This is a genomic window from Pelomonas cellulosilytica, assembly GCF_021353265.1.
GTDB lineage: Bacteria > Pseudomonadota > Gammaproteobacteria > Burkholderiales > Burkholderiaceae_C > Pelomonas > Pelomonas cellulosilytica.
The window spans coordinates 354,111-411,297 of the sequence record NZ_JAJTWU010000006.1; the positions used below are offsets into that span (position 1 = coordinate 354,111).

48 protein-coding genes and 1 pseudogene (1 of these 49 running past the window's edge) are annotated in these 57,187 nt (G+C 69.0%); 21 read left to right on the forward strand and 28 right to left on the reverse strand.

Translation table 11 applies throughout. From position 1 onward, the window contains the following. The 3 genes and pseudogenes from LXT13_RS17020 to LXT13_RS28695 form a co-directional block, all read left to right on the forward strand. A pseudogene (locus tag LXT13_RS17020) lies at positions 1–2,386 on the forward strand (heme utilization protein); the annotation flags it as partial. Between the two features lie 157 nt (positions 2,387–2,543). Continuing rightward, positions 2,544–7,796 (forward strand): hypothetical protein, encoded by a 5,253-nt coding sequence (locus LXT13_RS17025; RefSeq protein WP_233373146.1) that lies wholly within the window; start codon positions 2,544–2,546, stop codon positions 7,794–7,796. A 2-nt stretch (positions 7,797–7,798) separates the two neighbouring features. Beyond that, positions 7,799–8,290: an acyltransferase gene (locus tag LXT13_RS28695; RefSeq protein ID WP_304622820.1), complete on the forward strand. Its 492-nt coding sequence runs from the start codon at positions 7,799–7,801 to the stop codon at positions 8,288–8,290. Here LXT13_RS28695 and LXT13_RS17040 read toward each other — a convergent pair. Together LXT13_RS17040 and LXT13_RS17045 are read right to left on the reverse strand one after the other, a co-directional pair. Then, on the reverse strand, positions 8,287–9,429 hold the full coding sequence (locus LXT13_RS17040; protein ID WP_233373147.1) for a DegT/DnrJ/EryC1/StrS family aminotransferase: 1,143 nt from the start codon (positions 9,427–9,429) through the stop codon (positions 8,287–8,289). The genes LXT13_RS28695 and LXT13_RS17040 overlap by 4 nt on opposite strands. Continuing rightward, a complete protein-coding gene (locus LXT13_RS17045; RefSeq protein WP_233373148.1) occupies positions 9,386–10,330 on the reverse strand; it encodes a WxcM-like domain-containing protein in 945 nt (314 codons plus the stop codon). The genes LXT13_RS17040 and LXT13_RS17045 overlap by 44 nt, the downstream gene beginning before the upstream one ends. 222 nt (positions 10,331–10,552) lie before the next feature. Here LXT13_RS17045 and pseB point away from each other — a divergent pair, with 222 nt between their 5' ends. The 7 genes from pseB to pseI all read left to right on the forward strand — a co-directional run bounded on the left by pseB (position 10,553) and on the right by pseI (position 18,322). Further along, positions 10,553–11,554: a UDP-N-acetylglucosamine 4,6-dehydratase (inverting) gene (pseB, locus tag LXT13_RS17050; protein ID WP_233373220.1), complete on the forward strand. Its 1,002-nt coding sequence runs from the start codon at positions 10,553–10,555 to the stop codon at positions 11,552–11,554. Between the two features lie 2 nt (positions 11,555–11,556). Then, the gene (gene pseC, locus LXT13_RS17055) at positions 11,557–12,729 is read left to right on the forward strand and encodes a UDP-4-amino-4,6-dideoxy-N-acetyl-beta-L-altrosamine transaminase (protein WP_233373149.1); all 1,173 of its coding nucleotides are present in this window, start codon (positions 11,557–11,559) and stop codon (positions 12,727–12,729) included. Position 12,730: 1 nt separating this feature from the next. Then, positions 12,731–13,603, forward strand: a complete 873-nt coding sequence (locus LXT13_RS17060; protein WP_233373150.1) for an aldo/keto reductase — start codon at positions 12,731–12,733, stop codon at positions 13,601–13,603. Continuing rightward, a complete protein-coding gene (locus LXT13_RS17065) occupies positions 13,600–14,376 on the forward strand; it encodes a cytidylyltransferase domain-containing protein (RefSeq protein WP_233373151.1) in 777 nt (258 codons plus the stop codon). The genes LXT13_RS17060 and LXT13_RS17065 overlap by 4 nt, the downstream gene beginning before the upstream one ends. A 15-nt stretch (positions 14,377–14,391) precedes the next feature. Then, a complete protein-coding gene (locus tag LXT13_RS17070) occupies positions 14,392–15,681 on the forward strand; it encodes an aminotransferase class III-fold pyridoxal phosphate-dependent enzyme (protein WP_233373152.1) in 1,290 nt (429 codons plus the stop codon). Between the two features lie 5 nt (positions 15,682–15,686). Next, positions 15,687–17,192 carry a UDP-2,4-diacetamido-2,4,6-trideoxy-beta-L-altropyranose hydrolase gene (gene pseG / locus LXT13_RS17075; RefSeq protein WP_233373153.1) on the forward strand — a complete coding sequence of 502 codons (1,506 nt, stop codon included), beginning with the start codon at positions 15,687–15,689 and terminating at the stop codon, positions 17,190–17,192. 86 nt (positions 17,193–17,278) lie between these two features. Beyond that, the gene (gene pseI, locus LXT13_RS17080) at positions 17,279–18,322 is read left to right on the forward strand and encodes a pseudaminic acid synthase (RefSeq protein ID WP_233373154.1); all 1,044 of its coding nucleotides are present in this window, start codon (positions 17,279–17,281) and stop codon (positions 18,320–18,322) included. 22 nt (positions 18,323–18,344) lie between these two features. Here pseI and LXT13_RS17085 read toward each other — a convergent pair whose 3' ends face one another. The 7 genes from LXT13_RS17085 to LXT13_RS17115 form a co-directional block, all read right to left on the reverse strand. Continuing rightward, the gene (locus LXT13_RS17085) at positions 18,345–19,559 is read right to left on the reverse strand and encodes an acyl-CoA reductase (protein WP_233373155.1); all 1,215 of its coding nucleotides are present in this window, start codon (positions 19,557–19,559) and stop codon (positions 18,345–18,347) included. Between the two features lie 5 nt (positions 19,560–19,564). Further along, positions 19,565–20,656 carry a LuxE/PaaK family acyltransferase gene (locus LXT13_RS17090; protein WP_233373156.1) on the reverse strand — a complete coding sequence of 364 codons (1,092 nt, stop codon included), beginning with the start codon at positions 20,654–20,656 and terminating at the stop codon, positions 19,565–19,567. Further along, positions 20,649–22,052, reverse strand: coding sequence for an AMP-binding protein (locus tag LXT13_RS17095; protein ID WP_233373157.1), 1,404 nt, complete (start codon positions 22,050–22,052; stop codon positions 20,649–20,651). Before LXT13_RS17095 ends, LXT13_RS17090 begins: the two co-directional genes overlap by 8 nt. After that, positions 22,052–22,810: an SDR family NAD(P)-dependent oxidoreductase gene (locus tag LXT13_RS17100; protein WP_233373158.1), complete on the reverse strand. Its 759-nt coding sequence runs from the start codon at positions 22,808–22,810 to the stop codon at positions 22,052–22,054. Before LXT13_RS17100 ends, LXT13_RS17095 begins: the two co-directional genes overlap by 1 nt. Before the next feature lie 4 nt (positions 22,811–22,814). Next, positions 22,815–23,054, reverse strand: coding sequence for an acyl carrier protein (locus LXT13_RS17105; RefSeq protein WP_233373159.1), 240 nt, complete (start codon positions 23,052–23,054; stop codon positions 22,815–22,817). Positions 23,055–23,142: 88 nt separating this feature from the next. Further along, a complete protein-coding gene (locus LXT13_RS17110) occupies positions 23,143–24,447 on the reverse strand; it encodes a DUF4910 domain-containing protein (protein ID WP_233373160.1) in 1,305 nt (434 codons plus the stop codon). Continuing rightward, positions 24,444–25,226, reverse strand: a complete 783-nt coding sequence (locus tag LXT13_RS17115) for an AAC(3) family N-acetyltransferase (protein ID WP_233373161.1) — start codon at positions 25,224–25,226, stop codon at positions 24,444–24,446. Before LXT13_RS17115 ends, LXT13_RS17110 begins: the two co-directional genes overlap by 4 nt. Positions 25,227–25,417: 191 nt before the next feature. Between LXT13_RS17115 and LXT13_RS17120 the strand changes: the two genes are divergently transcribed. Continuing rightward, positions 25,418–26,506 carry a FemAB family protein gene (locus LXT13_RS17120; RefSeq protein ID WP_233373162.1) on the forward strand — a complete coding sequence of 363 codons (1,089 nt, stop codon included), beginning with the start codon at positions 25,418–25,420 and terminating at the stop codon, positions 26,504–26,506. On the opposite strand, the gene LXT13_RS17125 is transcribed toward LXT13_RS17120, so the two are convergent. The 5 genes from LXT13_RS17125 to LXT13_RS17145 form a co-directional block, all read right to left on the reverse strand. Continuing rightward, complete coding sequence (locus LXT13_RS17125) at positions 26,495–28,180, reverse strand: hypothetical protein (RefSeq protein ID WP_233373163.1); 1,686 nt, start codon at positions 28,178–28,180, stop codon at positions 26,495–26,497. The genes LXT13_RS17120 and LXT13_RS17125 overlap by 12 nt on opposite strands. 55 nt (positions 28,181–28,235) lie before the next feature. Next, positions 28,236–29,576, reverse strand: a complete 1,341-nt coding sequence (locus LXT13_RS17130; protein ID WP_233373164.1) for a TolC family protein — start codon at positions 29,574–29,576, stop codon at positions 28,236–28,238. 135 nt (positions 29,577–29,711) lie between these two features. Then, positions 29,712–30,917: an HlyD family type I secretion periplasmic adaptor subunit gene (locus LXT13_RS17135; protein ID WP_233373165.1), complete on the reverse strand. Its 1,206-nt coding sequence runs from the start codon at positions 30,915–30,917 to the stop codon at positions 29,712–29,714. Between the two features lie 28 nt (positions 30,918–30,945). Beyond that, a complete protein-coding gene (locus LXT13_RS17140) occupies positions 30,946–33,285 on the reverse strand; it encodes a type I secretion system permease/ATPase (RefSeq protein WP_233373166.1) in 2,340 nt (779 codons plus the stop codon). 22 nt (positions 33,286–33,307) lie between these two features. Continuing rightward, positions 33,308–35,170, reverse strand: a complete 1,863-nt coding sequence (locus LXT13_RS17145) for an O-linked N-acetylglucosamine transferase, SPINDLY family protein (RefSeq protein ID WP_233373167.1) — start codon at positions 35,168–35,170, stop codon at positions 33,308–33,310. A gap of 190 nt (positions 35,171–35,360) precedes the next feature. On the opposite strand from LXT13_RS17145, the gene LXT13_RS17150 reads away from it, so the two are divergent. Genes LXT13_RS17150 through LXT13_RS17160 form a run of 3 tightly spaced genes read left to right on the forward strand, consistent with a single transcriptional unit; the run spans position 35,361 to position 37,452 of the window. After that, positions 35,361–36,368 (forward strand): D-2-hydroxyacid dehydrogenase family protein, encoded by a 1,008-nt coding sequence (locus LXT13_RS17150; RefSeq protein WP_233373168.1) that lies wholly within the window; start codon positions 35,361–35,363, stop codon positions 36,366–36,368. Then, positions 36,365–36,913, forward strand: a complete 549-nt coding sequence (locus LXT13_RS17155) for a chromate transporter (RefSeq protein ID WP_233373169.1) — start codon at positions 36,365–36,367, stop codon at positions 36,911–36,913. The genes LXT13_RS17150 and LXT13_RS17155 overlap by 4 nt, the downstream gene beginning before the upstream one ends. Continuing rightward, complete coding sequence (locus tag LXT13_RS17160) at positions 36,910–37,452, forward strand: chromate transporter (RefSeq protein WP_349254843.1); 543 nt, start codon at positions 36,910–36,912, stop codon at positions 37,450–37,452. Before LXT13_RS17155 ends, LXT13_RS17160 begins: the two co-directional genes overlap by 4 nt. Here LXT13_RS17160 and LXT13_RS28700 read toward each other — a convergent pair. Then, entirely contained in the window at positions 37,449–38,435 is a 987-nt protein-coding gene (locus LXT13_RS28700) for a GlxA family transcriptional regulator (protein WP_304622821.1), read from the reverse strand. The genes LXT13_RS17160 and LXT13_RS28700 overlap by 4 nt on opposite strands. Positions 38,436–38,529: 94 nt before the next feature. Here LXT13_RS28700 and LXT13_RS17175 point away from each other — a divergent pair, with 94 nt between their 5' ends. Next, positions 38,530–39,132, forward strand: a complete 603-nt coding sequence (locus LXT13_RS17175) for a DJ-1/PfpI family protein (RefSeq protein ID WP_233373170.1) — start codon at positions 38,530–38,532, stop codon at positions 39,130–39,132. After that, a complete protein-coding gene (locus LXT13_RS17180; protein ID WP_233373171.1) occupies positions 39,129–40,313 on the forward strand; it encodes an acetylornithine transaminase in 1,185 nt (394 codons plus the stop codon). The genes LXT13_RS17175 and LXT13_RS17180 overlap by 4 nt, the downstream gene beginning before the upstream one ends. 12 nt (positions 40,314–40,325) lie before the next feature. On the opposite strand, the gene upp is transcribed toward LXT13_RS17180, so the two are convergent. The 5 genes from upp to LXT13_RS17205 form a co-directional block, all read right to left on the reverse strand. Next, positions 40,326–40,958 carry a uracil phosphoribosyltransferase gene (gene upp, locus LXT13_RS17185; protein WP_233373172.1) on the reverse strand — a complete coding sequence of 211 codons (633 nt, stop codon included), beginning with the start codon at positions 40,956–40,958 and terminating at the stop codon, positions 40,326–40,328. Positions 40,959–40,991: 33 nt separating this feature from the next. Then, complete coding sequence (gene rlmB / locus LXT13_RS17190) at positions 40,992–41,732, reverse strand: 23S rRNA (guanosine(2251)-2'-O)-methyltransferase RlmB (RefSeq protein ID WP_233373173.1); 741 nt, start codon at positions 41,730–41,732, stop codon at positions 40,992–40,994. After that, a complete protein-coding gene (locus LXT13_RS17195; RefSeq protein ID WP_233373174.1) occupies positions 41,729–42,181 on the reverse strand; it encodes a group II intron maturase-specific domain-containing protein in 453 nt (150 codons plus the stop codon). The genes rlmB and LXT13_RS17195 overlap by 4 nt, the downstream gene beginning before the upstream one ends. 305 nt (positions 42,182–42,486) lie before the next feature. Further along, entirely contained in the window at positions 42,487–43,599 is a 1,113-nt protein-coding gene (locus LXT13_RS17200) for an acyltransferase family protein (protein WP_233373175.1), read from the reverse strand. A 139-nt stretch (positions 43,600–43,738) separates the two neighbouring features. Further along, positions 43,739–44,455, reverse strand: a complete 717-nt coding sequence (locus LXT13_RS17205) for an acetyltransferase domain-containing protein (RefSeq protein ID WP_233373176.1) — start codon at positions 44,453–44,455, stop codon at positions 43,739–43,741. Positions 44,456–44,531: 76 nt separating this feature from the next. Between LXT13_RS17205 and LXT13_RS17210 the strand changes: the two genes are divergently transcribed. The 5 genes from LXT13_RS17210 (at position 44,532) to LXT13_RS17230 (ending at position 49,094) form a co-directional block, all read left to right on the forward strand. After that, positions 44,532–45,617 (forward strand): S1C family serine protease, encoded by a 1,086-nt coding sequence (locus LXT13_RS17210; protein ID WP_419964682.1) that lies wholly within the window; start codon positions 44,532–44,534, stop codon positions 45,615–45,617. Between the two features lie 191 nt (positions 45,618–45,808). After that, complete coding sequence (locus tag LXT13_RS17215) at positions 45,809–46,156, forward strand: hypothetical protein (protein WP_233373177.1); 348 nt, start codon at positions 45,809–45,811, stop codon at positions 46,154–46,156. A 64-nt stretch (positions 46,157–46,220) separates the two neighbouring features. Further along, the gene (locus tag LXT13_RS17220) at positions 46,221–46,934 is read left to right on the forward strand and encodes a YebC/PmpR family DNA-binding transcriptional regulator (protein ID WP_233373178.1); all 714 of its coding nucleotides are present in this window, start codon (positions 46,221–46,223) and stop codon (positions 46,932–46,934) included. Positions 46,935–47,199: 265 nt separating this feature from the next. After that, the gene (locus LXT13_RS17225) at positions 47,200–48,105 is read left to right on the forward strand and encodes an alpha/beta hydrolase (protein ID WP_233373179.1); all 906 of its coding nucleotides are present in this window, start codon (positions 47,200–47,202) and stop codon (positions 48,103–48,105) included. Then, a complete protein-coding gene (locus tag LXT13_RS17230; protein WP_233373180.1) occupies positions 48,102–49,094 on the forward strand; it encodes an LLM class flavin-dependent oxidoreductase in 993 nt (330 codons plus the stop codon). Before LXT13_RS17225 ends, LXT13_RS17230 begins: the two co-directional genes overlap by 4 nt. 10 nt (positions 49,095–49,104) lie before the next feature. Here LXT13_RS17230 and LXT13_RS17235 read toward each other — a convergent pair whose 3' ends face one another. The 8 genes from LXT13_RS17235 to cyoA form a co-directional block, all read right to left on the reverse strand. Continuing rightward, positions 49,105–50,367 (reverse strand): putative Na+/H+ antiporter, encoded by a 1,263-nt coding sequence (locus LXT13_RS17235; protein WP_233373181.1) that lies wholly within the window; start codon positions 50,365–50,367, stop codon positions 49,105–49,107. A 113-nt stretch (positions 50,368–50,480) separates the two neighbouring features. Beyond that, a complete protein-coding gene (locus tag LXT13_RS17240; protein ID WP_233373182.1) occupies positions 50,481–51,044 on the reverse strand; it encodes a response regulator transcription factor in 564 nt (187 codons plus the stop codon). Further along, positions 51,028–52,377, reverse strand: coding sequence for an ATP-binding protein (locus LXT13_RS17245; RefSeq protein WP_233373183.1), 1,350 nt, complete (start codon positions 52,375–52,377; stop codon positions 51,028–51,030). The genes LXT13_RS17240 and LXT13_RS17245 overlap by 17 nt, the downstream gene beginning before the upstream one ends. Next, positions 52,374–53,087, reverse strand: a complete 714-nt coding sequence (locus tag LXT13_RS17250) for an SURF1 family protein (protein WP_233373184.1) — start codon at positions 53,085–53,087, stop codon at positions 52,374–52,376. The genes LXT13_RS17245 and LXT13_RS17250 overlap by 4 nt, the downstream gene beginning before the upstream one ends. A 5-nt stretch (positions 53,088–53,092) precedes the next feature. Further along, a complete protein-coding gene (cyoD, locus tag LXT13_RS17255; RefSeq protein ID WP_233373185.1) occupies positions 53,093–53,488 on the reverse strand; it encodes a cytochrome o ubiquinol oxidase subunit IV in 396 nt (131 codons plus the stop codon). Continuing rightward, positions 53,488–54,111 carry a cytochrome o ubiquinol oxidase subunit III gene (cyoC, locus tag LXT13_RS17260; protein ID WP_233373186.1) on the reverse strand — a complete coding sequence of 208 codons (624 nt, stop codon included), beginning with the start codon at positions 54,109–54,111 and terminating at the stop codon, positions 53,488–53,490. The genes cyoD and cyoC overlap by 1 nt, the downstream gene beginning before the upstream one ends. 14 nt (positions 54,112–54,125) lie before the next feature. Next, positions 54,126–56,159 (reverse strand): cytochrome o ubiquinol oxidase subunit I, encoded by a 2,034-nt coding sequence (gene cyoB, locus LXT13_RS17265; RefSeq protein ID WP_233373187.1) that lies wholly within the window; start codon positions 56,157–56,159, stop codon positions 54,126–54,128. Between the two features lie 9 nt (positions 56,160–56,168). Then, a protein-coding gene (gene cyoA / locus LXT13_RS17270) for a ubiquinol oxidase subunit II (protein ID WP_233373188.1) crosses the window boundary here: on the reverse strand, positions 56,169–57,187 show its 3' portion. Its footprint extends 46 nt past the window's final position; 1,019 of the gene's 1,065 nt are visible here — the last part of the coding sequence; its start codon lies beyond the right edge, outside the window; its stop codon occupies positions 56,169–56,171.

Sequence of the window (57,187 nt, forward strand, 5' to 3'; positions counted from 1 at the left end):
GATCCGTGCCTTCGCCACCGACCAACTCAACGCGCTGACCTCCGACCAGATCGGCGCGCTGACCACCGCCCAGGTCTCCAGCCTCACCAACGCCCAGATGACGGGCATGGAGACGGCCGACCTCGTGGCGCTGGGCACCGACCAGTTCAAGGTGTTGAGCTCCGGCCAGATCGGCGCGCTCGGCACTGACCAGCTGTCCATCCTGGAGACGGCGGATGTCGCCCAGCTCAGCACGGCGGCGCTGCGTGGGATCACGTCCGATCACATCGACGCGCTGCTGACCGATCAGATCAAGGCGCTCGGCACGGCCCAGATCCAGTCGCTGACCACCCAGCAGATCAAGGGACTGGCGACAGACCAGATGACGGCGCTGAGCACCGACGACCTGCGCGCGTTGACGACCGCCCAGATCCGGGCGCTGGCCACCGACCAGCTCAATGCGCTGGGGACCGACCAGATCGCTGCGTTCACGACCACCCAGATCGGCAGCCTGACGACCGCGCAGATGAACGGCCTGGAGACGGCCGACCTGCGGGCGATGAACACCGACCAGTTCAAGGTGCTCACGTCGTCCCAGATCGGCGCCCTGGGCACCGACCAGCTCGTCGCGCTGGAGACGGCTGACCTGGGTCAGATCGGTACCGCAGCTCTGCTGGGCATCACGTCCGACCACATCGGAGCCTTCACGTCCGACCAGGTCAAGGCGCTGGGCACCGCGCAGGTCCAGTCACTGACGACGCAACAGCTCAAAGGCCTGGGCACGGACCAGATTGGCGCGATGAGCACCGATGACCTGCGTGCTCTGACCACGACGCAGCTGCGCTCGCTGTCCACCGAGCAGTTCAACGCGCTCGGCACCGACCAGATCGCTGCGCTGACCACCACCCAGGTGAGCAGTCTCACCACCGGCCAGATGGCCGGCATGGAGACGGCCGACCTGGTGGCGGTGACGACCGAGCAGTTCCGCGTGTTCAGCTCCGGCCAGCTGGCGGCGCTGGCCACCGAGCAGGTGCACATCATCGAGACGGAGGACATCGCCAAGATCAGCACGGCAGCGCTGCGCGGCTTCGGGTCGAGCGACCTGGCCGCCCTGGGCACCGATCAGATCGTGGCCCTCGGCACCAGCCAGGTCTCCGTGCTGACGACCCAGCAGCTCGCTGGCCTGACGACCGACCAGGTGCGCGCCTTCGAAACCGCCGACATCGTCGCAATGAGCACGCAGCAACTGCGCGGCTTCACGAGCGACCAGTTCGCCGGGTTCGGCACCGAGCACCTGACCGCGATGTCCACCGCGCAGCTCAACGCGCTCGGCTCCGAGCAGGTGCATGCGATTGCCACCGACGGCATCGCCGCGTTCGACAGCGCCGACTTCATGGCCTTCAGCACGCAGGCGGTCCACGGCTTCAGCACCGAACAGCTGCGCGCCTTCGCCAGCGAGGACTTCAAGGCCCTGACCTCGGCCCAGGTGGTGTCGCTCTCCACCGAGCAGCTGCATGCGATCGGCAGCGACCAGGTCGTCGGCCTGGATGCCTCCGACCTCGGCAAGCTGTCCATGGCCCAGGCCTCGGCCTTCGCCACGGAAGCGATTCACGCGATGCACAGCGACCAGCTGAACGCGCTGATCCCGGCCCAGGTCTCACCCGTCGTGCTGGATCTCGACGGCGACGGCGTGACCACGACGGCGGCAGCCGACGGTGTCAGCTACGACCTGCTGGGCCAGGGCGTGTGGCAGAAGTGGGGCTGGGTCGGCGGCAACGACGGCCTGCTGGTCCGCGACATCAACCAGGATGGCCAGATCAACAATGGCAAGGAGCTGTTCGGCGAGGGCACTGTGCTGTCCGACGGCACCCGCGCCAAGGATGGCTACGCCGCGATGGCCGATCTGGACAGCAACCACGACGGCAAGCTGGATGCCAGCGACGCCGCCTGGAAGCAGCTGCAGGTGTGGGTCGACAAGAACCACGACGGCGTGACCGGCGCCGGCGAGCTGAAGAGCCTGACGGACCTGGGCATCACCAACCTCAGCCTGCACGCCAACAGCTCGACGGCGACGGACCACGGCAACCTCATCGGTCTGGTGGGCAGCTATCAGACGGCCGACGGCAGCCAGCACCAGATGGCGGACGTGTGGTTCAGCCGTGACGCGAGTGCCGGCGCCAGCACCCAAGGCCCGGCGCACGACACGGCGGCCGCGACGCCCAGCAACGAGACCCACACGCAGCTGCAGCTCAGCGACGTGCTGGCCGGGCCGAGCGAGTTGAACCTGCCCGGCGCCACGGCGGCCAATCTCGTGACGGCACCCACGCCGCACCTGGACCCGCTGCTGACCGTCAAGCCTAAGTCCCTGGAGGAGGATGAACTGAACCGTCAGCCGCCGCTGATCTGATCGAAAAGGTCACGGTTGGGGCCGGGGGCGCCCGTCAGGACGCCTCCGGCTTTGCTCCAATTGGCGCAGCCACGACTACGGCCTGCGGCACCTGTTGCCTGCAAGCTGCGGCCGAGCGCCACTACATACCTGTGATCCGCCCTGAGGGCGTCCCGCCATGGCGACCGTCACCACGCCCACTCCCGAGCAGCTGTCCCAGCTCACGACGAAAGAGATCGCGTCGCTGAGCCCCAACGTGTGGGCCACGTTCACGCCGGCACACATCCAGGCGCTGACCGTCGAGCAGGTCGCGGCGATCAAACCCACCGCCTTCGGCAAGCTGCCAGCGGCATTGATGACGGCTTTCCCCGTGGACGACCTGCAGGTGCTCAGCACGGCGGTCATCAAGGCCTTGTCCACGGCGCAGCTGGCTGCGATGCCGGCGGAGGATTTCGCCGCACTGACGCCGGGGCAGGTGACCGCGCTGCAACCTAAGCAGCTGGCTGCGATGTCGGCGGACCAGTTCGGCGCGCTGGGCGTGGACCAGGTGGCCCAGCTCAGCGCCGCGCAGGTCAAGTCGCTCAGTACGACGCTGATGGCCGCGCTGCTGCCCGAGGAGCTGGCAGCCCTGGGGCCCAAGGCGGTGGCGGCCCTGACGGCCACTCAGGTGCACGCGCTGAGCGTGGAACAGGTCCAGGGCCTGACCGCCAGCCAGGTGGCCTCCTTCAGCGGCAGCCAGGGCGCCGGCCTGACGGCCGAGCAACTGGCCGTGCTGTCGCCCGATGTCTTCTCCAGCCTGTCGACGGCCGCGATCCGCGCTATTCCGTCAGCCACGCTGGCCAGCCTGGCGCCGGAGCTGCTCCAGCAGCTCAGCCCGGCGCAGATCGGCGCGCTGGGCGCCAGCCAGATGAACGCGCTGGGCACGGCCGGGCTGGACGCGCTGACCGCCGATCAGTTGCAGGGCCTGACCAGCGTGCAGATCCGCGCGCTGGGCAGTGCGCAGATCGCCACGCTGTCCGGCGAGGACCTGGCTGCCATGGGCAGCCGCGGCTTGTCCAGCTTCACGTCCTCGCAGATCGCCTCGCTGGGCGCCGAGCAGCTGCAGGGGCTGGAGTCGCGGCAGTTCGCAGCGCTGACCTCCGCGCAGTCCGCGGGACTGACCAGCCAGCAGCTCGCGGGCCTGTCCGCCGATGCGCTCGGCGCACTGTCGACCAGCGCCATCCGCGGGTTGCGCAACGAGGTCGTCAGCAGCTTCAGCGACGAGCAGGTTGGCGCGCTGAACACGCGACAGATCGCCGCCCTCACGTCCAAGCAGATCGCCGCCTTCGAGACCCACGAGATCGTGGCGCTCGGCACGCATCAGTTCCAGGTTCTCAGCTCGGCGCAGGTTGCGGGCCTGACCACCAAGCAGGTTTCGGCCATCGAGCTGGATGACGTCGCCGCCATCAACACCGGCGCCGTCAAGGGCCTCAAGGGCAACCTGCTCGGTGCGTTCGCCAGCGACCAGATCCAGGCGCTGACGACGGCCCAGGTCTCGACGATGACGTCGGTGCAGCTCAACGGCCTGGGCACCGAGCAGCTGCGCGCCGTCGAGAACGTCGACCTGCAGGCCATCGGCACCAAGGCGCTGCAGTCGATCTCGCCTTCGCTGCTGAACACGCTGACCACCGAGCAGCTGGACGCCCTCACAACCAACCAGGTGCGCTCGCTGACGAGCGCACAGATCCAGGGACTGGCAACCGACCAGCTGACCACTCTCAACACGCTGCAGTTCGCCTCGCTGACGTCCAAGCAGTTCGCGTCGCTGGGAGGCGGCCAGATCGCGGCGCTGCAGACCGACGACTTCGCCGCGCTGTCGTCCGGCACCTTCAAGGCGATCACGCCTGCCCAGTTGGCCGCGCTGGACGACAAGCTGGTGCAGGCCATCTCGACAGCGCAGACGGCATCGCTGACTTCCGCGCAGGTCGGCGGCCTCACGACGCAGCAGCTGGCCATCCTCAGCACCGAGGCCTTCGCGGCACTGGGCACTGGCGCTATCCGTGGCCTGCAGGCCCGCCAGCTGCAGAGCCTGACGGAGCAGCAGCTGAACCTGCTCGGCACCGCGCAGGTCGCCAGCCTGTCTTCAGCCCAGCTGGGCCTGCTGAGCAACGACCAGCTCAACGTGCTCGGCACGTCGCAATGGTCGGCCTTGTCGTCAAAGCAGATCGGCGGCTTGGCCGCGGACCGCTGGGATCAGATCAGCGCCGACCGCATCCTCGCGCTAAGTACCGCGACGCTGCGCGCGCTGAGCGCGGAGCAGGTGCGCGACCTCACCGCAGACCAGTGGTCCGTCATGGGATCGCGCCAGCTCGCGGCGCTGACGTCGCGCCAAATCGCTGAGATCGGCACCGACGAGTTCCCGTCACTGTCCGCGGAGGCGCTGCGCGCCATCGGCACGGCCGCCATCCAGGGACTCGCCCCGGGCCATCTGCGCAACATCGACCCCGGCCAGCTCAGCACGCTGACGCCGGCCCAGCTCGCCGCGCTGGGCACTCGCCAGCTGAGCTACCTCGCCACCGACGCGGTGTTCGCGTTGACCACCGCCCAGGCCGCCGCGCTGACCGGCAAGCAGTTGGCCGCCCTGTCCACGGCGCAGCTCGCCCAGATGGAGGCCGAAGACCTCGTCGCCATCGGGTCGAAGGGCCTCCAGGCACTCGGCGGCGAGCAGATTGCCGCACTGAACCCCGACCAACTGACGGCGTTGAGCAGCCAGCAGGTGGCGGTGCTGTCCACCAGACAGCTGGCGCTGCTGAGCAGCGAACAGGTCATGGCCATCGTCGCGGACGACCTGGGGGCGCTGTCAACGGCGGCCCTGCGTTCGCTGACCAGCGAGCAGTTCGCCGCCTTCGGGCAGACCGAGCTGTCGCAGCTGAAGAGCACCCAGCTGGCAGCGCTTGGCTCGGCGCAGATCCAGGCCATCGGCAGCGACGAGATCGGGGCCATCAGCGCGGCGCAGTTCGGCGCCTTCGGCTCTGAGCAGCTGCGCAGCATGAGCACTGCGCAACTGCTGGGCATCACGGCTGAACAGGTGGCGCAAATCTCCACGCAGTCATTGCGTTCCTTCAGCAGCGAGCAGATCAGCCTGCTGGACAGCAACCAGATCGCGTCCTTGTCGTCACGCCAGATCGCGGCGCTGGGCAGCGAGCAGATCCACGGTCTGGAGACCGAGGACATCGTCGCCTTGGCCGACTGGCAATGGGCGTCGTTCAGCAGCCGCCAGCTCGGTTGGCTGAGCCAGGCGCAGGTTGGCGCCCTGGAGGCGGTGGACATGTCGGCCATCGGCAGCACGGCCATCCGCGGCTGGAGCACCCAGGCCATCGGGTGGCTGCAGACCGAACAGATCGCCGCGCTGGCGAGCCAGCAGGTGGCGGCGCTGAGCAGCGTGCAGGTGCGTGCCCTGACGACCGAGGACTTCACCGCGCTGTCGGCCGACGCCCTGCAAGGTCTGAGTAGCGCGGCAATGCAGTCGCTCACGTCCGCGCAGGCGGGTGCCCTCACGCTTGGGCAGCTGCAGCAGATGGGCTCGCAGCAGCTGCAGTTGATGTCGACGGCTGGCATCACGGGCCTCACGACCGACGTGATTCCCAATCTCAGCACCCAGCAGATCGCCGGGCTGAGCACCGCCCAGATCCGCGCGCTGACCAGCGAGCAGCTGACGCTGCTGACCGCGGACGAACTCGGAGCCGTCACCACGGCGCAGTTCCGCAGCCTCACATCGGCCCAGCTCAGCCTGTTGAGCACCGAGCAGATCACGATGCTGGGCACCTCGCTGCTGAACCAGCTGAGCAGCGCACAGGTGCGCGGCCTGAGTACGGAAGACCTGGCCGGGCTGGACGACGTGCACGTGGCCGCGCTGAGCACGGCGGCGCTGAACGGCATGACGTCGGCCCAGATCGCCACCTTCAACGGCGCGCAGGCCGCCGCGCTGAGCACGGGCCAGATCGCGGCGCTGTCGACCGTCGCGCTGAACTCCATGAGCACCGAGGCCTTCGACGCCCTCAGCACCGCGCAGCTGTCCGTGCTGTCGCCCGGCCAGATCGACAAGCTGTCCACAGAGAACATCGCCCTGCTCAGCGGCGCGGACCTGCAGCTCTGGCAGACCGCGCAGGTCGCCGCGATCAACACGCGGCAGATCGTCGCGCTGACGACCGAGACAATCGCCGATATCAATGCCGACCAGCTCAACGCCTTCAGCACCCGGCAGGTTAAGGTGCTGACGACCGAACAGTTGGGTGCCATAGAGACGACCGACATCGCGATGTGGAACACCGCGTCGCTGCGGTCGCTGTCGACGGAGCAGTTCAGCGCGCTGCACAGCGACCAGATCGGCGCGTTCAGCACGCTGCAGATCCAGGCCCTGAGCTCCGCGCAGTTCCATACCATGGGCAGCGACGACATCGCCGCGTTCACGACGTCCCAGGTCGCCTCGTTCAGCACCCGCGCGCTGGCCAGCTTCTCGACCGAACAGATGCAGGCCTTCGAGACTGAAGACTTGTCGGCCATGACGTCCGTGCAGATCCGCGCGCTGTCGACGGCGCAGATCGCGTCCTTCCTGACCGAGCAGATCCACGGCCTGGACAGCGCCGACCTGCGTGGCCTGTCCATGGCGCAGGTCCATGCCTTCAGCAGCGAGCAGATCGGCGCGATGAGCGGCGGCCAGGTCGATTCGCTGTTCGCGGCGACCCCCGTCGTGCTGGACCTCGACGGCCACGGCATCCAGACGCGCTCGGCCGCCCAGGGCGTGCAGTTCGATCTGAACGGCACTGGCAATGCCCAGCAATGGGGCTGGGTGGGCGGCGGCGATGGCCTGCTGGTGCGCGACCTCAACGGCAACGGCCTCATCGACGGCGGCCAGGAGCTGTTCGGCTCCGGCACCGTGCTAGCCAACGGCCAGCGTGCCGGCAACGGCTACGCGGCGCTGCTGGCGCTGGACGACAACCACGACGGCCACCTCAGCATGGCCGATGCCGCATTCCGGCAGCTGCAGGTGTGGGTGGATTCCAACCACGACGGCATCACCGACGCCGGAGAGCTCAAGCGCCTGAGCGAGCTGAACATCGTGTCGCTGGACCTGCACGCGCAAGGCGGCAGCCAGCTCAACCAAGGCAACCTGCTCGGGCTGACGTCCAGCTACACCACGGCCGACGGCCAGCAGCACGACATGGCCGATGTCTGGTTCGCCAAGCAGGCGGCCGCGCCGGCCCCGCTGCCGGCGGCCGCCGAACTGCTGAGCCCGCCGGCCGTGGACCTGCTGGGCAGCCAGGACACCGCAGCAGCGACAGCCCCCAAGCCGGCCGAAGGCAGCGACCCGGACGCTGTCGCGGCGCTGCACCGGCTCGCGTGGAAGGAACGGCACCTGGACGATGATGCGGCCCTGACTCCGCTCATCTGACCATGGCCGCCGCTGCGCACGACGCTCCCCAGATCCATCCGCTATCCGACGTGCAGAGCCCCCATATCGGGCTGCGCACGCGGATCTGGCAGTTCTGCGTGATCCTGCCCGGTGCGCGAATCGGCGCCGACTGCAACATCAATGCGCAGGTGCTGGTGGAGAACGATGTCGTCGTCGGGGACCGCGTCACGCTGAAGTCGGGCGTGCAGCTGTGGGACGGCCTGAGGGTGGAGGACGACGTCTTCATCGGCCCCAATGCCAGCTTCACCAACGACCGCCTGCCCCGTTCGCGCCAGCGGCCGGCCGCGTTCCAGCAGACCATCATCGAGCGCGGCGCCTCCATCGGTGCCAACGCGACGATCCTCGGCGGCGTGCGCATCGGCGCCGGTGCGTTGATCGGCGCCGGCAGTGTCGTCACGCGTGACGTGCCGGCGGGCGAGCTGTGGGTGGGTAACCCGGCGCGCTCGCGCGGGCCGGTGCCGGACCGCGACTAAGCCGCCGCGCGCACGGCGCGGATCACACGCTCCACCTGCGCCGTCGTCATGCCGGGCCACAACGGCAGGCTCAGCACGCGCCGGTGCATCGCCTCGCTGATGGGAAAGTCACCGTCGCCGTAGTCCAGCTCCGCGTATGCCGGCTGCCGGTGCGGCGGCACCGGGTAGTGAATCAGCGTGCCGATACCCTGCCGGGCCAGCTCGGCCTGCAACCGGTCCCGGTCGTCATGCTGGACGACGAACAGGTGCCAGGCTGAGTCCAATCCTTGGGGCACGACCGGCAGTTGCAGCGGAGCGCCGGCCAGGCCATCCAGCAGCATGGCAGCCAGCCCGCGGCGCTCCTCGGTCTGCGCCTGCAGCAGCGGCAGCTTGGCCGCCAGCACGGCGGCCTGGATCTCATCCAGCCGCGAGTTCCGGCCCTTGACCTCGTTGTGGTACTTGACCTTGGAACCGTAGTTGCGCAGCACGCGCAGCTGGGCCATCAGCGCCGGGTCGTCGCCGGTCACGCCACCGCCATCACCCATCGCGCCCAGGTTCTTGCCGGGGTAGAAACTCCAGGCCGACAGGTCCGCCAGGCTGCCGACCGCGCGGCCCTTGTAGATGGCGGCATGCGCTTGCGCGCAGTCGTCCAGCACCTTCAGGCCGTGCGCGGCCGCCACCGCGTTGATGGCATCCATGTCGGCCGGCAGGCCGTAGAGGTGCACCGGCAGCAGCGCCCGCGTGCGCGGCGTGATGGCCGCGGCGATACGCACCGGGTCGAGGTTGTAGGTCTGCGGGTCGGGTTCCACCGGCACCGGCGTCGCGCCGCACTGGCTGACGGACAGCCACGTGGCGATGTAGGTGTTGGACGGCACGATGACCTCGTCGCCCGGCTCCACGCCCAGCGCCTGCAGCGCCAGCGCCAGCGCGTCCAACCCGTTGGCCACGCCGGCGCAGTCCGCGGCGCCGACGCTGGCCGCGTAGGCGCGCTCGAAAGCCTTCAGCTCCTCGCCAAGCAGGAACCAGCCGCTGCCGGCCACGCGCAGCAAGGCGGCATCAATGGCTGCCTGCGCGGCGCGGTAGACCGGCTGCAGGTCCAGGAAGGGGATGGGCGCGTCAGCCGCGGCGGTCCGCGGTGACAGCGGCGAGGTAGTCGTCATAGCTGCGGATGTAGTCGGCAGGGTCGTAGGGGTCGGAGGCCAGCACCAGCAGCACCGCATCGGCGCTGAAGCGGTACTGGATGCCCCAGACCATCGGCGGGATGTGCAGGCCCAACAGCGGGCTGTCCAGCAGCACCTCGTCGCGCAGCCGGCCATCGTCCAGCACGACGCTGAGGCTGCCCTTCACGCAGACCAGGAACTGGTGGCAGGCCTTGTGGGCATGCTCGCCGCGCACCTCGCGGCTCGGCACGTCGTAGACGAGGAAGAAGCGCTCGGGCGTGAACGGCAGCTGCGCGTCGACCTGGCCGACGGTGAGCGAGCCGCGCATGTCGATGACCTTGGGCAGCCTGACGAGCGCGGCTCCGGGCACCTGCAGCGCCAGGTCGTCCGCGCTGGCGCGGCGTGCCGGCTCGGCGGGGCGCACGCCGGTGTCCGCATAGCCCACGACATGCGCCGGATTGCCCGCCACGATGGCGTTCGGCGGCACGTCGCGCGTGACGACGGCGCCGTCCTGCACCATCGCGCCGGCACCGATCGTCAGCCCCGGGCGGATGGTGGCGTTGGCGCCGATGCTGGCGCCCTTGCGCACCCAGGTGCGGGCCGGCGCCTCCGGGCGCTGCTTGCTGCGCGGGAACGGGTCGTTGGAGAAGGTGACGTTGGGACCGATGAAGACGTCGTCGTCCACCTGTACGCCGTCCCACAGCTGCACGCCGCACTTGACCGTCACGCGGTCGCCCAGCTGCACATGGTTCTCGATGAAGACGTGATCGCAGATGTTGGCATCTCGCCCGATGCGGGCGCCGGGCAGGATGTGCGCGAAAGCCCAGACGCGGCTGCCCGCGCCGATGTGCGGGCTCTCCACCAACGCGCGGTCGTGGATGAAGGGAGGTGCTGTCGTCATGCTCGAACGCTAACAGCTCGGGGCGGCCATCGATACATCGAGATCGCAGGGATTCACCCGGCATCCCGTCGCGGCATGCCAAGGCGGCACGCGGCGCGGCGCAGTCGCAAAATGCAGGGCCAGTCTGTCACTTTTCGCCGGATGCCGGCCCTCAAGTCCTGGGAAAGTCGTCGGCAGCATTTCTTGTCCTCGTTCATCCACGTCTCACAGGGCGCCTTCACCATGCTCAACGGCAAGTCCATCCTCATCACCGGCGCCACCGGCTCCTTCGGCAAGGCGTTCGTCGACACGGTCTTCAAGCGCTACCCGGACGTGAGGCGGGTGGTCGTGTTCTCGCGCGACGAGCTCAAGCAGTTCGAGATGGCGCAGCGCTTCGGCGAGCGGGAGTTCCCGATGATTCGCTACTTCCTGGGCGACGTGCGCGATGAGAGCCGCGTGCGCCGTGCGCTGGAGGGCATCGACATCGTCATCCACGCCGCCGCGCTGAAGCAGGTGCCGGCCGCCGAGTACAACCCGTTCGAGTGCATCAAGACCAACATCCTCGGCGCGCAAAACCTCATCGAGGGCTGCATGGACAACGAGGTGGAGCAGGTTGTCGCGCTGTCCACCGACAAGGCAGCCGCGCCCATCAACCTGTACGGCGCGACCAAGCTGTGCTCCGACAAGCTCTTCATCGCAGCTAACAACATCCGCGGCAAGCGCAAGACGAAGTACTCCGTCGTGCGCTACGGCAACGTGATGGGCAGCCGGGGTTCGGTGATCCCGTTCTTCCTGGACAAGCGCGGCAGCGGCGTGCTGCCCATCACCGACCCGCGCATGACGCGCTTCAACATCTCGCTGCAGGACGGCGTCGAGATGGTGCTGTGGGCGCTGCAGAACGCGCAGGGCGGCGAGATCTACGTGCCCAAGATCCCGTCCTACCGCATCACCGATGTGGCCACCGCCGTGGCGCCGGACTGCCGCCAGGAGATCGTCGGCGTGCGCCCGGGCGAGAAGATCCACGAGGAAATGATCACCGCCGGCGACAGCTTCCAGACCGTGGACCTGGGACAGTACTACGCCATCCTGCCGGCCAGCGCGGACATCGACCAGTACTGCCAGGCGACCCGCGCCGTACGCGTGCCGGCCGGCTTTGCCTATGACAGCGGCAGCAATCCCGACTTCCTGACGGTGGCACAGCTGCGCGACCTGATCCGTACCCACATGCCGGAAGCGCGACTCTGACGATGACCAGCCGCTCCCTGCCCTACAGCCGGCAAGACATCAGCGAGGCGGACATCGCCGCCGTCACGGCTGTGCTGCGCTCCGACTTCCTGACGCAAGGCCAGGAACTGCCCGCATTCGAAGCCGAGTTCGCAGCCTTCCATCGGCTGCCGCACGCCATCGCCGTCGGCAATGCGACACAGGCGCTGCACATCGCCTGCCTGGCGCTGGGCGTCGGCCCTGGCAGCCGCGTGTGGACCTGCACTAACAGCTTCCTCGCCTCGGCCAACTGCGCCCGCTACTGCGGGGCCGACGTCGACTTCGTCGACATCGACCCGGCCACCCGCCAAATCAGCCTGCCGGCCCTGTCCGCCAAGCTGGAGGCCGCGCAGCGCATCGGGCTGCTGCCGCAGGTCGTCATCCCGGTCGACTTCGCTGGCCTACCCTGCGACTGGCCGGCGCTGCGCACACTGGCCGACCGCCACGGCTTCAAGCTGCTGCAGGACGCCTCGCATGCCACCGGCGCCACGCTGCACGGCACACCCATGGGCGCCAACTGGGCCGACCTCAGCGTGTTCAGCTTCCACGCAGTGAAGGTGCTGACGACCGCTGAGGGTGGCATGGTCACCACGCGCGACGCGGTCATGGCTACGCGGCTGCAGCGGCTGCGCTCACACGGCATGGTTCGCGAGGCCGCCGACATGCTGGCCGCGCCCGACGGCCCATGGAGCTACGAGCAGCAGATGCTCGGCTACAACTACCGCATGACCGAGCTGCAAGCCGCGCTAGGCCGCTCGCAGCTTCGCCGATTGCCCGACATGCAGGCCCGCCGCGAGGCGCTGGCCTGCCGCTATGACCGCATCCTGGCCAACCTGCCGCTGCGTCTACCGCCGCGGCGCGAAGGTGCGCAGTCGGCCTGGCACCTCTATGCCGTCGAACTCGATGACACCGCTCTGGCCGTGACCAGCCGGAAGACCGTGTTCGAGGGCCTGCGGGCCGCCGGCATCGGCGTACAGGTGCACTACATCCCCATCCACACCCAGCCCTACTACCGGGCGCTGGGATTCAACCCCGGCGACTTCCCCGCCGCCGAGGACTACTACGCTCGCACAATCTCGCTACCGCTGTTTCCGGCCATGACCGAGGCCGACCAGCACCGCGTGGCGGACACGCTGCGGCCGTTGCTGCGAGGCTGACATGGAGCTCGCCATTGGCACCGTGCAGTTCGGCCTGGCCTACGGCGTCGTGGGCAGCGGTCAGCGCGTGGACGACGCCATGGCTGCCGCCATCCTGGACGCCGCCTGGCAGCAGGGCGTGCGCACGCTGGACACCGCCGCTGCCTATGGCGACATCGAGCAGCGGCTGGCAGGCCTATGCGGCAGCCACGCCTTCAAGGTCGTCAGCAAGGTGCGGCCGCTGGGCGCCGTCGTAGGCAGCGAGGCGCGCATCGCCGCGGTGCGCGACAGCGTCGCCGCGTCTATCGACCGCCTCGGTAGCCGGCTGCATGCACTGATGTTCCACAGCGCGGCCGACCTGCTGGCTGACGACGGCCCCGCCTTGTGGGATGCGGCGCTGACCGCGCTGGCGGGGCGCGACGTGCTGGCGGGCGTCTCCTGTTACGGCCCCGAGGAACTGCTGACGCTGTGCGAGCGGCTGGACATCCGGCTGGCCCAGCTGCCCGCCAACGCGCTAGACCAGCGCCTGCACGACACGCTGGCCGATGCCGCCCAGGCGGCCCGGCTGGCGGGCGTGGCGCTGCATGTGCGCTCGGCCTTCCTGCAAGGCCTGCTGCTGTCGCCCGGGCGCGGCGCCGAGCGGGTGCCGGCTGCAGCCGCGGCGCTGCGGCGCTGGCAGGACCGCTGCCACAGCGCCGCGCTGGACGGCGCGACCGCGGCGCTGGGCGTCGTCAAGGCGCTGCCCAACACACAGGCTTGCGTCGTCGGCATAGAGACGCTGGCGCAATGGCAGGAGGTCAACGCCGCCTGGGCGCGGGCGACGCCGCTGCGCTGGCCCGAACTCGCCTGCAGCGACCCGCAGGCCTACGACCCCCGACTCTGGTCCAAGACATGACCCCACCGAGAACGCTGGCCGTCGTGCAGGCGCGCCTGTCCAGCTCCCGCCTGCCGGGCAAGGTGCTGATGCCACTGCACGGCATGCCCATGATCCTGTTCATGCTGGCCCGGGTGAGGCGCACCACACGCATCGACGAGATCGTGCTGGCCACCAGCACAGACGCGAGTGACGACCCGCTGGCCGACGCCGTCGCCGCAGCAGGCTACACCGTCCACCGCGGCCCGCTGGACGACGTGCTGGCGCGCTTTGTCGGCGCCGTCGAGCCCCGCGCCGCCGACTGGGTCGTGCGCCTGACAGGCGACTGCCCGCTGATCGACCCAGCCATCGTCGACCGCGTCATCTCGCAGGCGCAATCCGAACGGCTGGACTACTGCACCAACGCCGACCCGGCCAGCTTCCCCGACGGGCTGGACGTGGAGGTCTGCACCCGCGCGGCGCTGCTGGCCTCGGCCACGGACGCCCGGCTGCAGAGCGAGCGCGAGCATGTGACGCTGTTCATCCGCAACCACCCCGAACGTTTCAGGCTCAACCACCTGCGCGCCGTGGCCGACTTGTCGGCGCTGCGCTGGACCGTCGACCACGCTGACGACCTGGCGCTGGTGCAAGCCCTCGTCGCCGCCATCGCCGCCCGCGGCGGCGACCCTCTGCAGGCCGACCTGTTCGACCTGCTGCGCGTGGTGAGCGAACAGCCGCAGCTGGCCCACGCCAACCTGCACCAGCGCAACGAAGGCCTGCTGAAGAGCCTGCAAGCCGACACACCGATCTCCTGAACAGAAAGCCCCGCCATGCGCAGTTTCAAGACCTCCGAAGAGATGCTGGCCCGCGCCGAGCGCGTCATCCCGCTCGGCAGCCAGACCTTCAGCAAGAGCCGCACGCAGTACCCCAAGGGTGTGTCGCCGTTCTTCATCGAACGCGCCCAGGGCGCGCGCGCCTGGGACGTGGACGGCAACGAGTACCTGGACATGATCATGAGCCTGTGCTCGGTGACGCTGGGCTACCAGGACCCCGACGTGAACGCCGCCGTCACGCAGCAGCTGCAGGACTCCGGCGTCATCTTCAGCCTGCCGCACCGGCTGGAGACCGAAGTCGCCGAGCTGATCTGCGAGATGGTGCCCTGCGCCGAGAAGGTGCGCTTCGGCAAGAACGGCTCGGACGCGACGTCGGGCGCGATCCGCCTCGCCCGCGCGTTCACCGGGCGCGACCATGTCGCCGTCTGCGGATACCACGGCTGGCAGGACTGGTACATCGGCAGCACGGCCCGCCACCGTGGCGTGCCGCAGGCCACGCGGGACCTGACGCACGCCTTCGCCTACAACGACCTCGCGTCGCTGGAGAAGGTGTTCGCCGACTTCCCCGGCCAGATCGCCGCCGTCATCCTGGAGCCGATGAATGTCGCACCGCCGCAGCCCGGCTTCCTGGAGGGCGCCAAGGCGCTGGCCCACCGGCACGGCGCGCTGCTGGTGTTTGACGAAACCATCACCGGCTTCCGCTTCGCCAACGGCGGCGCACAGGCGCTGTTCGGCGTGACGCCGGATCTCGCCACCTTCGGCAAGGGCCTGGCCAACGGCTATCCGGTGTCCGCCATCGTCGGCCGCGCCGACGTCATGCAGCTGATGGAGGAGATCTTCTTCTCCTTCACTTTCGGCGGCGAGGCGCTGTCCCTGGCCGCTGCCAAGGCCACGCTGACCAAGCTGCAACGCGAACCGGTGCTGGCCGGTATCCGCGCCAAGGGCGAGCGGCTGCAGGCCGGCCTGAACGCGCTGATCGAACAACACGCGCTGAGCGACCTGTTCAGTGTCAGCGGCCACCCGAGCTGGACCTTCCTGAACGTGAAGGAGGCGCGCGGCGCCGCGCTGTTCGAAATGAAGACGCTGATCGCGCAGGAGTTGCACGAGCGCGGCGTGCTGGGCCTGGGCACCTTCAATCTGAGTAACGCCCACACCGACGCCGACATCGAGCGCGTGCTGGCCGTCTACGGCGAGATCCTGCCGCTGGTCGGCGAGGCCGCCAGCGCCGGCCGCGTGCGGGCGCTGCTGCGCTGCGAGCCACTGGTGCCGCTGTTCAAGGTGCGGTAACGGCAATGCACGTCGCCTTCCGGTGCGACGCCTCCAGCCGCATCGGGCTGGGCCACGTGCTGCGTTCGCTGTCGCTGGCACAGGCGCTCGCGGCGGCTGGCGCGACGACCAGCTTCCTGCTGCGCGACAGCGACGTGGAAGCCGCGGCCCGCGTGCGCGCCGCCGGGTTCACCGCGGTGCGGCTGCCGCTGCCGCCGGTGCATGAACCCGGCCAGCTTACGGACGCAGACGCCGATGCCCGCGCCAGCATCTCCGCACTGAACGGCGCGCCACCCGCCTGGGTGGTGGCGGACCACTACGGCCTGGACGCCCGTTGGCACGACGCGCTGCGCGACGCCCTGCACTGCCGGCTCGCCGTCATCGACGACCTCGCCGACCGGCCGCTGGCTGCGGACGCACTGATCGACCACAACCTCCTGCCCTCCGGCACGCACCGCGAGCGCTATGCCGCCGTGCTGCGCCTCGAACCGTCGCGCTGGCTGTGTGGCCCGCGCCACGCGCTGCTGGGACCCGCGTATGCCGATCTGCCGGCCTTCGACGTCCGCGAGGCCGTGCAGCGCGTGGGCATCTTCATGGGCGGCACGGACCCGCGCGCCGCCAGCGCCACGGTGCTTGCCGGATGCCGCGCCGCGGGCTTTGAAGGCCACATCGACATCGTCACTACGTCGGCCGCCCCGTCGCTCGCCGCGCTGCAGGCCGCCGTGGCCGCCGACGGCCGCGCGACGCTGACGCTGGACTTGCCCGACCTCGCCGGCTTCTACGCACGCCAGGACCTGCTGGTGGGCGCCGGCGGCGGCGGCGCCTGGGAGCGCTGCGCCGTGGGCGTGCCTAGCCTGACGCTGTGCGTGGCCGACAACCAGCGCGCCGTCATCCCGGCGCTGGTCGCCCAGGGCGCGACGGTGGGGGCGAACGACTTGACGCCCGCGGGCGTCGCCACCGCGCTGCGCCCACTGCTGGCCGACGCCGGCCTGCGCCGCCGGCTCAGCGCGAGCGCCGCGGCGCTGGTCGACGGCTGGGGCGCCCGGCGCGTCGCGCTGGCCCTGCTGTCACAGGCCGGCTGCCTGCCCACGCTGCGCGCTGCCACCATGGCCGACGCCGAGGCGCTGTGGCGCTGGCGCAATCACGCGGCCACGCGGGCCGTGTCGCGCCAGCAGGGCGAGATCCCGCTGGCGTCACACCGCCAATGGCTGCAGCGCCTGCTAGACGCCGGCCGCAACCGGTTGTCCATTGCGTCGATCGGCGCGCTGGACGTCGGCGTAATCCGCTTCGACCCGCTGGACGCACAACCGACGGCCGCCTGGGAGGTGTCGCTGTACCTGCTGCCGCAGCTGCACGGCCTGGGCCTGGGCGGGCTGCTGCTGCGGGCGGGCGAGCTGGCCCTGCGCGAGGCCGAGGGGCCCCTGCAGGTGCATGCCGAGGTGCTGGCCGGCAACACCGCCTCGAAGCGGCTGTTCGAGGCGGGCGGCTACCGGCCGCAGCGCGATGGCCACTGGATCAAGCCGCTGGGCTGACCCGGAAGCACCCGGCTGTTCCGCGGGCCGTGGCGCCGCGGCTGTGCGAGCATCGCAGGCAGTCCCTCCACACCTTGCCTGCCGCCATGCACATCGCCGAGCGCCCCGTCAACGCCCAGCAGCGCCCCTACCTCATCGCCGAGATGTCCGGCAACCACAACCAGTCGCTGGAGCGCGCGCTGCAGATCGTCGACGCAGCCGCCGCCGCCGGTGCCGACGCCATCAAGCTGCAGACTTACACGGCCGACACGATGACGTTGAAGGTGGACGCGCCCGACTTCGTCGTGCAGGACAAGAACAGCCTGTGGGCCGGGCGCCACCTGCACGACCTCTACGCCGAGGCGCACACGCCGTGGGACTGGCACGCGCCCATCATGGCGCGCGCCGCAGCGCTCGGGATGCACTGCTTCAGCACGCCGTTCGACGACACGGCGGTGGACTTCCTCGAGAGCCTGAACGTCCCGGCGTACAAGATCGCGTCGTTCGAGCTGACCGACCTGCCGCTGATCCGCAAGGTGGCCGGTACCGGCAAGCCGATGATCATGTCCACCGGCATGGCCACCGTGGCCGAGATCGACGAGGCCGTGCGCACCGCGCGAGCCGCCGGCGCCGGCCCGCTGATCCTGCTCAAGTGCACGAGCACCTACCCGGCCACGCCCGAGAACACGCATGTGCGAACCCTCCCGAACCTGCGCGAGACCTTCGGTTGTGAAGTGGGCCTGTCGGACCACACGATGGGCGTGGGCGTCGCCATCGCGGCCGTCGCGATGGGCGCCACACTGATCGAGAAGCACTTCACACTGCGGCGTGCCGACGGCGGCGTGGACTCGGCGTTCTCGCTGGAGCCCGAGGAGTTCAAGCTGTTGCGCGTGGAGACCGAGCGGGCCTGGCAAGGGCTGGGGCGCGTCGCCTACGGCGGCACAGCCGCTGAGGAGAAGTCGCGCGCCTATCGCCGATCGCTGTACATCTCGGCCGCCGTCAAGGCCGGCGAGCCGCTGACGCCGGCCAACGTCCGCATCGTGCGGCCCGGCTTTGGCCTGCCACCCAAGTTCTACGACCTCGTGCTGGGCCGCCGCGCCAGCCGCGATCTCGAACCCGGCACGGCCGTGAACTGGGATTGCCTGGCCTGACGGCCCGCCCGCGTGGCGGTGCTCAGGCGACCCAGCCAATGCGGCGCGTGAACGCCGTCCACAGGTCCTGACCATCCCAGACCGGGTCGAAATCCAACGCCCGGCCGACCGGCACGATGCGATCGATGCCGCCGACCGGGCCTTCGGCCAGCCAGGCCTGCCAGCGTTCGGCGCCGAGCCCGAACTGCGACACGGTCTGCACGCGCCGGCTCCACAACGGCGCCAGCTGCGCGAACTGCTCGAAGCTCGCCTCGTGGAACAGACCGCCTCCGCAATGCGCCTCGGGCAGCACCGCGGGCGCATCCAGCCACACGCGCTGCACCTCGCTGCGCGTCGCCGGCAGCACGTGCACGCCGGGCCGCTCCATCGCGAGCAGGTCCACGGCGACACGCTTGTTCATCGCATCCGCCGCCTCCAGCCCGTGGGCGAAGTCGGCGACGCGCCGTTCCACCGCCGGCCAGAAGCGCGCCGCGACCGCCCGCGCGGCCGCGGGCCCACCGTGCCACAGCACGAGGCGCGGCGACGAGCAGGCCATCTGGCCGAAGCTGTAGGCGTCGGCCGTGAAACGGTGCGCCAACTGCGCCAGCGCGGTGTCGTCCAGCGCGGCCACGGCGGCGATGTCCAGCACGGCGACAGAGAACTTGTCGGGGAAGCACAGCTCGGTCGCCGTGGGCGGCAGCGGCAGCGCCCGCAACGCGCGCACGGCCGTATCTCCGCCCCAGATGATGCGCATGTCGCACGCTGCGCTGAGCTGGGCGCTGATGGCCTCGTCGTGGCCATAACGCAGCACCATCACGCGGCTGGCGATCTCGGCCCATTCAGGCAGCGCCAGCAGCGCCGCCAGTTGCGCCAGCAAACAGCGCGTCTGCTCGCTGTCGCGGGAAGACAGCCGGATCACACTGCGGTTGCCGCACAGCAGCGACAGCATCCACGAGTACACGAAGATGGTGTCCACATTGCCCGGCGCGACGTGGAAGCACAGGCCGCGTGGCTGCAACCAAGCGCCCTCGACGCGGGCACGCTGCCGGTCGACCAGCGCCCGCAGGTGCGCTGGTCGCAGCCAGAAGCCGAGGGCCACCAGCTCCGGATGGGCCCGCGCGTCGGCCGACTGCGTCAACGCACGCGCCAGCGCAGCGGCAAACGCCAGCTGCGGCTCGCCGAACACGGGCAGGTTGCCGGCCGCGGCCAGGTCTTCAAGACGGCCGCCTGTCGGCAGCAGCACTTCGGGTTCGGACATCTTCATCACGCCTGGGCAGCCAGGCCGGGTTGCGTGTCGCTGCAGCCACGCAGCTCGGCGCGCGGCAGGCGGCCGTGCACATGGAAGTAGCGGCCGCGGCGCCCGCACGGGCAGTCATCCTCGCCCAGCAGCACACCGCGATCCTCGGTCAGCAGGCTGTGGCCGGGATAGCTGTGCGGCAGGCAGGACAGCACCTGCAGCAGTCCCTCCCGGCCGGGCGGCAGCACCGACCAGTCGGTCGCGTCACGCACCAGCACGTCGGCAAAGGCCGGTGCGTGCAGGTAGCCCTGCTCGCATTCGACGAACACGGAGCCGACCTGCTCGACCATGCCGTAGAAGTTGTGGATGCGCACGTCGCCGAGCAGGTCACGCAGGCGGGCCTTGAAGGTGGCGTTGTCGACAGCTTGGTCGACCAGCTTCTTCCAGCCGCCGCTGTGGATGAGCACCAGGCCCGACAGGTCGACCCGCTCGCCGGCCGCCCGCAGCGCCTGCGCGAAGTGCTGCCAGACCATAAAGGTGAAGCCGAAGGCCAGCTTGGGCTGCCCGCGGTGACGCTCGGCAAAGGCGCGCAGCGCCTCCAGGTCCAGACTCATGTCGTCGCGCAGCGCATAGACATGCTGCCGGCCGAGATTGGACAGCCCCAGGATGCCGGCGCCGCGCGCCGAGAAACTGTGCCGGTCTTTGATGACGCCGGGGTGGTCGACGATCAGCATCGGCAACCGCGCAGGGCCGAGGAAGTTCTGCATGATGCGCGCCAGGGCCGTGGTCTGGCGCTGCGCGGTGAGCTTGTCCAGCACGATGCGCGATGGCGCCTGGCCGGTGGTGCCCGACGACGTCAGCGTCTTAAACACCTGCTCGGGCGACACGCTGGACAGCAGCCGGTGCTTGAACAGCCGCACCGGCACGAAGGGAAGCTGCTCCAGCGTCATCGGCGCGTCGGGCGCGATGCCGTAGGCGGCCAGCAGGCGGCCATAGTCGGCGCAGGCCGCCGCGTGATGGCGAGTCAGTGCCTGCAGCGCCGGCTCAAGCCGCGAGCGCTTGAGCGCCCGTTCGGCGTCGTACACCGGCCAGGAGAGGAACTCGTCGGACTCAAGCATGGGCGGCCTCGCGCTCGTCCAGCAGCGCCTGCAGTCGCGCATACAGCGGCTTGCCGTTGCTGCCCAGCGGCAGCGCGTCTACCGGCCAGACCTGCACCGCCTGGTGCGTGCAGCGCAGCTCGGCGGCCAACTCACGCGCCAGCGCCTGGCAGGCATCGGCGCCCTGCCCCACGACCGCCAGCTGCAGCCGGTCGTCGCGCCCCACCACGGCGGCCTGCAGGCCGCGCGCACGCAGGCCGGCCTCGACCTCGTCCAGATTGATGCGGTGGCCGAACAGCTTCACGAAGCGCTTGAGCCGGCCGGTGATCCAGTGGAAGCCGTCGGCGTCGCGGCGGGCCAGGTCGCCGGTGCGCAGCCAGTCCACCTCGGCCCCGCGCAGCAGGTCGGCCGGGGTCTCGGCATAGCCCAGCATGACGTTCGGGCCGCGGTACACCAGCTCGCCGTCGGCTGGTCCCTCCGGCGCCAGCTGGCCGTTGGCCGCCAGCACACCCAGCTCGCCACCAGGGATGGCGATGCCGATGCTGCCGGCCTTGTGCTGCAGCTGCGCGGGCGGCACATAGGCGATGCGCGCCGTCGCCTCGGTCTGACCGTACATGACGAACAGGCGCCGCCCGGCGGCGCTGGCGTCCGCGGCCAACGCGGCAATCTCATCAGGCTCGAGCCGACCGCCGGCCTGCGTCAGCGTGCGCAGTGCCGGCAAGGCCATGCGCTCGAAGCGCAGCCGCCGCAACAGCCGCCACAGCGTGGGCACGCCCGACAGGCTCGTGACCGACTCGTCGCGCATGCGCTGCCAGAACGCCGCCTGCGCCGCGGTGTCCTCCGTCAGCACGACACGCGCGCCGCAACCCAGATGGCTGTTGACGATCGACAGACCGAAGGAGTAGTGCATGGGCAGCGTCGTGATGGCCACCTCTTGCGGACCCAGACCCAGATAGGCGGCGATGCTGCCGGCATTGGCAGCGAGGTTGTCGCGCGACAGCCGCACGAGCTTGGGCGACGCGGTGCTGCCCGACGTCGACAGCAGCAGGCCCAGCATGTCATGCACGGGCGGCGTGGCGGCGGTGGCCGGATCGCCGGTCCACGCCGCGGTGGCAGCATCGAAACAGGCACCGACGCCATAGGCAGCGAGCAGCGCCGCGCGGGCCGGTGCCGCCAGCGCGCCGTCCAGCATCAACGGCACGGCGCCGCGGCGCAAGGCGCCAAGATAGAGCGCCAGGCCGGCACGCGTGTTGGCGCAGCTCAGGCCGAAGACCTGGGCAGGGCGCAGCACGGCCGCGGCGGCATCGGCGAGCGCCGCCAGTTCGCGGTAGGTCAGCGACTGTGACCGCTCGTCACGGACAGCCAGGCCCTCGCCGAACCGTTCCAGCTCCCAGTACGGCGCGCGGGCCCAGGGCATCACAGCCTCATGCCGCCGTCGATGCCCAGCACCTGGCCGGTCACGTAGCGGGACATGTCGCTTGCCAGGAAGAGCACGGCGTCGGCCACGTCCTCGGGAAGGCCGGCCCGGCCCAGCGCCACCGACGACACAGCCGCACTGCGCCGCTCCGGCGGCAGCGCCGCGGTCAGCGCGGTCTCGATGAATCCGGGCGCCACCACGTTCACGCGGATCTGCTGCGCGGCCAGTTCCTTGGCCAGCGAGCGCGCCACGCCGACGACGGCGGCCTTCGCTCCGGCATAGACCGACTGCCCGGCAAAGCCCTGCTGGCCGACGATGGACCCCAGCGCGACGATGCTGCCGCCGCCGCTACGCGCCATCAACCGGCTCGCGTACTGGCTGCAATACAGCAGGCCGTGGGTGTTCGTGGCGAACACGCGCTCGATCAGGTCGGGCGTGACCATGCCGATCAGCGCATCGTCCATGACACCGGCGTTGGCCACCAGCACGTCCAGCCGCTTGAACTGCTTGAACACGGTCTGGAACAGGTCGCGCACGGCCTGCGGGTCGGCCACGTCGCAGACCTGCACCAGCGTGGCCGGCGCATCAGGCAACGCCGCGATGGCGGTGGCCGTCTCTGCCAGCGCGGCCTCGCGGCGACCCGCCAGCACGACGGCGGCGCCCGCGCTGGCCAGCGCCAGTGCGCAGGCACGGCCGATGCCGCTGCCCGCCCCGGTGACGACCGCCACCTTGCCATTCAGCCCGATGTGCAGCGCCATGGCTTCAGAACGCGACGCCGTACTTGGACAGGATGCGCCTGGCCTCGACCATGGAGCTCAAGCCGATGATGTCCTCGGTCTCGAGCATGACGCCGAAGACCTCCTCCAGCTCCGTGATCAGCGACATGTGCGCCACCGAATCCCACTGTGCCACGCTGCCGTAGGTCAGCTCGTCGCTGACCTGTTCCGGGGGCAGACCCAGCACGGTGACGAAAGCGTTGCGAAGCAGATCCTGGTTGCTCATGGGCATGTTCCGTGAATGAAAAAGGCGCGGGGCGCCAGCAGCCAATATAGCCAGCCTTGTACTGCGCCAGCGCCGGAATAGCGCCGGTTCAGCGCCAGAGATCACCGGCCACCACGTCCAGCAGGCCGTGCTGCTTCAAGGCTTCGATCGTCGGCCGCAACGTCCACAGCGGCTGACCGATGCGGTCGGCCACCTGCAGCAGACTCTCGCTGCCGTCGCAGTAGGCCAGCAGGTCCATCATCGCCTGCACCTGGCGGCCGGACTCTTTCGTGCTAAGCGTCGGGTACAGCCCGCGCTTGCCAAGCTGAGGCTCGCAGGGCTGGCGGGCCTGCAGGACCTCGTCCATCTCGATGCACTCGATCGCACGCTGCAGCGCCTCGAAGCCCCCGGCCAGCCCCGCTGGCGTGACGAGTTGCAGGTCATCCAGTGACGTGTGGTACTCGGGATAGCAACCATACTTAGTGCGCATCATCGACGCCACCGGCAGGTCCGCACCCGGGCTGCAGTACTGGCGCTCGTCACTGCCGCGGTCCAGAAAGCTGTAGCTGGCAAAGCCAGGCGCGAGGTGGCCCAGCACATGCAGCGCCGCACGATCGGCCAGCGTTCCGCCGCGGCGCGATGGCAGGAAGGAATGCGCCCGCTCGTCACCCACGCAGGTGACGACATAGCCCGCCACGACCCGCTCGCGCAGCTTCGCGAGGTGCCGGCTCAGATAGACGATGGCACCGATCGTCTCGGGCACGATGACCAGCCGATAGCTGTACCGCCGCCGCGGCAGCGCGGCGAGCCAGCGCGCGAGGTACAGGCTGACGACCGGCCCGCTGAGCTCGTTGTTGGCCATCGACGGATGGCACAGGTAGGTCGAGATCAGCACTTCCTGCGGCGAGTCGCCCGGGATGAGCGCATCGCCGTAGTTCAGCACGCCGGGGGCCAGCGTGGCGTCCACATGCACGCGGTAGCGTCCCGGCTGTAGCGCCTCGCGCTCGCGGTGGCGCATGCAGAACCCCCAGCGGCGGCTGTAGTAGGACGTGACGTACGGAATGGCGTCCGGCTGCTCCGGCAGCGAATGGAGGTGGGGCTGCAGGTCTTCCAGCGACAGCTCGGCATCGACCGCCTCCGAGTAGCCCAGCAGATGCAGGTTGTGGGTGGCGAAATCACAGATGCGCCGGCCGTCCGGCGTCTCGATCCACGCCGCTCGCGGGTTCCATTCCAGCGGCACGGTCCAGTCGAATGCCGGCGTGCCACTGGGTACCTCGTGCATCGCCAGCGGTTCGAACCGCGCCTGCAGCATCCGCAGGGACTGACGGAATCCCTCACCCGTCAGCGAGCGGCAGATCGGGAACAGGTCGCGGCACAGGTCATGCATCTCCTGGCCCAGTGCAAGGTCGCTCATGCCTTCTCTCCGATCCGGTACAACAGGTTCTCGGCCTCACCGCGTCGGATGACGCCGGCCACTTCGTCGAACAGCGCACGCGCCCGCACCCAGCGCAGGCCCGCGCCCTGCATGGGCCGGCACCCCTGCCACAGGCCCTGTGCCCACAGCCGCTCGCCCATCGGCTCCACCCACGTCTGCACACCGGCGGCCAGGTCACGCACATACAGCCCGTAGCGCTTGCGACACGTGGTGCCCAAGGCGTCGGTGTAATCGCCCTCGAACACCTTGTGATAGCGCCACGGCGCCGCGCACATCTCCTCGACATGATGGTGATAGGTCATGCTGGCCTGGTCGCTCAAGTCCAGCACGCCGACCTTGCCGTCCCACTCGCGCAGCAGGGCGAAAGGAGAGTCCGCACCGTAGCCGCTGAAGTTGTCGAGCCCGCGCACGGCTGGCGCATGCGCGCCAATCACCGCGAAGGAATAGATGGGGTGGCCCGTCCGCACGGCCTGCGGATGCCTGCGCGCCGCCTCCGTCAGCGCGCCCATGTGGGAGGGCGTGCTGCGCATGTCGAACGGCTTGCCGGCCGCAAAATCGAAGTTGAACAGCGGCAGCAGCAGCGTGCCGCCGGGGCTCACCGCTTCCAGCAGGCTGTCCAGCAGCGCCTCGGCTGACCACGGCAGACCGGCGCGGCGCCGCCCCACCGACCAGCGCAGGCTGTCGCTGTGCAGCAGCAGGCTGTCGCCCGCCTCGATCCCGCAGCCCCGCCACGCCTGCGCGGCTTCTGACAATTCCATGACCCCTCCGTCGTGATCCCTGCATGTTGGCATGCGGGAGCCCGCAGTGAAGCGGTGAACTGCCCGCGCGCCAATGCGCTTCTCGCGCCAACTGGTGGCCTGGAGCCGCGCTTTTCAGATCCAGGGCAGGGGCGGCGGTGTGCGAGCATGCGGCCGACCTTCGCCCCACTACGCGCCCTGCTGCCCGCCCCATGCCCGACATCGACCTGAACGCGCTGCTGGACCGCTGCGGCCTAGCCGCCCTTCGCTACGTCGACGACCGGCACGCGTGGCAAACCGCGTGGCAGGCCGCGCCCTACCAGCTGATGACGTACGCGCCCGGCGTGCTGGACTACCAGGTGTGCTACCTGCGGGAGTCGCAAGAGCAGCTGCAGGACCTGAGTCTCGTGCTGATGCACGACGGCCGACCCTGCGGCGTGTTCCCGCTGCTGCTGACCCACGTGGACGATCATGCGCACCTCAGCGGCAACGGCAGCCGCATCACGCCGCCGCTGTTCGCCGCGACGCTGCCCGCCGGCACGATCAAGAAGCTCTGCGCACGGCTCATGCAGCTGCTGCGCCTGCTGGCCACCTCGCTGGGCTGCCAAACGCTGCTGTTCGAGCAGCCTTGCATGCCGCCGCAGGAGGGGCGCGGCCAGGACGACTGGTACCGCCAGTGGCTGGCAGCCGGAGCGGCCGTCAGTGTGAAACACGATCTCTTCGCCGACCTGCAGCGGCCGCTGGCAGATGTGCGCAGCAGTTTCCGCAAGAGCTACAAGGCGCTCATCAACACGGGCCTGCGCGCCTGGCAGGTTCAGCTGCTGGACGCCGGTCATGCCGACGCGGCAGCGTGGGAAGAGTTCAAGCAGCTTCACATCACGGTGGCCGGCCGGCGCACCCGCGCCGACGTGACCTGGGCGTACCAGCTGGACTGGATCCGTCAGGGCTGGGCCTTCGCGGTGCTGCTACGCGACCCAGCCGACGGTCGACTGGTCGGCGGCGGCTTCATCGAGCACACGCGCGACGAGGCGATGTACGGAGTGGGCGTCTACGACCGCACGCTGTTCGACAAGCCGCTGGGCCATGTCGTGCAGCAGGTGGCGATCGAGCGGCTCGTGGCGCTGGGCATTCCCTGGTACCGGCTGGGTGAGCGCAGCTGCCCGCAGGACCAGCCGGCGCCGAGCGCCAAGCAGGTCGCGATCTCAGACTTCAAGCAGGGATTCGCCAGCCACCTGTTCACACGGCTGGAATTGGCGTTGCCGGTGGATCGCTGGGCCGCCGCGGAGCCGTCAGCGGCGTAGCCAGTCGCGCAGCGGTCGCGCGTCGGCCGTGCGCGCACGAGCCGCATCGAACTGCGCGCGCCGGTAGCGTGCGAACACCGACGCATTGGCCTGCATCAGCGCAAGCCGCTGCTGGGCTTCGACCATGCCATAGCGGGGCACGACGCGTTCATCCACGATGCTCCACTCGTGCCAGGCCAGCGGCCGCAACTCCACCTGCATGACGGCCAGGCCCTCACGCACCAGGTCCTGCAGGCCGGACGTCGGCACGTCGAAACCCAGCGTCAGGTCACAGCCGCGCGCGAATTCCAGCAGGCTGCCCTGCGTGTTCTGCATCAGGCCGTCCACGTCCGTCTGCAGGCACTGGGCGACCAGCGTCACCGGCGTCTCAACCGCGCGCACGCGCAGCTTGAGCGTCAGGCCGCGCTGTGCGGCCCAGTCCCGCCAGCCCTGCACCGCGCCGGCGTAGGCGGTGAAGTCCACCATGCACATGCCGTTGGCGCTGATACCGTTGAGCACCAGGCCGACGGTGCGCAGCTCGCCGGTCTCGGCCGGGGCTTGCCAATCGCCCGGGTAGCGCAACGGGCCGCTGGGCAGCACGCGATCGGCGAGGTCCAGGCAAGGGCCGTCCTGCATCGCATGGTGCAGGCACAGCGGCGCCAGACCATCACTCTTGATCGCCAGGTTGTGAACGCGCGAGTGCGGCAGCACGAGAGTCGCCATGCCCTGCTCGCGGGCGTAGGTCATCAGCGCGCCGTGCACGGTGGCATCGTGGTTGGAGATCAGAAGCTGGCGCGGCGGGCGGCCGGCGAAGTGCTGCTCCAGCCACAGATAGAACAAGGTCTGCGCCTCCAGCGCTTCCCACAGCGCCTGCAGCTGCAGGTCCAGAAAGCGCGGCTGCGCGATCCAGCGCACCAGATGCCGCCGCAGCACGTCTTCGATCGGCACGCGCAGCGCCTGCACGCGCGCGCAGGCTTGGGCACCGAGCAACGCCCGCACCTCGGGCAGCCCGACCAGGCCGCTCGCCGGAACGCCGTCCAGCGGCACGTCGTACATCTGCGGGCTGAGCGCGCCCACGCGCAGGCCGCTGGCGCGAAGTTCATCAGCGATGTAGCGTGCATCGTGGCCGCAGGTCGGCACATGGGCGATCAGGTCCAGCGCCGCCGGCAACTGGCGCAGGTCCGGCAACTGGTAGGCATCCAGGCCCGGGCAATCGAAGCCGTACGCCGTGTGGTGCAGGCCGCGATCACGCAGCTCGTTAACCAGCAGCAGCCCCGGCACGAACGAGTGCACGCCATAGGTGTGGGCTTGCTGCGGCAGCAGCACGTGCCAATGGTCGTGCGTATGCTGGGCCAGCACTTCGGGCCAGATCCGGCGGTAGCCATGCAGCGTCCAGAGCAGATGAAAGATGCGGTGGCCACTCCACGCGCCGTCCACCGCGGCCGGCGCGATGGCGGCCAGCACTTCGCCCAGGTCACGGCACAGCGCCCGAGCGTCGCGCTGCGCATCGGTGAACGCGGCACCAGCGATGTCGGCGCTTGAACGCACATGCACCAGCGGCGCGGCGATGCCCTGCCCCAGCGCACGGTCGTAGATGACCGGGTCGGGCAAGAAGGCGCGGCAGCCCTTGTCGGCGACCAGGGCCGCTGCCATCGGCAGATCAAAGCGGTGCAGCACCGTGACGACTTCGCTCACGCGGTCTCCAGATGACGTCCAGTCGAAGAAAGGCCGCCTCTACGGGCGGCCCGCATCAACGCAGCGCGGCCATGACGCCCGGTCCCATGGACCACAGCATGGCCAGCGATTGCTGCGCCTCGAACAGCGTGCTGAGCTGCGCGACGCGCAGGGAATAGTAGTCCGACTCCGCGCCCATCACGTCGAACAGCGAGCGCCGGCCCATCTGCTGCCACTGAACAAGCGTGGCAGCGCGCAGGCGTTCGCTGTTGCGCAGGATGTCCACGATGCGGCGCGAGCGGTCCAGCGCCGCCTCGGCGGTGCTGTACAGGTCGCTCATCTGGTAGATCTTGGCGTTGAGCGAATCGCGCTCCTGCGCCTCGGCCGCTTCGGCACGCTGGCGAGCCGCCTGCTCGGCGGCCTGCTGGCCGGGTTGCAGGATGGGCACGGTCAGGCTGACGCCTGCATTCCACTCGCCGGCCTTGCTGCCGGGTCGCGCCACGGTGGCGATGCCGGTGCCGCCCAGGTTGACCTGGGGCTTACCTTGCGCAGCAACGCTCTGCGCATAGCGGCGCTGCGCCCGCGAGTTGGCCTGCAGGTTCAGCAGGTCCGGCGCGTCGGCCGCGGCGCGCTTGAGCGACTCGATGTCCGGAAGTTGGTTCAGTACGGTGGCGTAGCTGGCGCTGGGCGGCAGGTCATCCCCTACCAGGCGCTTCAGGCGGAACTCGGTCGAGCGCAGCGCGCTGACGGTCTGCTCCATTGACAGCTCGGCGGTCATCTGGCTCTTCTGCGCCTGGATCAGCTCGCTGGCCCGACCCTTGTCGACCTTGACGATGCCCTCCAGCGCCTCCACGAGGCAGGCCATGCGGCGCATGTACTGGCGGTAGATCTGCGCCTGCAGCAGCAGGCGGCCACGGTCGAGCGAGTAGTTGACGACCTGCACGGCGATCTGCTGCTGCGCATTGAACAGCCCCTGGCGCGACGCCTCGGCGAGCTGCGCCCGCCAGGCCGCGTTGTAGGCGACGCGGCCGGCATCCCACAGCGGCATGCTGAAGCCCAGCGACAACTGGGACTGCACCTGGTGCTGGCGCACGCTGCCGACCTGTTGGCCGGCAGCGGCGCCGCTGACTGTGGCGTTGACGCTAGGCTGGCCGGCCTCGCTGGCCTGCACCCAGTCCTCGCGTGCGGCCTGCGCCAGCAGCGTGGCCGCGCCGATCTGCTCGCTGCGGCGCAGCGCCGTGTCCACCAGCGTGACCAGTTGGCCGCGCGGATCGCTGGACGCGACCGACAGGTCCACGCCCCTGGCCTTGTCATTGAGGACGGAACTGTCATCCTCGCCGCACCGCAGCTGCGCGCAGGCAGGCATGGCGATGCCACAGGCCAGGGTGAGCAACAGAAGGCGGGAGATGGCGCGCATGGGCGGTACAGCGGCAGGAGACACAACCTTCACTAGACCATGGCGCCCACAGCCGAGAAGACGCGAGAAACGGCGGATGGGGTGGCCTATTCCGCGGACGCACTCGCCGCCACGGCACTCACGATCGACCGCTTGTCAGCGCTCCTTCAGCGCTTCCTGGCTCTTCATCAGCGGCCGCAGCACGAAGCTGAGCACGGTGCGCTCGCCTGTCTTGATCTCGACCGTGGCGCTCATGCCAGGGATGACCGGCAGCGGCTTGCCGTTGCGCGTGAGGGTGTTGTGGTCGGCGCGCACCAGCGCGCGGTAATAGCGTGCATCTCCCGTGGCGGTGATCTTCTCGTTGTCACCCAGCGTGTCGGCGCTGATGGTCTCTATCCGGCCTTCCAGGCCCCCGTTGATGTTGTAGTCGTAGCCGGTGATCTTCATGATCGCACGCTGGCCGACCTGGATGAAACCCACCTCGCTGGGTGGCACGCGGGCCTCGATCAGCACCGCCTCGCCCAGGGGCACGATCTCCATGATGGGCGCGCCGCTGCCGACCACGCCGCCCAGCGTCGTGATGCGGATGTTCTTGACGATGCCGTGCACCGGCGAGCGCAGCACCGTGCGCTTCATCGCGTCCTGGCGAACCACCTGCTGCTCGTCGAGCGCGGCCAGTTCGTTCTCCTGACGCGTCAGCTCCTGGCTGGCGTCCTGGCGAAAGCGACTGATGCGTTCCTGGCGCTGCTGGCGCAGGTCGTTGATCTGGCGGTTCACACGCATGACCTCGACCTCGGACATGAGCCCGCGCGCCGACAGCTCCTGCGCCACCTTCAGCTCCTTGGCCAGCAGCCCGATGCTGCGATCCAGGCTGGACACTGCCTCGTCCAGCAGACGTTGGCGGGCCTCGTAGGCCTGCCGCTCCAGCTGCACGGCCTCGGCCTTGGGCGGCACGTCGGCCGGCAGTTCGAAACGGCTGCCATAGGCCTCAGCCCGTAGCCGCGCCACGGCCACACGCATCGCCGTGCGGCGCAGCGCGCCCTCGTTCTCCTGCGCCTCCACACGGGTCGGATCCAGGCGCGCCAGCTCCTGGCCGGCCTGCACCTCCTCGCCCTCGCGCACCTTCAGCTCGGCCAACAGGCCGCTGTCCAGACTGGCGATGACCTGCTCCCGCGCCTCAGGCACGACGCGGCCTTGCACACGGCTCAGCTGATCCACCTTCGCGATGCTGGCCCAGGCGACGGCGGCGAACAGCGCCGCCGCCAGCAGGTACAGCGCCCACATCGAGCGCGGCAGTGGCTCGTCAGCCAGCGCATTGGCCAGCGCGCTGGTGAACATGCCGTCGTGTCGGGCCGCTGCCATCACGCCTCACTCGCCGTCGGTCGCAACGTCACACCGAGGCCTGCCGCTGCACGGGCTGCGCGGCCGGGTGCATGTGCACCTGCGGCTGCTGCTCGGCCGCGGGACGCACGCCGGACAAGGCGGCCAGTACCTTGTCGCGCGGACCGTCCAGCACAACCTTGCCGTTGTCCATGACCACGACGCGGGTGACCAGCTCCAGCACTGCCGGCCGGTGCGTCACAGCCACCAGCGTCACGCCGTCGGAGGCCTGCTTCAGCTGCCGCAAGAAGCTCATCTCCGACTGCGCATCCATCGAGCTGGTGGGCTCGTCCATCAGCAGGATCTTCGGCCGGTTGACCAGCGCCCGCGCCAGCGCCACCAACTGCCGCTGGCCGCCCGACAACATGGCGCCCATCTCGCCCACCGGCAGGTCCCAGCCTTGCGGATGCGACGAGACGACACGGTCCAGACCGGTCAGCTTGGCCACTTCGACCAGCCGCGCGGCGTCCACGTCGCTGCGGCCCATCAGCACGTTGTCGCGCAACGAGCCGTGGAACAGCCGCGGCTCCTGCGACACGAAGCCCACATGGGCGCGGTACTCGGCTGGGTCTACCTGGCGCAGGTCGATGCCTTCGACCTCGACCATGCCCTCGGTCGGCTGGTAGAGCCCGCCCAGCAGCCGCAGCACGGTGGACTTGCCGCTGCCGATGCGGCCAAGGATGGCGATGCGCTCGCCGGCCTCGATGCGCAGCGACACGCCGTTCAACACCTTGGGCGCCGCCTGTCCCGGCACGGGCGGCGGATAGCTGAAGCCCACGTCGTTCAGGCCCACGCGGCCGCTCACCTGGCTCAGCGGCACGTAATGCTGCCCCTGCTGGCGCTCGGTCGGCTTGCTCATCAGCGTGTCCAGGCTCTGCAGCGCGGCGCGCGCGCCCTGGTAGCGCGTGACCAGCCCAACCAGCGCTCCCAGCGGCGCCAGCGCACGCATGGAGAACATGATGGAACCCACCAGTGCACCCTGCGTGATCGCGCCATCGCGGATCAGATAGACGCCCACCAGCAACATGACCAGTGTGTTGACCTGGTACATGGAATGCGTCAGGTGGCTGATGAGCCCGTGCATACTGCGCATGCGGTGGCCGGACTCCGCCGCCACGGCATTGCTGAGCTCGTAGCGGTGCTGGAACTGCGGCGCCGCGCCGGAGGTCTTGACGTCCTCAAGCCCTTCCAGCGCCTCCACGAGGTTGCCCTGCAGCTCCGCATGCTCGGCCATGCCGGTGCGCACGGCGCGGCGCACCAGGCGCTGCAACACGAGGATGCCGATCAGCATCAGCGGCACGATCAGCGTGACCACCCAGCCCAGCGGCCCGCCGACGACGAAGATCATGCCGATGAAGATCAGAATGAAGGGCACGTCGCTGATGACGGACATCGATGCCGAGGCAAAGAAATCCCGCACCGTCTCCACCTGGCCCATGTAGTGGGCACAGGAGCCCGCCGACGCAGGCCGGTGCTCCATGCGGATGGACAGGATGTGCTTGAACAGCCGCGAGCCGATGATGAGGTCGGCCTTGCGGCCGGCGAGGTCGATCAGGTCGGCCCGCAGGTGCTTGGCGAACAGGTCGAAGGCTACGCACAACGCGCCCCCGATGACCAGCGTCCACAGCGTGGCCAGTGCGTCCTGGTGCGGGATGACCTTGTCGTAGATGACCGCCGTGACCATGCCGGTGCCCAGCATCAGCACGTTGCTCAGCAGCGCGGCGAGCATGGCGCCGCGGTAATAGGGCATGAAGCGCTTGAGCGTGCCCCACAGCCAGTGGTCAGTCGCGTCCAGCTGGATCAGGTGGTGGTGGGCGCGGGCCTGCGCGCGCGGCACCTCGGCCGGGCTGACCAACAGGCAGAAGCCGCTGTACTCGTCCTGCAGCTCCGTCAGCGATGCCTCGCAGGCCTTGGCGTCGGCACCGGGAAACACCACCTCGAAGCGGCCGGCGCCGTCGCTGAGGGGGCGCACCAGCAGGCAGGCATCACCGCCCTTGAGCAGCAGCACGGCGGGCAACATCAGGCCGTTGATCTGCTCCAGCGCGCGGCGCTGCATTGCGGCGTCGTAACCGGCCTCGCGCATCAGGCGCACGGCCTGGTCGGGCGCCAGCGCGCCATCGGCCGCACCATCAGCACGCAGCGACGCCGCCGAACGCGGCCGGCCGTGGTACTGCGTCAGCCAGACCAGCGCATGCAGCAGCGGGTCGCCGAGGTCGGCGCCTGCACCGGCCACGTCCTCGGCCTCGGGCCGCCGCGGCGGCGCGGGCGGTGCCTCCGCGAGGTGCGGGCCGCGTCGACCGCCCTCGGCGGGCGGGTCGAAGAAGTCATCGCGGCGAGGGGAAGGCGGCACCGGGGCTACTCCGTCTCAGCGCTCAGCGGCGCGCCAGCGCCAGTTGCTCGAACTGGTCTTCCATGTCGCGCACCAGGCCAGGCATGTCGAACAACGGCGACGAGCGGCCGTGCTCGGCCAGGTAGCGCTTGTACGAGCGCGCCCGCGCCGGGTTCGACCCGATCAGCACGGCCATGCGCTCGTAGTCGGCCAGCGTCGTGACGGCCAGCTCAGGCAGTCCCACCGCATGCAGCAGGCTGCCCGCCATGCGGGAGATGTAGCTGCGGCCGCTCAGCGTCAGGATGGGCGTGCCCATCCACAGGCAGTCGTTGGCCGTCGTGCCGGCGTTGAACGGGAAGGTGTCCAGCACCAGGTCGGCCAACTGGAAGCGGGCCAGGTAGTCTGGCGGCGCGGCGCGCGGCGCGAAGTACAGCCGGTCAGCCGACACGCCCATGCGCGCGGCATGGGCTAGCATGTTCTCGCGGGCCTTGTCGTTGTCCGCCAGCAGCCACAGCACCGAGCCCGGCACGGCGGCCAGGATCCGCATCCAGGCCTCGAACATCGGCTGGGTGTACTTGTGGTTGTTGTTGAACGAGCAGAAGACGAAGCCTTCCTCCGGCAGCCCGACCTGTGCACGCGTGGGCGTGCTGCCAACGGGACGCTTGCGGTCGCTGGACTGGTAGCAGTGCTTCAGGTAGATGGGCCGCTCCGTGCAGTACGGCAGGTACTCGGGCGGCATCACGTAGCGGTCGGCAATGATCCAGTCGACACCCGGGATAGCCGACGTGGCCGGCAGGCCGAGGTAGCTCACCTGCACCGGCGCCGGCCGGCGCACGAGGATGTCCGGCCGGGCGCCGTTGGTCAGGCCTTGCAGATCCACCAGCACGTCGATGCCGGCCGCAGCAATCAGCTGGGCAGCCTCCTCGTCGCTGCGTCCCTGCAACGGAATGACGTGGTCCATCGCCGCGCGGATGCGCGCCTGATGAGGCGTGCCGTCGTTGCCACTCCAGCAGAACGCAAACACCTCGAACCGCGAACGGTCGTGCAGCTCGAAGATCTCCGACGTCAGGAAGCCGACCGCATGCATGCGCAGGTCGCCCGACAGGTAACCGATGCGCACCTTGCCCTCGCGCTTGACGCGGGCGTGCAGCGGCGGCCCCTTGTACTTGGTTACCTTCTCGGCGACGAAGCGCTGGGCCACCATCAGCTGCAGAGCCGGGTCGTCGCTATAGCTCAGCATGGCCAGCAGCGAGGTGTTGGACAGCAGCTGGTTGGGCGTGACCTCGCCGACCGGCTCGTAGATCGGCCAGGCGCATTGCTTCTGGCGAATATGGACATAGTGCTGCAGCACATCCGGCTGTTCAGGCTGCAGCACCAGCGAGCGCCGCATCAGCGCCTCGGATTCGGGAAAGCGCCGCTCCTGCTCCAGCAGCCTCGCCATGTTCTTCAGCGCATGCAGCCGCATCTCCTGCGGCGACGTGCCCATGACCTCGGCCGTGGTGTCGCTGTCGGCCACCTCGCGCCACGCCTGCAGCGCCTCTTCCTTGCGCCCCTGGTGCTCCAGTTGGTGGCCCAGATTCACGCGCGCCTGCAGGAAGTCCGGCTTCAGCGCCAGCGCCTCGCGGTAGACGCGTTCGGCATCCTCGTGCCGGCGCAGCGACGACCAGACCGTGCCCAGGTTGTACATGGCCACCAGGCGCATCGGGCCGTCGCTGTGGTCCAGCCAGGCTTGATACAGCTGGCCGGCCAGATCCGGCTGACCGTCGGCCTGCAGCTGGTTGGCACGCGACATCACGTCGGGCAGGCTGAGGCTGCGCGCACGCACGGCGGCCATCAAGCCGTCCCATTCGGGCGGCAAGGCCTGCGGGACGCTCAAGGTCTGCATGCTCGGACTGGCGATGTCCATGGTAATTCCGGGTTGGAAGGCGGTGGCGCGGCCGGATGGCGGCTCATGGCACGGATTCTCCGCCTCTCCCCCCCGCCCGATCCGTGCAATTGAACCGTGCAACGCGCACTTTTTGCGGCCGAAGTCGCCTCTGCGCGCCTGCGGCCGACCGCCACGCCCGGGGCACAATGGCCCAAAACGTGATGCCCCCATGAACGTCATCATCCTGGACGACTACCAAGACGCCGTGCGCAAGCTGCGCTGCGCGGCCAAACTGGAACACCTGAACGCCAAGGTCTTCACCAACACCGTCAAGGGCATCGGCCAGCTGTCCGTGCGCTTGCGCGACGCCGAGGTGCTGGTGCTGATCCGCGAGCGCACGGCCTTCCCGCGCCAATTGCTCGAAAAGCTGCCCAAGCTCAAGCTCATCTCCCAGACCGGCCGCGCCGGCTCCCATATCGACGTGGACGCCTGCACGCGCCTGGGCATAGCCGTCGCCGAGGGCGTGGGCAACCCGGTAGCACCGGCCGAGCTGACCTGGGCGCTGATCATGGCCTCCATGCGCCGGCTGCCGCAGTACATCGGTAACCTCAAGCACGGCGCCTGGCAGCAGGCCGGCCTCAAGGCCGCGTCCATGCCCGCCAATTTCGGCGTGGGCTTGGTGCTGCGCGGCAAGACGCTGGGCGTATGGGGCTACGGCCGCATAGGCCAGTTAGTGGCCAGCTACGGCCGCGCCTTCGGCATGAAGGTCATGGTCTGGGGCAGCGAACCATCGAGGCTCCGCGCCGAGGCCGACGGCCACGAGGCAGCGCCTTCGCGAGAGGCCTTCTTCGCCGAGGCCGACGTGCTGTCGGTTCATGTGCGGCTGTGCGACGCCACGCGCGGCCTCGTCACGCCCGAGGACCTCGCCCAGATGAAACCCACAGCCCTCTTCGTGAACACCTCGCGCGCCGAGCTGGTGGTGGAAGGCGCACTCGTATCGGCACTCAACCGCGGCCGCCCCGGCATGGCCGCCATCGACGTGTTCGAGAGCGAGCCCATCCTGCAGGGCCACCCGCTGCTGCGGCTGGAGAACGCCGTCTGCACGCCGCACATCGGCTACGTCGAGCAGGACAGCTATGAGATGTACTTCGATGCCGCCTTCGACAACGTGCTGAACTTCATCAACCACCAGCCGACGAACATCGTGAACCCCGAGGCTCTCAAAGTCATCCGGTGAACCGCCCGCAGTCCTGCGTCGAGCTCTACCTGGCCTTCTCGCGGCTCGCGTTGCAGGGTTTCGGCGGCGTGTTGGCGGTCGCGCAGCGGGAGTTGGTGGAGCGGCTGGGCTGGATGACGAAGGAAGAGTTCGTCGAGACCCTGGCCATTGCCCAGGTGCTGCCCGGCCCCAACGTCGTGAACCTGTCCATGATGGTCGGCGACCGTTTCTTCGGCGCGCGCGGCGCGATGGCCGCGCTGGCCGGCATGCTGTCGCTGCCGGCCGTCATCGTGCTGGCGCTGGCTGCCAGCTACACGCAGCTGTCGCACTACCCGCTGGCCACCAACGCCCTGCGCGGCATGGGCGCCGTGTCGGCTGGGCTGGTGGTGGCCACCGGCATCAAGCTGCTGCCGGCGCTGGGCAAGAGTCCGCTGGGCCGGCCGCTGGCGCTGGGCCTGGCGGCCGCGGCATTCGTGCTGATCGGCCTGCTGCGCTGGCCACTAGTCGCTGTGCTGGCGCTGGTGGGCGGCGGCGGCATGGCGCTCGCCTGGTGGAGGCTGAGGTGAGCACGCCAGTCGACCTGCTGGCGCTCTTCCTGCATTTCCTGATGCTGTCGCCGATGTCCATCGGCGGCGCCATCACGACGGTACCGGAGATGCACCGCTTCCTCGTCGACAAGACCGGCTGGCTCACTGAGACCGACTTCACGACGTCCATCGCGCTGGCTCAGGCCGCCCCCGGGCCCAACATCCTGTTCGTCGCCGTGCTGGGCTGGAACGTCGCGGGGCTGCCCGGCGCTGCCGCGGCGATGGGCGGCATCATGCTGCCGTCCACGCTGCTGACGCTGTCGGCCACTCGCTGGGCGCGTTCCAACCGCGAGCACCTGGCCGTGCGCGCCTTCGGCGCCGGCATGACGCCGCTGACGCTGGGCCTCATCATCGCCACCGGCTGGCTGCTGGCCCTGCCCTTCCTGCGCGCGGAAGACCACCGCTGGAACACGCTCGCGCTGATGGCTGCGACCGTCGTGCTGGTGATCAAGACGCGGCTGTCGCTGGTCTGGATGGTGCTGGGCGGCGGCGTTCTCGGGGCGCTGGGCCTCGTCTAGACGGGTGAACGCCCTTCCGATGCTGACGCCCTGAAATGCGCTGGCGGCCGGCCCAGCAGCCGCACGAACGAACGCCGCATGCGCTCGGTGTTGCCGAATCCGCAATCCAGCGCAACCCGCTGCACCGACGCCTCGCCGCCCTCCAGCGCGGCCCGCGCGGCCTCCACGCGCAGCCGCTCGACGACCTGGGCTGGCGTCGCGCCGGTCTCTTCACGGAAGCAGCGTGCGAAATGCCGCGGGCTCATGCAGGCCCGCTCCGCCAGCGATTCGACGCGATGGTCCTGCTGCAGCTCGCCGCGCACGGCGTCCAGCAACGCGGTAAAGCGCCCCTCGGGCCGCTGCAACTCCAGCAACGGCGAGAACTGAGACTGCCCGCCCGGCCGACGGCGCTCCACCACCAGTTGCCGCGCCGCTTCGCGCGCCACGGCCTCGCCATGGTCGTGGGCCACGAGCGCCAGGCACAGGTCGATGCCGGCCGTCATGCCCGCGCTCGTCCACAGCTCGGGCTGGCCGTTCGCGCGCCGTGCCGGCTCGCGCACGTAGATGCGGTCAGGCTGCAGTTGCACGTCCGGGAACTCGCTGGCGAACTGCCGACTGCGTGACCAATGCGTCGTCGCCGTGCGGTGGTCCAGCAGGCCTGCCGCCGCCAGCAGCAAGCTGCCGCTGCAGATGCTGGCGATGCGGACGCCGCAGCGGCTCGCGCGCTGCAGCCAGGCCACCAGCGTCGCATCGCGGCAGGCCGCGTCCACGCCATCACCGCCGATGACCATGACGAGATCCACGTCCGCCAGCGCGCGCGGCAGGCCTTGCACCGGCCAGGTGACGCCTGCCGAGCTGCGCACGCCGCCTGGCTGGCTGGCCACCAATCGCCATTCATAGCTGCCAGGCCGCTCCAGCCGCGCCACCTCGAACACCGCCATCGGCCCGGCGAGGTCGAGCTGTTGGAAGCCCGGGAAGAGCACGAAGGCGATGCGACAGGTCATGCGGCGACTATGGCAGAAAAAGTGGGAACTGCGTCCTGGCGGTCAGCAGGCCCGCCGCGCACACTGGCTGCATGCAACGCACGGTGAGGACGACATGAACGTGGGCATCCTGGTGTTCGACGAGATGGAACTGCTAGACATGGCCGGCCCCTACGAGGTGTTCACAACGGCCAGCCGCGTGCATGCCCGCACGCAGCCGGACGGCTCCCAACCGCTGTTCACGGTGGTCGCTATCGGCCGCAAGGTGGCCGCCGTGCGAGCCCGCGCGGGGTTGCGGGTGCTGGCGGACCAGCCGCTGGACGCGCATCCCCCGCTGGACGTGGCGGTGGTGCCGGGCGGCGTCGTCGATGCCGAGCTGCAGCATGCGGACGTGCTGGACTGGATCGCCGCCCAGCGCCGCAGCGCGCGCGTGCTGGCGTCCGTCTGCACCGGAGCGCTGCTGCTGGCCCAGGCCGGCGTATTGGACGGCCTGGAGGCGACGACGCACTGGGAAGACCTCGACGCGCTGCAGACCCTGCGGCCGGCGGTGCGGACCGTGGGCGGCCCCCGCTGGGTGGACCAAGGCGCCGTCATCACGTCAGCCGGCATTTCCGCCGGCATCGACATGAGCCTGCACCTCGTGCGGCGGCTGCACGGCCCCGAACTCGCGCTGCGCACCGCGCGGCAGATGGACTACGACTGGACCGACACGCCATGACGACTGCGCCCGGACAAGCCCTCCTCACCATCACCCGCCGGCCCGAGACAGTGTTCGCCCACGGCCACGGCTCGTGGCTGACCGACGAGGGCGGCAAGCGCTACCTCGACCTCGTGCAAGGCTGGGCCGTCAACTGCCTGGGCCACAGCCCCGAGCTCATCCAGCGCGCGCTGGCCGAGCAGTCCGCCCGGCTCGTAAACCCGAGTCCGGCATACTTCAACCGGCCCATGCTGGACCTGGCCGAGCGGCTGGTGGCGCTGAGCTGCTTCGATCGGGTGTTCCTCGCCAGCTCGGGCGCCGAAGCCAACGAAGGCGCCATCAAGCTCGCGCGGCGCTGGGGCAGCCGGCAGCGCGGCGGCGCGCATGAGGTCGTCACCTTCGATCACGGCTTCCACGGCCGCACGCTGGCGATGATGAGCGCTTCCGGCAAGCCGGGCTGGGACCAGCTCTACCCGCCGATGCCAGGCGGTTTTGCGAAGGCGCGGCTCAACGACATCGCATCGGTCGAACGCGCACTGACGCCGGCCACGGTGGCCGTCATGCTGGAGCTGGTGCAGGGCGAAGCGGGCGTGAACCCGGCGGACCGCGGCTTCATGCGCGAGTTGCGGGCGCTGACCACCGAGCGTGGCCTGCTGCTGATCGCCGACGAAGTGCAGACCGGCATCGGCCGCTGCGGCCACGCCTTCGCCTATGAGCTCTACGACATCGAGCCCGACATCATGACACTGGCGAAGGGCCTCGGCGGCGGCGTGCCGCTGGCGGCGCTGCTGTGCCGCGAGGCGCTGAACTGCTTCGAGCCCGGCGACCAGGGCGGTACGTTCTGCGGCAACCCACTGATGGCGGCCGTGGGGCTGGCGGTGGTGAACGAGGTCTGCCGGCCGGACTTCCTGGCCGACGTGCGTCAGCGGGGCGGGCGGCTGTCCCTCGGGCTGCAGGCCATCGTGCGGGACCATGGCCTCGTGGGCGAGCGCGGCACTGGGCTGCTGCGGGCACTGGTGCTGCCGCACGACCGGGCCAGCGATGTGGTAGCCGCCGCGCATGCGCTGGCGCCGGTGGGGCTGCTCGTGAACGCGCCGCGGCCCAACCTTCTGCGCTTCATGCCCGCGCTGAACATCGACGACGCGGCGTTGGACCTGGGGCTGGACCTGCTGCGCCAGGCGCTGCGCGAAACCGGCGCCTGAGGGCGCTGCGGCTCAGCCTTCCTTCGTGCCGAAGATCTTGTCCCCCGCGTCGCCCAGGCCCGGGATGATGTAGCCGACGTCGTTGAGATGGCTGTCGATGGCGGCCGTCCAGCAGCGCACATCGGGATGGGCGGTGGTGAGCGCCTTGACCCCCTCGGGCGCGGCCACCAGCACCAGCGCGCGGACGTCATTGCAGCCGCGCGCCTTCAGCAGGTCGACCGTCGCGATCATGCTGCCGGCGGTCGCCAGCATCGGGTCGATGATGAGAGCCGTGCGGGCCTGCAGGTCGCCCACGAACTTGTCGAAGTAGTTGACCGGCTTGAGCGTCTCGTGATCGCGCGCCAGGCCCACCACCGACACCTTGGCGTTGGGCAGGATGTCCAGCACGCCGTCCAGCATGCCCAGGCCCGCGCGCAGGATGGGCACGACGGTGACCTTCTTGCCCGCGATCTGGTCGACCTCGGTCGGGCCGCTCCAGCAGTTGATCGTCACCTTCTCCGTCGGGAAGTCCGCGGTCGCCTCGTAGGCCAGCAGCCGTGCGACCTCGCCCGTCAGCTCGCGGAACTTCTTCGTCGAGATGTCGGCCTCGCGCATCAGGCCGATCTTGTGCTTGACGAGAGGATGCTGGACTTCGATGACGGCCATGACGGCTCCCTGATTTTTGCTGGATAGTCAGAATTATCCGCGGCGCTGGCGCAGGGCTTCGTAGAGACAGACCCCGGACGCGACGGAGACGTTCAGGCTCTCCACCGCGCCGGCCATCGGAATGCGCACCAGCTCGTCGCAAGTCTTGGCCGTCAGTTGCCGCATGCCCTCGCCTTCGGCGCCAAGCACCAGGGCCACCGGGCGCTTGAAGTCCACGTCGTAGATCGAGCGCTCGGCGCGGTCCGACGTGCCGACGACCCAGATGTCGCGTTCCTTCATTTCATTCAAGGTCCGTGCCAGGTTGGTGACCATCAGGTAGGGCACCGTCTCGGCCGCGCCGCTGGCCACCTTCGCCACGGTGGCGTTCAGGCCCACGGCGCGGTCCTTGGGCGCGACGACGGCATGCGCCCCGGCACCGTCGGCCACGCGCAGGCAGGCGCCGAGGTTGTGCGGATCGGTCACGCCATCGAGCACGAGCACCAACGGCGGGCCTTCGACTGCATCCAGCACATCGTCCAGCGAATGCGGCTGCGCGATCGCCGCGACGCGTGCGACCACGCCCTGGTGGCGCGGGCTGCCGGCCAGCTGGCTCAGCCGCTCGTCGCTACTCTCCACCAGCTTGGCACCGGACTCGCGGGCGCGCTCCAGGAAGGCACGCATGCGCTGATCGCGCCGGGTGGGATCGAAATGGACCTCGGCGACAGAGTCGGGCTGAGTCTTGAGGCGGACGGTGACGGCATGGAAGCCGAAAAGGACGGACTTGGGCGAGCTCATTGGTAGATGTTGGCCCGGTTTCGGGCCCGAAGGTCTAAAACAAAGCCAACACCCCCTCTCAAACCGTGCATGCGGATTTCCCGCACACGGCTTACCGGTGGTCGGTCAGCTCGCAGCATTACGCAGGCCTCCTGCGAACAGGAGCCTTGCTGAGATAGCGGATTGTCCCCGCGCAGGCGATATAGCCCCAGGCTTTCAAAGAAATCGCGATTCCACTGCTTGGCTTGGCCGGCCTTCAGGCTGCGCCCCGCGCGCTTGAGCCGCAGGCTCCTCAGCCGCTTCGCCACGTAATCGTCTACGTCGATGAAGTGATTGGCCGCGTTGCCCGTGCGGAAGTGGTTGCCCCAGCCACGCAGCACCGGATTGAGCGCGCCGATCACGTCGTGCAGATCCTTATGGCACGGCCCTCGCTGGGTCAGCCCCCGCACCCGCTCGCGTACGCGGTTCATGGCCTTGTGGCTCGACCAGCTCCGCAGGTAATACCGCTGAGGCCATGCTGCTGCCAGAGCCTTCCGCTCATGCGCTTGTGCAAATGGCAGTCCAGGAAGTCGAAGCCCGTGCCACCCGGCGCACCGACGCCTACCGGGACGGGACTCTCACCCGTTGAAGTGGCGCAGCGCGCATCAACTCTCCCGTCCTCCGGAGAGTTCAGTCGAGTCTTTGCTTCGTGACGCACCATCCCCGGATTCTCGGTCCGGCGGCCGCGTGCCGCGCTGCACCCCGTCGCGGACGCCGCCGACTCACCGATGGCCTTTCATCGCCCTTCGCGCTGTGTCCCGTTCGCCTCGATGCCTGCCGATGCCGCCCGCGGCGCCGAGGACCTCAACCGTTGGGACAAGCTGTCCTGCAACGGTTTTTCGAGGTGCCGATGCAGCATGTAACCGACAAGCACAGAAAGCATGACCGATAGCGCGATCCCGGCATCGACCATCAGGGGATGGACCGTCTCCAGCTTCAGGTAGACGAATGGCCTGACCACAAGCCATGAGATGACCGGCATATGGAACAGGTAGGTGGCATACGACGCCGCGCCAAACGGATTGGCTGCGCGCAGCGCCGGTCGATCCGAATTGCTGATCGCCGCCCACATGACGACAGCGGCCGGCACTCCCAGCCAGAGGAACCGCCACGGATTGACTTCCGGCCATCGCGCGGCCATCGGAATGGCGCACACAAACGCCAGCACGCCGATCCAGGGAGACAGACGCGGCAACCGGTTCATCTTGAAGGCCGTGCCCAGCAGCATGCCAAAGATGAACTCCAGATAGACCGGCTGAGCCAGAAACATACCAAGGGCCGTGGCGGGCGATGTTGCCCGCGCCACCAGCACCAGGGCGACGATGGCGCCAGCCATGAATGGCACGGAGCGGCCCAGCGCCAGCGCCAGCGCAAATACCAGGTAGAACACCATTTCGTAGGAAAGCGTCCAGCTCACACCGAGGATGGGCTGGATATGGCCGTTGCTGCCCAGGCTGGGCGCCAGCACCGCGGCGGCGATAACCCTTCCGGCGTCCAGCACGTCGGGGTCCGCGCGGCCCGTCTTCCACATCACCGTGGCGGCGCCAGCGATCGGAATGAGCAAGGCCATCCAATACAGGGGATAGATGCGGATGACGCGTCTGAGCAGAAACCACCTGGCGGCCCGTCCTCCACTCTGGCCCGGCGTCGTATGGACCATGATGAAGCCGCTGATCACGAAGAAGACGTCGACACCGATGATGAGGACATTCCAGTTGGCGGACTCCGCCAGCACGAATGCGCTCGTGCCCGGCTCGATATTGATGGCGAAAGCGCGGATGGCATGGTGCAACACCACCATCGAGGCAGCGATTCCTCGCATAGCCTGTACTGTCCAGATTTCCTTCACAGCCTTCTCTTTCGTATATCGGCAGCCTGCATCCCACAACACCTGGCGCCACAATCCAATATGAAACGCCAGGGACTCTTCCAGCCGAAGGCAGGGCGAACGCGTCGCGAACAACGCCTATGCCGGCTGCCCCATGCCTTCAGTGCAGCCACTGAACCGCCATCAGCACGCCAATCAGCACCGGCTGGTGGACCATGTAGTAGCTCAGCGACCATCGGCCGGGCCACGCCAGCGCACGCGGCGCGCGGCCTTTCCACAAGGCCGGCCATCGGCGCGTGACGACGAAGCCCGCCAGCAGCGGCGCCAACCACGGAAGCAGCGGCACGTAGTCTTCCGTGATGGGCTTGTGCGTGACCAGTCCCAGCCAGTCCGTCCAGCGCGTGTCAAAGAAGGGCGACGCCCACAGCTGCGGTGCCACCATGGCCAGCGCGGCCAGCGCGACCAGCACCGCGTCGGGCAGCCGCGCAAGGCCGAAACGCAGCAGCACCAGCATCACGGCGATGCCGTGCAGCACGCCGAAGCTGATCCAGCTGTCGGGAAACATGACGCGCGAGCTCAGCGACACGGCCAGCGCACACGCGGCCACCTGCGCCCAGCGCCGCCAAAAGCGGCCGGCCATCTGCTGCCCGCTCAGCGCCAGTGCCTGCCCGCCGCCCGCGCAGAACAGGAACAGGCTGACGATGCAGCAGCGCTGCCAGGTCCAGAACGGGTCGCGGTAGAAGTTCTGCTGGATCCAGCCGAAGTGGTTGAGGTCGAAACTGAAGTGGTAGGCCGTCATCCACAGCATGGCCGCACCACGCAGCGCGTCGAGTCGGTGGGAGCGGGAGGCGGCGGGCTGGGCGGTCGCGTCAGGCATGGCTGGCGCGCAGTCTATGCGGCAGGCGCCCGCGTTTTGCCCACAATTCGGGCGGTTCCCACTTCGCCCGACTGCCGTGACCTGCTCGCTCCGTCACCCCATTCTCGCCGCCCTGCTGTTCGCGCTGGCCACCACGCCAGCCTTCGCCAAAGCTCAGGCCCAGCCCCGCGCCGTCAGCCCGCGCGGCGCGCTGGACGCCGAGGAGCTGAACAACATCGGCGTCTTCAAGCGCGTATCGCCGTCGGTCGTGCACATCACGACGCTGGCGGTGCAGCGTGACTTCTTTTCGTTGCGCACCAGCGAGCAGCCCAGCGGCACCGGCACCGGCTTCATCTGGGACGACGCCGGCCATGTGGTCACGAACTTCCACGTCATCCAGGGCGGCGACCGCGCCACCGTAACGCTGAACGACCAAAGCAGCTACTCCGCCCGGCTCGTGGGCGCCTACCCGGACCGCGACCTCGCCGTGCTGCGCATCGAGGCCCCGCGCGACAAGCTGCCGGCCATTGCGGTGGGCAGCAGCCGCGAGCTGCAGGTGGGGCAAAAGGTCTATGCCATCGGCAACCCCTTCGGGCTGGACCAGACGCTGACCACCGGCATCGTTTCCGCGCTGAACCGCGAGATCGAGTCCGTCACGCGGCGCACGATCAAGGGCGCCATCCAGACCGACGCGGCAATCAACCCGGGCAACTCGGGTGGTCCGCTGCTGGACTCGGCGGGGCGGCTCATAGGTGTCAACACCGCTATCTACAGTCCCAGCGGCGCCAGCGCCGGCATCGGCTTTGCGATCCCCGTGGACGAGGTCAACCGCATCGTGCCGCGTCTGATCCGCGACGGCCGCTTCATCCGCCCGGTGCTGGGCGTGACCTCGGGCCCGGAGAACCTGGCCAGGGCACTGGGCGCGCCCAAGGGCGTGTTGCTGGTCAACGTGGCCGACGGCAGCCCCGCCGCGGCAGCCGGCCTGAAGCCCTTCGGCCGCGACCGCATGGGCCGCATCGTGCAGGGCGACGTCATCACCGCCGTGGACGGGCGGGCAGTGGCGGACCTGGACGACATGCTGTCGCTGCTGGAGACGCGGCAGATCGGGGAGAAGGTGACGCTGACCGTGTGGCGAAGCGGGCAGACGAGGATGGTGGCGGCGACGTTGGGCAGTTCAGACTGATATCCCTGGCCGGTCACGACACCTGCGATTGCGATGCACTTCACAGCAACGCTTGCCTACGACAAGGCACTGCTGCGCAAGGCTGCCTTCGCATTCTGGCGCCGGTCTGTCGGCATCACCTTCCCGCTCGTGCTGCTCTGCTTTAGTGCCTACCTCGCACTGCGGGCCATGACCGCCCGGAGAGACTGGCCATGGGGGCGATGACGGCTAGCGCCTTGCTCGGCTATCTGGTCTGCGGCGCAGCATGGGTTGTTCACTACCGGAACTGCCTCGCCAAACTGCGAGATATGGGCACACCGATCGCCGAGTTCACGGCGCAAGATGAATCCTTCCCTCTCATCTCTGGCATCCGCACCGCCTCCATGAAGTGGTCATGCGTCATCGAAGTCTGGCGCTTTGACGGCTTCTTGCTTCTGTCTTATCCAAAGCGCATTTCTCAACGCTTCCCCTCCAGAACGTCACACCAGAAATGCAGTCCTTCGTGCTGGACCGAATCCGTTCATCCGGTGGCAAAGTGGACGGCAGAGCGGCACCCGTAAAGTAGCGCCCTTTGCCCGAAGCTGTGAACACGCCGGGCTCACCAAACAAGCGACAGGACACCCCATGGGCGCGCAATGGAAAGCCAAACACAAGGACATCGCTGCCAATGCCAAGGGCAAGCTGTTCGGCAAGCTGGCCAAGGACATCATGATCGCCGCGCGCGGTGGCGCTGACCCGAAGGACAACGCCAAGCTGCGCATGGCCGTGGAGGCCGCGCGCAAGGTGTCCATGCCCAAGGACACGCTGGACCGCGCCATCAAGAAGGGGGCCGGGCTGACGGGCGAAACGGTGCACTTCGAGCAGGTCATCTACGAAGGCTTCGCGCCCCACCGCGTGCCGGTGATGGTGGAGGTACTGACGGACAACACCAACCGCGCGGCGTCCGACATGCGTGTGCTGTTCCGCAAGGGGCAGCAGGGCACACCAGGCTCGGTGAGCTGGGACTTCGACCACCTCGGGCTGATCGAAGCCGAGCCCGCCACGCCTGGCGCCGATGCCGACACCGCCGCCATCGAGGCCGGCGCGCAAGACCTGCTGCCGGCCGATGAGAACGGCGTCACCGTCTTCCTGACCGACCCGACCGACCTCGACCTCGTCAGCCGCGCGCTGCCCACCCAGGGCTTCACCGTGCTGAGCGCCAAGTTGGGCTACCGGCCCAAGAACCCCATCGACCCGGCAAGCCTCAGCGCCGAGCAGCTGGAGGAGGTGGAAGGCTTCCTCGCCGCGATGGACGACAACGACGACGTGCAGCACGTGTACGCCGGTCTGGCGGGCTGACGGCAGCCCGACGACGCAAGGCATGGAGGAGGGCTCCCGCCACGCAACCAGTTGCCGGTTGGCTACGCCCGGCTGGCCGGGGGCGTCGTGTCACCGCCGCTCGTGCCTGCATTGACGGTGCCGGCCGAGCGGGACGCCCGGCCGAGCGTGGCACGGCTGGCACTTGGCCTCTGGACCGCCGAGGCGGCCGACACCCGCCTCAGCCCGGCCTTTCGCGGACTTGCGCCGGCCACGCGAACGCACACCAACAAGTGAAGAAGCTGGCATGAACCGACTCACTTTGGCGCTGGCTACGCTCACGCTGGGCGTGGCCGCCGCAAGCCTGCTGGCCGGAGAGCTGCTGACGCGGCCGGCGCGCCAGGCCATCGGCCCGCCGCCGGACGACCTGGCCGGGGTCGAGCCCGTGCAGCTGCCCGACCCCCTGGGCCAGCGCATTTCCGGGTGGTTCGTACCAGGCCACCCTGGCGAAGGCGCAGTGCTGCTGCTGCACGGCGTTCGCAGCAACCGCCTGCAGATGCTGGACCGCGCCCGCTGGCTGCAACGCGAGGGCCTGGCCAGCCTGCTCATCGACCTGCCTTCGCATGGCGAGAGCACCGGCGAGCGCATCACCTTCGGCCGGCGCGAGGCGGCCGCCGCGGACGCAGCACTGACCTGGCTGCGCGCTCGCTTGCCCGGCGAGCGTATCGGCGCCCTCGGCGTCTCGCTTGGCGGCGCCACGCTGACCTTCGCCGAGCGCCAGCCGGAGCTCGATGCGCTCGTGCTCGAGTCGGTCTACCCCACCATCGTCGACGCGGTGCAGGACCGGCTGACGACAAGGCTCGGCCCCGCGGGCCGTTGGCTGGCGCCGCTGCTGCTCGTGCAGCTGCCGCTGCGGCTGGACATGAACGCCGACCAACTGCGCCCACTGGACGCCGTCGGCCACATCCGTGCGCCGCTGCTGATCGCCTCCGGCACCGAGGACCGCAGCACGCGCTGGGCCGAGACCGAGCAGCTTTTCGCAATGGCACCGGAGCCAAAGACGCTTTGGGCCGTGAGGGGCGCGGGCCACGTGGACCTGCATGCATTCCGCCCAACGGTCTACGAGGCGACGCTGGGCCCGTGGCTGCATGCACGGTTGCGCAAGACCCCGCCTGCCCAGGGCCAAGAAGCGGCCGGCAAGATGCCGGCATGACTCCCCTGCCCCCGCTGTCCATCCTCGACCTTGCGCCCGTCGTCGAAGGCGCCACCACCCGACAGGCGCTGCTGAACAGCCTGGACCTGGTCCGCCTTGCCGACGAGCTGGGCTACCAGCGCTACTGGGTGGCCGAGCACCACAACATGGAAGGCGTGGCCAGTTCGGCGACCGCTGTGCTGATCGGCCAGTTGGCCGCGGCCTCCCGGCGTATCCGGATCGGCGCCGGCGGCATCATGCTGCCGAACCATGCGCCGCTGACCATCGCCGAGCAGTTCGGCACGCTGGCCGAGCTCTTCCCAAGTCGCATCGACCTGGGCCTGGGCCGCGCACCGGGCACCGACCGGCCCACAATGCGCGCGCTGCGTCGCAGCCTGGAATCCACCGGCGAAGACGCCTTCCCGAACGACGTGCTGGAACTGCAGGCCTACCTCGGCCCCGCGGACGCGCACGCCGTCGTGCGCGCCGTGCCGGGCCAAGGCACCGAAGTGCCGATCTGGCTGCTGGGCTCCAGCCTCTACAGCGCGCAGCTGTCGGCCTACCTCGGCCTGCCGTTCGCGTTCGCCTCGCACTTCGCGCCAGAGATGCTGATGCAGGCGCTGCAGATCTACCGCAGCACCTACCGGCCGAGCGCCCGCCACCCGAAGCCGCATGCGATGGTGGGCCTGAACGTCATCGTCGCGCCCACCGACGACGAGGCGCGCTTCTTGTTCACGTCGGTTCAGCAGCGCTTCCTCGGCATGGCGCGCGGGCGGCGCGGCAAGTTGCCGGAGCCCGTACCCAGCATGGACGCGCTGTGGACGCCGGCCGAGCGGCTGCAGGTGGAGCGCATGCTCAGCGAATCGGTCGTCGGATCGCCGGAAACGGTGCGGGCCGGTCTGCAGGCGACGGCGGAGCGCACCGGAGCCGACGAGCTCATCGTCGCCTGTGCGGTGCACGACCACGCGCTGCGGCGGCGGTCCTACGAACTGCTGTCGGCCCTGGCCTGAGCGCCCGGGCCTACAACAGCAGGAAGGCGGCGGCGGCCACGGCTGTAGGCCCGAGCGCCCCCAACAGCAAGCCCCCCGCCCCCACCGATTCGTCGGCAAAGCCCCGGCGTAGCAATGCCAACCCCGCCGGGTTGGGCGCATTGGCGATGACGGTCAGCCCGCCGCCGGCCACCGCCCCCGCCACCAGCAGGTACTTGGCCTCGCTGGTGATGCCCTGGATTTGCGAGCCTAGGTAGGTCAATGCCGCGTTGTCCGTCACGGCCGTCAGGCTAAGCGCACCGAAGAACAGCGCCAGCGGCTCCAGCCCGGACACCAGGGGCTGCAGCCACCAGCGTTGCAGCCCACCCAACACCACCAGGCCGGCCAGGAAGAACGCCACTAGCAACGCCTCCTTGACGAGAAGCGGCTCCTGGTGGCGCTCATAGGCCTGCGCATAGCCCAGGAACAGCAGGAAGAGGCCCAGGAAAGCCACCGGATGGTGGGCCAGTGTCACGACGCCCGCCAGCAACACCAGGTGAACGGCAACGACGCCGACAGGCACGCTACGTCCGACGGTCGCGGAGGCAGCAGCAGGCGGCAACGCAGCCAGCGGCTTGCGCAGCGCCAGCGCCGCCACGGTCGCGTTCAGCACGACGGCCAAGGCGGCCTTCCAGCCGAAGTGGGCGAACATGAAGGCGCTGTCCCACTGCCAGGCCGAAGCGACCATCAGCACCGGCGGCGCGGCGTACGAAGTCAGCGTACCGCCGATGGAGACGTTGACGAACAGCACGCCCAGCGCCAGGTACTTGGGCGGCTCCGGCAGCTCCGGCCGGAATACCACGGGCGCCAGCATCAGCGCCGCGATGGTCATGGCGGCAGGCTCCGTCACCAGCGACCCCATCAAAGGCACGGCCGACAGACCGAGCCAGGCGGTGGCGAGGTTTAGCGGCAGCGGCAGCAGCCGAGCCGTCGCCGAGACGACCGTCTGCACCGCATGGATCACCGGCTTCGATCCAGCAATGACCATTACGACGAAGACGAACAGCGGCTCCGTGTAATTGCGCGATTCGACATAGTGAAGCGCCGAGTCGCCACCCGCGAGCAGTGCCATGCACAGCACGAGCACGATAGCCCAGAAGCCGAACACCACCTCCACCTCACCGAGCAGGTGCAGCAGGCCGGCGTGACGCGGATGATGGTGGGCCAGGCGCTCGAACAGCTTGGCGGCGAAGGTATGGAGGACGGCGGCGGCGAAAAGGCCGGCGGCGAGCAACTCGATGGGCTCGTGGGGCATGGGCGGTCCAGGATACATTCCGCGAGGCGGCCCGACCTTCGCGCAAACCTGCGGCGCCGGACCCGACGCTACACCCGGCACGCAGTGTAGCGACGCCTCAGGCGATGCCAGCGCTACTTGACGCGCTGCTTCTCCAGCTTGCGCGCCAGCGTGCGGCGGTGCATGCCCAGACGGCGGGCCGTCTCGCTGATGTTGAAGTCGGTCTCGGCCAGCACCTCGTGGATGCGTTCCCACTCCAGCGTCTTGATGGATGCAGTCTGGCGCTCGGTGACCTCCACGTCCGCATCACCTTGGCGCCGCGCGAATGCGGCCTCGATGTCGTCGGTGTTGGCCGGCTTGGCCAGGTAGTGGCAGGCGCCCAGCTTGATGGCCTCCACGGCGGTGGCGATGCTGGCGTAGCCGGTCAGCACGACGATGAGCACCTCCGGGTCCCAGCCCTGCAGGTATTGCACGCAGGCCAGGCCCGAAGCACCGCCGGCGAGCTTGAGATCCACGACGGCATGGCCCAGTTCCTCGTCTTCCGACAGGCCGTCCAGCAGCGTCTTGAGATCCTCCAGACCGGTGGCACGGATCACGCGCCAGCCTCGGCGCTCAAAGGAACGGCTCAGGGTGCGGGCAAAGCTATCGTCGTCCTCGACGATGAGCAGCAGGCGGTCTTCTTCAGGAGCGGCGGACATCACCCGCGGATTGTCGCGGCAGCAGCGAAGCCAACGGCAGCGTGAGGGTCACGGCCGCGCCGCCTTCCTCGCGGTTGCGGGCTTCCAGCTTGCCACCCAGCGTGCGCGCCACGTTGACCGACAGGAACAGCCCCATGCCGCGTCCCGGCTGACCCTTGCTGCTCCGGTAGGGCTCGCCGAAATGCTTGAGCTGCTCGGGCCCGAACCCCGGGCCTTCGTCGAGCACGCTAAGCGCCAGCGTCTGGTCGTCGGGGCACTCGGCCACGAAGGTCAGGCTCGAGCCGGGCTCGGCCTCAGCGGCGTTGTCGAGCAAGTTGGCGACGACCTGCTGCAACGCGCTGTCGAGGATGATCTGCACGTCGGGCAGCGGCTCGTTTTGCACGACCAGCCGAACGCCGGGATGCGCCTCGCGCCAACCTTGCGCCAGACCGGTGACGAAGTCCGACAGCGCCGTGAGCCGCGGCGCCTCGCCGCGCATCTCGCCCGCGGACATAAGGATGCCCGTGACGATGGACTTGCAGCGCAGCACCTGGCGCTCCATTTCCTCGATCTCCTCGCGCAGCTCGGGCTCCGCGGCGAACGGCGCCATGCGGGCCCAGTCGCGCAGGATGACGCTTAGTGTGGAGAGTGGCGTGCCCAGCTCGTGCGCAGCGCCACTGGCCAGCAGGCCCATGCGCACGATGTGAACCTCCTCGGCCGCGCGCTGCCGCAGTTCGGCCAGCTCGGCATCGCGCTGCCGCAGGTTGCGGTTGATGCGCACGATGAAGACGCTCAGCAACCCGGCGTTGAGCAGGAAGCACATCAACAGGCCGCCCAGGTAGTTGGGCGACAGCGTGGTGGGCATGGCCGGGTCCAGCACCAGAGGCCGGTGCCACTGCGTCAGCGACACGAAGCCGGTCAGCGTGCTCAGCACGACGGCCCACAGATAGCCAGGCCGCAGCAGCACCGACGCCACGGCCACCTGCAGCAGGTAGAGGTAGATGAAGGGGTTGTCGCTGCCGCCGGCCAGATACAGCTGGCCAGTCAGCACGCCCACGTCGACGAGCAGCGCGACGCACAGCTCCAGCTGCGACACCGGCTGCGTCAGGCGGTTGCGCCACAGGCTGAACAAGTTGAACGCCGCCAGCACGCCCAGCAGACTGAGCATCTCGGCCCACGGCAGCGCGATGCCGAGCGCCAGATGCACGACCAGCACCGTCGCCAACTGCCCGCCAACGGCCAGCCAGCGCAGCTCGATGAGCTGCCTCAGGTTGGCGCGGCCGGCCCGCTGCTCGGGCGCGATGACGACCGTGTCGGCGGCGGATCTGGCAGGTGACGAGGGCTGGGCGTTCAAGGCGAAGGGCGGCGGCGCTCTTCGCGGACCAGGAAGCCGGCCGCGGCAGCGGCCATGGCCGCGAGCGCCAGCCAAGTGGCGGCGTAGACGGCGTGATTGTTGTTGAAGTGGACGACCGTGAGGCCGGGCCGCGGCCAGCGCTGCGGCTGGGCCGGGTCCGCCGACTCATCGACGAAGAACGGCGCGACCGTGCCGGCGACGCCCATGCTGGTCGTGATGCCGGCTACGTCACGCGAGTACCAACGCCCCTCGGCCGGCGCATTGGCCCGCAGCGGGCCGCCGCCGGGCTCGGTCAGCCGCACCAGGCCGGTCAGTTGCACCAGCCCTTCGGGGGCGGCATGGCGCTCAGGCGCACGCTGCTCCGGTGGCACGAAGCCGCGGTTGACGAGCACCGCGCTGCCATCGTCCAGACGCAATGGCGCCAGCACCCAGAAGCCGCCGCCAAGCTCCGTGGTGGCCTGCACCAGCGTCTCACGACGCTCGAAGCGGCCCTGCAGCCGGATGCGGCGGTATTCGTCGTCCTTGCCAAGGCTGGCCCAACTCGGCGCCGGCGGCAGCACCACGGGTTCCGCCCGCAGCCGCTGCTCGACACGCGCGATCAGATCCTGCTTCCAGCCCAGCCGCTGTACCTGCCAGGCCGCCAGCGAGAGGAAACCCACGCTGGCCAGCGCCGTGGCTACGATCAGCGCGACGCGGCCGGCGCGAGCCATGCCGTTCAGGGCATGTTGCGCATCGCGGCGGGGTCCGGCGTGGGCATCATGTTCGTGTTCATGTGATACATGACCCAGATCGAGCCCGCCAGCATGATGACGACCAGCGCCACCGTAAACAACAGGGCCAGCAGCGACCAGCCGCCCTCGACCTTGGCGTTCATGTGCAGGAAATAGATCATGTGCACGACCATCTGCACGGCGGCGAAGCCGAGGATGACGAAGCCAGTGACCTTGGGGCCGGGCAGCACCTTGGCCATGACGAGCCAGAACGGGATGGCCGTCAGGATGACCGACAGGATGAAGCCGGTGGCGTAGCCCTTGAAGCTGACGTGGAAGCCGTCGTCCTCGTGGTGGTCGTGGCCGTGCGCGTCGTGGGAAGCGTGGTTGTGCTGAGCCATCACATCGAGCCCATCAGATAGACGAAGGTGAAGACGCCGATCCAGACGACGTCCAGAAAGTGCCAGAACATCGACAGGCACATCAGGCGGCGGCGGTTGGCGGCCGTCAGGCCCAGCTTGCTGACCTGGAACATAAGCGTGACCAGCCAGATGCAGCCAAACGTGACGTGCAGCCCGTGCGTGCCGACCAGCGTGAAGAAGCTGGACAGGAAGGCGCTGCGCTGCGGGCCGGCGCCCTCGTGGATGAGGTGGTGGAACTCGAACAGCTCGATGCCGAGGAAGCCCAAGCCGAACAGGCCCGTGATGGCCAGCCACACCAGCACTTGGCTCTTGCGGCCCTGCTGCATCGCGATCATCGCGAAGCCGTAGGTGATGGAAGAGAACAGCAACAGCGCGGTGTTCATCGCCACCAGCGGCAGATCGAATAGGTCGGCGCCGGACGGGCCGGCCGCGTAGGAGCGGCCCAGCACGGCGTAGACGCCGAACAGCACGGCGAAGATGAGGCAGTCGCTCATCAGGTAGAGCCAGAAGCCCAGCATCGTGCTGTTGGGCGGATGGTGCTCGCCGGCGTGGTCGTACCAGACGGGGGCGCCGTTCACATGGGTGGCAATCGTTGCGGACATGTCAGGTCTCCCGATCAGACGGCGGCGCTGGCGGCTGCCAGGGCGCGGGTGCGCTCGTCTTCGCTGCGGTTCACGGCGTCGGCCGGGATGTGGTAGTCACGGTCGTAGTTGAAGGTGTGCACGATGGACGCGATGACTGTCCCGGCGAACGCCAGGCCGGCGATCAGCCACATGTGCCAGATCAGCGCGAAGCCCATGGCCGTAGCCAGCATTGCGATGATGAAGCCGGCACCGGTGTTCCTCGGCATGTGGATGGCGACAAAGCCCTTCGTCGGACGCTCGGCGCCGCGCTGCTTCATGTCGTACCAGGCGTCCATCTCATGCGCGATGGGCGTGAAGGCGAAGTTGTAGTCCGGCGGCGGCGACGAAGTGGACCACTCCAGCGTGCGGCCACCCCAAATGTCGCCGGTCGTGTCGGCCAGCTGCTTGCGGCGCAGGATGCTGACGGCGATCTGCACGAGGAAGGCGCCGATGCCGCAGGCGATGATGCCGGCGCCGATGGCGGCCACGACAAAGTACGGCTGCAGCGTCATGTCGTCGAAGTGGCTGACGCGGCGCGTGACGCCCATCAGGCCCAGCACGTACAGCGGCGTGAACGCGACCCAGAAGCCGACGAACCAGCACCAGAACGACACCTTGCCCCAGAACGGGTCGAGCCGGAAGCCAAAGGCCTTGGGAAACCAGTAGTTGATGCCGGCGAAGATGCCGAACACGACGCCGCCGATGATGACGTTGTGGAAGTGGGCGATCAGGAACAGGCTGTTGTGCAGTACGAAGTCCGCGGCCGGCACGGCCAGCAGCACGCCGGTCATGCCGCCGATGACGAAGGTGACCATGAAGCCCACGGTCCACAGCATCGGCACCTCGAACTTGATGCGGCCGCGGTACATCGTGAACAGCCAGTTGAAGATCTTGGCGCCCGTCGGGATCGAGATGATCATCGTCGTGATGCCGAAGAAGCTGTTCACGCTGGCACCGGAGCCCATCGTGAAGAAGTGGTGCAGCCAGACCAGGTAGGACAAGATCGTGATGACGACTGTCGCGTAGACCATGGACGCGTAGCCGAACAGCTTCTTGCGGCTGAACGTGGAGACGACTTCCGAGAAGATGCCGAACACCGGCAGCACCAGGATGTAGACCTCGGGGTGGCCCCAGATCCAGATCAGGTTCACGTACAGCATGGCGTTGCCGCCGAGGTCGTTCGTGAAGAAGTTGGTGCCGAGGTAGCGATCGGCCGTCAGCAACGCCAGCGTTGCGGCCAACACGGGGAAGGTCGCGACGATCAGCACATTGGTGCAAAGCGACGTCCACGTGAAGACGGGCATCTTCATCAGCGTCATGCCCGGCGCGCGCATCTTGATGATGGTCGCGATCAGGTTGATGCCCGACAGCGTCGTGCCGACACCGGCTACCTGCAGCGCCCACAGGTAGTAATCCACCCCCACGTCGGGACTGGCCATGAGGCCAGACAACGGCGGATAGGCCAGCCAGCCGGTCTTGGCGAACTCGCCGATAAACAGCGACATCATGACGAGGATGGCGCCACCGGCCGTCATCCAGAAGCTGAAGTTGTTCAGGAACGGGAAGGCCACGTCGCGCGCACCGATCTGCAGCGGCACGACGTAGTTCATGAAGCCCGTCACCAGCGGCATGGCGACGAAAAAGATCATGATGACGCCATGGGCCGTGAAGACCTGGTCGTAGTGGTGCGGCGGCAGGAAGCCGGCGCTGTCACCGAAGGACATGGCCTGGTGGGCGCGCATCATGACGGCGTCGGCAAAGCCGCGCAGCAGCATCACGACACCGAGGATGATGTACATGATGCCGATCTTCTTGTGGTCGATGCTGGTGACCCAGTCGCGCCACAGCGTGCCCCACAGGCGGAACTTCGTGATCAGCGCGAAGACCAGTAGGCCGCCCAGCGCCACGGCGATGAAGGTGGCGACGAGGATGGGCTCGTGGTAGGGGATGGCATCCCAGCCGAGCCGGCCGAGGATGGGGTGGAGCTGGTCTGCAGCCTGGTGCTGCGCAACGACGGGATTGGACATGGCTCGGACTCAGTTCTTGGCCGTGGTCTCGGCCTCGACGGGCAGACCTTGCAGGTTCGTGGGCGTGCACAGCCCGGCGACAACGGTGCGCTCGCGCGAGACGCCGTCGACATCGCGCCAGGCGCTGCGCATCGTGCTGGCTACGCCACCCTTGCCGGCGCCGCCGGCGGCATCGATGGCCATCATCTGGCTGGTGCACATTTTCTTGCCGTCGACGCAGCGGTCGACAATGGCGCTCCACAGGCCCGGCTCCACGCTGGCGAAGCGCTGGATCGGCTCCTTCGTGCTGGGCTGCTCGAGCTTCAGGTAGTCGGCCCGGGTCAGCGTGTTGCCGCCGGCCTTGTTGCCGTCGATCCAGCGGGCGAAGTCTTCGTCGCTCAGGCCGTGGAACTTGAAGCGCATGTCAGAGAAGCCGGCGCCGCTGTACTGCGCCGACAGGCCGTCGTAGACGCCGGCCTTGTTGATGACGGCGTGCAGCTGTGTCTCCATGCCCGGCATCGTGTAGATCATGCCGGCCAGCGCGGGCACGTAGAAGGTGTTCATCACCGACGTGGACGTGAAGCGGAAGTGGATCGGGCGATCCACCGGCGCGGCCAGCTCGTTGACGGTCGCAATGCCTTGCTCGGGGTAGATGAACAGCCACTTCCAGTCCATCGACACCGCATAGACCTCCAGCGGCTTCACGTTCGGGGCCAGCGGCTTGTCCTCGGCGATGCGGTCCAGCGGGCGGAACGGGTCGAGCTTGTGCGTGCTGATCCAGGTCACCGCGCCCAGCGCGATGATGATCAGCAACGGCGCGCCCCAGATGACCAGCTCCAGTCGCGTGGAGTGGTCCCAGTCCGGCGCATAGGTCGCGTCTGTGTTGGACTGCCGGTAGCGCCAAGCGAACAGCAGCGTCAGCGCGATCACCGGGACGATGATCAGCAACATCAGCACCGTGGCAGTGACGATCAGCTGGGATTGCTGCTGCGCGATGTCGCCATGAGGCTTCATCACGATGGCGTTGCAGCCGCTCAATGCGGCACCGG

What these genes read in the sequence shown, in the direction of transcription:
- LXT13_RS17110 (WP_233373160.1), bottom strand. Translation starts at nt 24,447, where the DNA reads ATGAGCGACCTTGCACTGGGCCAGGAGATGCATGACCTGTGCCGCGAC.
- LXT13_RS17095 (WP_233373157.1), bottom strand. Translation starts at nt 22,052, where the DNA reads ATGCCCTGGGCCCGCGCGCCGTACTGGGAGCTGGAACGGTTCGGCGAG.
- LXT13_RS17115 (WP_233373161.1), bottom strand. Translation starts at nt 25,226, where the DNA reads ATGGAATTGTCAGAAGCCGCGCAGGCGTGGCGGGGCTGCGGGATCGAG.
- rlmB (WP_233373173.1), bottom strand. Translation starts at nt 41,732, where the DNA reads ATGAGCTCGCCCAAGTCCGTCCTTTTCGGCTTCCATGCCGTCACCGTC.
- cyoD (WP_233373185.1), bottom strand. Translation starts at nt 53,488, where the DNA reads ATGGCTCAGCACAACCACGCTTCCCACGACGCGCACGGCCACGACCAC.
- LXT13_RS17225 (WP_233373179.1), top strand. Translation starts at nt 47,200, where the DNA reads ATGAACCGACTCACTTTGGCGCTGGCTACGCTCACGCTGGGCGTGGCC.
- pseG (WP_233373153.1), top strand. Translation starts at nt 15,687, where the DNA reads ATGCACGTCGCCTTCCGGTGCGACGCCTCCAGCCGCATCGGGCTGGGC.
- LXT13_RS17250 (WP_233373184.1), bottom strand. Translation starts at nt 53,087, where the DNA reads ATGGCTCGCGCCGGCCGCGTCGCGCTGATCGTAGCCACGGCGCTGGCC.
- LXT13_RS17175 (WP_233373170.1), top strand. Translation starts at nt 38,530, where the DNA reads ATGAACGTGGGCATCCTGGTGTTCGACGAGATGGAACTGCTAGACATG.
- upp (WP_233373172.1), bottom strand. Translation starts at nt 40,958, where the DNA reads ATGGCCGTCATCGAAGTCCAGCATCCTCTCGTCAAGCACAAGATCGGC.
- LXT13_RS17090 (WP_233373156.1), bottom strand. Translation starts at nt 20,656, where the DNA reads ATGCTTGAGTCCGACGAGTTCCTCTCCTGGCCGGTGTACGACGCCGAA.
- LXT13_RS17100 (WP_233373158.1), bottom strand. Translation starts at nt 22,810, where the DNA reads ATGGCGCTGCACATCGGGCTGAATGGCAAGGTGGCGGTCGTCACCGGG.
- cyoB (WP_233373187.1), bottom strand. Translation starts at nt 56,159, where the DNA reads ATGTCCAATCCCGTCGTTGCGCAGCACCAGGCTGCAGACCAGCTCCAC.
- pseC (WP_233373149.1), top strand. Translation starts at nt 11,557, where the DNA reads ATGACCAGCCGCTCCCTGCCCTACAGCCGGCAAGACATCAGCGAGGCG.
- LXT13_RS17180 (WP_233373171.1), top strand. Translation starts at nt 39,129, where the DNA reads ATGACGACTGCGCCCGGACAAGCCCTCCTCACCATCACCCGCCGGCCC.
- LXT13_RS17130 (WP_233373164.1), bottom strand. Translation starts at nt 29,576, where the DNA reads ATGCGCGCCATCTCCCGCCTTCTGTTGCTCACCCTGGCCTGTGGCATC.
- LXT13_RS28700 (WP_304622821.1), bottom strand. Translation starts at nt 38,435, where the DNA reads ATGACCTGTCGCATCGCCTTCGTGCTCTTCCCGGGCTTCCAACAGCTC.
- LXT13_RS17220 (WP_233373178.1), top strand. Translation starts at nt 46,221, where the DNA reads ATGGGCGCGCAATGGAAAGCCAAACACAAGGACATCGCTGCCAATGCC.
- LXT13_RS17070 (WP_233373152.1), top strand. Translation starts at nt 14,392, where the DNA reads ATGCGCAGTTTCAAGACCTCCGAAGAGATGCTGGCCCGCGCCGAGCGC.
- LXT13_RS17120 (WP_233373162.1), top strand. Translation starts at nt 25,418, where the DNA reads ATGCCCGACATCGACCTGAACGCGCTGCTGGACCGCTGCGGCCTAGCC.
- LXT13_RS17215 (WP_233373177.1), top strand. Translation starts at nt 45,809, where the DNA reads ATGGGGGCGATGACGGCTAGCGCCTTGCTCGGCTATCTGGTCTGCGGC.
- pseI (WP_233373154.1), top strand. Translation starts at nt 17,279, where the DNA reads ATGCACATCGCCGAGCGCCCCGTCAACGCCCAGCAGCGCCCCTACCTC.
- LXT13_RS17065 (WP_233373151.1), top strand. Translation starts at nt 13,600, where the DNA reads ATGACCCCACCGAGAACGCTGGCCGTCGTGCAGGCGCGCCTGTCCAGC.
- LXT13_RS17085 (WP_233373155.1), bottom strand. Translation starts at nt 19,559, where the DNA reads ATGTCCGAACCCGAAGTGCTGCTGCCGACAGGCGGCCGTCTTGAAGAC.
- LXT13_RS17040 (WP_233373147.1), bottom strand. Translation starts at nt 9,429, where the DNA reads ATGACGACTACCTCGCCGCTGTCACCGCGGACCGCCGCGGCTGACGCG.
- cyoC (WP_233373186.1), bottom strand. Translation starts at nt 54,111, where the DNA reads ATGTCCGCAACGATTGCCACCCATGTGAACGGCGCCCCCGTCTGGTAC.
- LXT13_RS17135 (WP_233373165.1), bottom strand. Translation starts at nt 30,917, where the DNA reads ATGGCAGCGGCCCGACACGACGGCATGTTCACCAGCGCGCTGGCCAAT.
- LXT13_RS17145 (WP_233373167.1), bottom strand. Translation starts at nt 35,170, where the DNA reads ATGGACATCGCCAGTCCGAGCATGCAGACCTTGAGCGTCCCGCAGGCC.
- LXT13_RS17025 (WP_233373146.1), top strand. Translation starts at nt 2,544, where the DNA reads ATGGCGACCGTCACCACGCCCACTCCCGAGCAGCTGTCCCAGCTCACG.
- LXT13_RS17195 (WP_233373174.1), bottom strand. Translation starts at nt 42,181, where the DNA reads ATGAACCGCGTACGCGAGCGGGTGCGGGGGCTGACCCAGCGAGGGCCG.
- LXT13_RS17230 (WP_233373180.1), top strand. Translation starts at nt 48,102, where the DNA reads ATGACTCCCCTGCCCCCGCTGTCCATCCTCGACCTTGCGCCCGTCGTC.
- LXT13_RS17060 (WP_233373150.1), top strand. Translation starts at nt 12,731, where the DNA reads ATGGAGCTCGCCATTGGCACCGTGCAGTTCGGCCTGGCCTACGGCGTC.
- LXT13_RS17105 (WP_233373159.1), bottom strand. Translation starts at nt 23,054, where the DNA reads ATGAGCAACCAGGATCTGCTTCGCAACGCTTTCGTCACCGTGCTGGGT.
- LXT13_RS17235 (WP_233373181.1), bottom strand. Translation starts at nt 50,367, where the DNA reads ATGCCCCACGAGCCCATCGAGTTGCTCGCCGCCGGCCTTTTCGCCGCC.
- LXT13_RS28695 (WP_304622820.1), top strand. Translation starts at nt 7,799, where the DNA reads ATGGCCGCCGCTGCGCACGACGCTCCCCAGATCCATCCGCTATCCGAC.
- pseB (WP_233373220.1), top strand. Translation starts at nt 10,553, where the DNA reads ATGCTCAACGGCAAGTCCATCCTCATCACCGGCGCCACCGGCTCCTTC.
- LXT13_RS17205 (WP_233373176.1), bottom strand. Translation starts at nt 44,455, where the DNA reads ATGCCTGACGCGACCGCCCAGCCCGCCGCCTCCCGCTCCCACCGACTC.
- LXT13_RS17045 (WP_233373148.1), bottom strand. Translation starts at nt 10,330, where the DNA reads ATGACGACAGCACCTCCCTTCATCCACGACCGCGCGTTGGTGGAGAGC.
- LXT13_RS17150 (WP_233373168.1), top strand. Translation starts at nt 35,361, where the DNA reads ATGAACGTCATCATCCTGGACGACTACCAAGACGCCGTGCGCAAGCTG.
- LXT13_RS17240 (WP_233373182.1), bottom strand. Translation starts at nt 51,044, where the DNA reads ATGTCCGCCGCTCCTGAAGAAGACCGCCTGCTGCTCATCGTCGAGGAC.